A 49,966-nucleotide genomic window follows, 5' to 3' on the forward strand; every position below is an offset into this window, starting at 1 on the left:
ACCTGAAGGCTTCGGGCTACTTCTATACCCGTCTGCAGAACCCGACCAACGACGCTGTCGCTAATAAGATTGCCGCTCTCGAAGGCGGTGTCGCAGCCATGCTCACAAGCTCCGGTCAGGCTGCCAACTTCTACGCCGTCTTCAATATCTGCGAATCCGGCGACCACTTTATCAGCACTTCCGCTATTTACGGCGGTACGAGCAACCTCTTCAGCGTTACCATGAAGAAGCTCGGTATCGAATGCACGTTCGTGGACCAGGATGCCAGCGACGAAGAAATCGAAAAGGCTTTCCGCCCGAACACCAAGTGCGTTTTCGGCGAAACCGTAGCAAACCCGGCTGGTAAGGTGCTTGACCTCAAGCGCTTTGCTGACCTTGCTCACAAGCACGGTGTTCCGATGATTGTCGACAACACCTTCCCGACCCCGATTCTCTGCCGTCCGATCGAATTTGGCGTGGACATCGTGACGCATTCTACCACTAAGTACATGGACGGCCACGCTATGGCAGTCGGTGGTTGCATTGTGGATAGCGGCAACTTCGACTGGGAAGCAAACCACGACCGTTTCAAGGGCCTTACCGAACCGGATCCGAGCTATCACGGTCTCGCTTACACGAAGGCTTTCGGCAAGGGTGCTTTCATTACGAAGGCTACCGCTCAGCTCATGCGCGATTTTGGCTCCATTCAGTCGCCGCAGAACGCTTTCCTCCTGAACGTGGGTCTTGAAACCTTGCACCTCCGCATGCCGCGCCACTGCGAAAACGCTCTCGCTTGCGCCAAGTTCCTCAAGAATCACCCGAAGGTTGCTTGGGTTAACTACGCTGGCCTCGAAGGCGACAAGTACTACGAACTTGCCCAGAAGCAGTTCAAGGGTGGCCTCCCGTGCGGCGTGCTTACGTTCGGCATCAAGGGTGGTCGTGAAAAGTCTATCCAGTTCATGGATAGCCTCAAGATGATTTGCATCGTGACTCACGTGGCTGACGCTCGTAGCTGCGTGCTGCATCCGGCAAGCCACACTCACCGTCAGCTTAGCGATGAACAGTTGATTGAAGCTGGTGTTGCACCTGATTTGATCCGTTTCAGCGTCGGTATCGAAAATGTTGAAGACATTATTGCCGACCTCACGCAGGCTCTCGACAAAGTGTAATTGCTGATTTTAGCGAAAAAAGTCCCTAGCGATGCCGGGGACTTTTTGTTTTTATTTTGTGGATTTATTATAAAATAACGATTTTTGAGCGATATTCCGCAATTTGTGTTTTATGTGTAATTAGCGTGCAAATTTAATTTGTGCGAAAATGGGAAAAAGACTCGAATAAAAACCGAACAAAGTGTAAGTTTTTTGTATAAAATAAATTGGGAGGTACCCCTTGTCAAGGGGTACCCTTTATTGTAACTTTGTTTACAAAGAGAGTTTTGAGGGTTAGGAGTCCATCAAACACCTCGGGGGGTCCTGCTACGCAAGTGGTGGGGCCTCCTTTTTGCTTTAATAAGGCTTGAAAAAGGCCCTTTTGGGGTTTGTGTTCGTGTAAAGGGTGTGTAAGAAATTCTATCTTTACCTCCGAAAATTTAAGGACATAAATAATGGCTAAGTATAATCCGCAAGAAATTGAAACCAAGTGGCAGGCTTATTGGGCTGAACATCAGACCTTCAAGACTGGCACTGACAAGTCTAAGCCCAAGTTCTACTGCCTGGACATGTTCCCGTATCCTAGTGGCGCTGGCCTCCATGTGGGTCACCCCGAAGGTTACACCGCAACGGATATCATTTGCCGCTACAAGCGCTCCAAGGGTTTCAACGTCTTGCACCCCATGGGTTGGGATGCTTTCGGCCTCCCCGCTGAACAGTATGCAATTCAGACCGGAACACACCCGGCAATCACCACCAAGAAAAACTGCGACAATTTCCGCCGTCAGATCCAGCGCCTTGGTCTTTCTTACGACTGGGAAAAGGAAGTGAACACCACTGACCCGAAGTATTACAAGTGGACCCAGTGGATCTTCAAGCGCCTTTATGGCACCTGGTTCGATGACGAACAGCAGAAGGGCCGCCCCATCGAAGAACTGCCCATCCCCGCCGAAGTGGAAAAGGAAGGCACCAAGGCCGTTCGCCTTTACAAGGATTCCAAGCGCCTTGCTTATTACGCCGACGCTCAGGTCTGGTGGTGCAAGCACTGCAAGATTGTTTGCGCTAACGAAGAAGTTCTGAATGACGGTTCTCATGAAAAGTGCGGCACCAAGGAAGTGGAACGCCGTAACCTGAAGCAGTGGCTCATGCGCATCCCGCATTATGGCGACCGCTTGCTGAAGGGCCTCGATAAGCTGGATTGGCCCCAGGGCGTGAAGGACATGCAGAAGAACTGGATCGGCAAGAGCCAGGGTGCAGAAGTGGATTTTGCCATCGCTGATGCAAACGGCAAGCCCACCGAAAACAAGCTCCGCGTTTATACCACCCGTTGCGACACCCTGTTTGGTGCAACCTACATGGTGGTGGCTCCTGAACACAAGCTGGTTCCGACCCTCACTACCCCGGAACAGAAGGAAGCTGTGGAAGCCTACGTTCACGCTGCCGCCCTCAAGAGCGATCTGGACCGTACCGAACTCGCCAAGGAAAAGACCGGCGTGTTCTCTGGCTCCTACGCCATCAACCCGCTGACCGGCACCAAGATTCCGGTTTGGGTGGCTGACTACGTTTTGACTGGCTACGGCACCGGCGCTATCATGGCTGTGCCCGCCCACGATACCCGCGACTTCGAATTCGCAAAGAAGTTCAACCTGCCTGTTATCTGCATCATGGAACCGGACGCATCCTGCCCGGAAGACGTGAAGCCCCAGGTTCTCGCTGGCGAAGCATGCTGGGCTGCCGACGGCACCTACATCAATAGCCAGAACGACACCCTTTGCCTCAACGGCCTCAACAAGGAAGCTGGCAAGGCTAAGGTGATCGAATGGCTCGAAGCCAACAAGATCGGTAAGGCTACCGTGAACTACAAGCTCCGCGACTGGCTCTTCAGCCGTCAGCGCTACTGGGGTGAACCGTTCCCCATCATCCACTGGGAAGATGGCGAAATCTCTACCGTCGACGATGCAGAACTCCCCGTGCAGCTGCCGGACCTGCAGGACTACAAGCCGGGTGACGGCGGTCAGTCTCCGCTGGCCAACGCAACCGAATGGCTCAACGTTGTAGACAAGAACGGCCGCAAGGGCGTTCGCGAAACCAACACCATGCCGCAGTGGGCTGGTTCCTGCTGGTACTACCTCCGCTATATTGACGCTTGCAACGGCGACGCATTCCTGGCCAAGGAACTTGAAAAGTACTGGATGCCCGTTGACCTGTATGTGGGCGGTGCAGAACACGCTGTGCTCCACTTGCTGTACAGCCGTTTCTGGCACAAGGTCCTCTTCGACCTGGGCCTCGTCTCTACCGACGAACCCTTCCAGAAGCTCTTTAACCAGGGCATGATTCTTGCCTTCGCTTACGAAGACGCAGCCGGCTCCAAGGTTCCCACCGACGAAGTGGAAGAAAAGAACGGCAAGTTCTTCAAGAAGGGTACCGACATCGAACTGAAGCAGATTGTTGCCAAGATGAGTAAGTCCCTGAAGAACGTTGTGAACCCGGACGACGTGGTTCGTGACTACGGTGCAGACAGCCTTCGTTTGTACGAAATGTTCATGGGTCCTCTGGATGCCGTGAAGCCTTGGCAGACCAAGGGCATCGAAGGTATGAACCGCTTCCTGGGCCGCGCATGGCGTTCTGTGGTAGGCGACGACGATGCAGCTCCCGTCTTCGTTGACGAAGCCGCTCCGGAAGAAATCCAGAAGATTATGCACCAGTCCATCATCAAGGTGACCAGCGACATTGAAAACATGAGCTTCAATACCGCTATCAGCCAGCTGATGATCTTCAACAACGAAATGATGAAGATGGACAAGCGCTACCGCGAACCTTGCGAAACCTTCGTAAAGCTCCTGCAGCCCTTTGCACCCCACATCGCCGAAGAAATGTGGAGCATCCTGGGTCATGAAGGTTCCCTCACCAACGTGGCTTGGCCTGAAGCTGACGCAAGCAAGGCTGTGGAAAACACCGTCGAAGTCGTGTTCCAGGTGAACGGCAAGCTCCGCGCCAAGGCAAATGTCGCCAAGGACATGGACAAGGCTGCTCTCGAAGCCCTCGCCATGGCTAACGAACGCGTTCAAGAGTTTACTGCTGGCAAGACTGTGGTTAAGGTTATCGCCGTGCCGGGTAAGCTGGTGAATATTGTGGTGAAGTAAAGGTTCGGTTGAGGTGGGGGAGGAATCCCCCTCGCTTCAGCCCCTCCCGCCCTTACAATCAAGCCCGCTTCGGCGGGCTTTTTCTATGCACCCACCCAGGGGCTTCCGCTACCCCCACTGCGGGCGCTCATACGCCGCGCCCGCAACGCCCCGGCTTTATCGCAATATTGTTAAAGTATCTGCTGGAATAAAATCGCACAACCATACTCTTTCATTCCCAATGTAAAAATGTACGCCTGCATCTTCAGCTTTCACCGTATCAATTTGTAAAATAATAGGTGTGGAATCCCGTCTCTTACCAACTTGCGTAGCCATGTCTGTGTCTATGGAAAGATGGACATATTGACGACGCATTGGTTTGAGACCTTCATTAAGGATAGATTTCAGGGCCCTGTGTGTCGTTCCGTGATACAGAATTGCTGGTGGAGTTCCTGCGATTTTCTTGATCATTTGAGGAACGGAATGTCCATACAATGCTCTAATCTTGTTAGCAACAATTTCATGACGTTTCTTTTCAGAAATTTTAATGATGTGTTCAAGATCCGTCAAATCAATGTTGCGCTCGTATTTCTCCGATTCGTTTAGGGCGAATAACAATTGTTCAATAGGAACGAAACCTTCGGCGTCCAATTCGAGCTCGTATTCCCAAGGAGCATGGCGCAGTGCGTAGGAAATTTCCTTGGACAGTTCTGTATAGTTTATGGACATTGATTGCCTGCTTTTTCAAGGTCGTTGTCGTAATACCAACAAGTGGACTTACGATTGCCGTAATCAACCATATAGCGGAAACATTCTCGGGCGGAATGATATGTCACGTTGTAAATACGACCAGTTTTGTTTTTTGCATTTATTTTGACAATGTCATTTGTTAAGAAGGATGGTTTTCCGATAACCTTGAAACCATTCGTTTTGATTTCCAGTTCTGCGTATCCAGTAGCTTCGTTTGTTGATTGAATGACAAGAATGTCTTCTCGCTCTTCAATGACGATGAAGTGCCCGTTCCACCATCCACTTGCGTTCCAATCAATGGATTCTCTAAAAGGAGATTGCACATAATCGTGATTCTCGATACGACCATAAGAGTGAATCATGCTCATTTCTTCCTCCATTTGGATTTTCTTGCAAAGACAGAACTTGGTAATGAAGATAGTATTTTTTCTGCCTCTGGAAGTGATTTTTCATTAGGTTTATAGTGGCCACTATCTGTATCTATATTAAATATTTTACCGTTGCGAATGTCTATCATGCCAGCGCATTTTACCTTTGGATTTTTGCCGCCAATAAGCATCGGATGTGGAGATCGAAGAGTTGGATTATCGGGATTCTCTCGTTTCCCGAAAATTAAGTTTCCCTTTTCGTCGACGACATAAGTGTATTTTCCATTTGCTTTTTTTCCATCCATATACACAGCATTTCCTTTTATTGCATCTTTAAGGTTTGTTGCTGTTGGATTCTTTGGATACCCTTTTTCAGGAATGAGAATGCCGTCCTTTATGTCTTTCTCCTTCATGTTTGCCATAACGCTGTATTTTGAAGCGAAAGGCTGGGATGCGCCTCGCGTTCCGCTGTAGAGTCCGCTTACACTGCTACCCATTTTTGCCTCCTTTCTTGCGAGTAATCCAATCAGGATATTGATGAAATTCTGCATATTTCAGGTAGTGTTCAAATACCTTGTTTGGCATTGCTCCGTGAACAAGAACGATTCTGGGTGTGAGTGTTTGCAGGCATTCATGCAACCCGGCTTCGAAATGATATTTGTCACCTTTAGACTTGATACAGCCATAGGTGCTGATGACGATAATGCTGTCCTTTGGAACTCCGGCAAATGCGATTGCTTCGGGTAGCTTACAATTGGTGTAGGTTTCTTCGTTACCCCATCGAACAAACGGATAAACATTTAGGCCGCGGGACTGGAAATAGTGACCAATGATTCTATTGCGAACCACATTCAGTAATTGTGCGTAGAGAGGCGCGTCTCTATACAATGAACAGTCTGGTGGGAGGACCACGGGAAACTGCCGGAATTCGTTAATGTATTTTTCCGGATCGCGAATTACATCTGCAAACTTGATGTCGTTTTCAAAGAAACCTAGAGCTTCTTTATTTGTAGGCTTTTCATTTCGTCGACTGAAGGGGGTGATTCCGTTTGGGATGATGATAGATTTGGGCTTGTCAAGTGCCGGAACTTCGAATAGCCCATCAAAACGGGCATTTTTTACCAGTTCCGGATTGAAACCGTCGTCTATGGTGGCTTTGTAAAATTTCATAGAAATCTCCTATTACGTAGTTTCAGCAAGCTCCATTCCTGCTTTGATGAGTAAATTAGGAGTTCTGTTTTGAAAATTTGCGTCGGGTTGCAACGCTTTGTTGCAGTATGTTGCAATTAAATTATTAGATTAGAAGATATGGATTTTTCACTATTTGCTCAATTATTAAAACCGCTTTTAGGTAAAGGCCTGAATCAAGACGAGTTTGTTCAAAGCCTGTTCTATGCGATAGTAGTTTTTCCGAATAGTGAGAGCTTTGTTGATCCTCTAGAGAATGTCAAATATTCTATGTACCGTTTATACTTTTCTGGAAGTCGTCGAATCAATGAAATTGCGTATAAAATATGCAATTATGCTGATCGAGAAATTTTCAGGGATTATGTTTTGAAGCAGAATGATGAGGTCCAAACGCAGCTGTGTAACGCGTTTAAGCCTTATATTCGGATTTCGAAGAGAAATGTACCTGAAAAATTAGCAGATTTGTTTTATGAAATAATTTTCAACGCATCAAAAGAAAAGGGAAAACGGAAGAGAATCCCAAAGATGAAATCTAATAAGTTTGCTGATACATCAGAGGATGTTTTGCAAATTAAAGAATCTCTTGGTGAAATTATAAAGGAATTAGTTAAAACTGGCACAAACCCTAAAGAAAGTGAACGCCTGAAAATGCATGCTGTTTGTGTTTCAAACAAAATAACAGATAGTTCTATTTTATGTGAATCGGTTACGCATTATGCTGTTGTTTACTTCAAAACCATTAGAAAACTTTTTAGGAATGTGTCAAAATCAAATAGTATTGATTTTGATGATGTTGCGACTGCTGTAAAATTTGAATATAAAAAATTGAAAAATAAGGGTTTATCTCAGGACGAAATCTACAATGCAATGGTTCAGTGGATTTGCACCAAAACGAATTCTACAAATATTACGGCTTGTTCCGTAATAGTCTCTTTCTTTGTTCAAGATTGTGAGGTGTTTGATGTTGTTGCCAAATAAACTTTGTACATATCAAGAAAGTTCTCTACCTTACTTTATTGCGATTTTAGGGGAACTCAAGAATGCTTCGATGATGCCAAGTGAGCTTTATGAAAGGGTTTTGAAGAAAGACAAAAAAATTGATTTACTGGAATTTGTAGAAATTCTAGATAGTCTTTTTGCTTTGGGAAAAGTTGAAATTGATTTGATGACAGGGGCTTTGAAATATGCTGACTAGAATAGAGTGTGATAAATTTTTAGATGATGGAAAAGGTCGCGAACCCATCGTATTCCACTCGGGTTTGAATGTGATTTTAGGAGGTTCAAAAGCCGACAATGCTGTCGGAAAATCAACATTTTTGCTTGTACTTGACTTTGTTTTTGGGGGTGATTCCTATGTCAAATCAAATAAGATGCTTTTTGAAAGAGTCGGACATCATGAAATCAAGTTTGAATTTGAATTTAGTGGCGAAAAGTATTTTTTCTCTCGCTCAACGCAAAAGGACAAATCAAAAATTGTAAAAAGATTTGTTGGCGAAAATGTTGAAGAGTTGTCTATTGTTGACTATAAAAAACTCTTGCAACGACTTTATTCAATTCAAAATGAAGGGCTATCGTTTAGAGATTTGGTTGGAACTTTCACAAGGGCTGTTGGAAAGTACAATGCTGATTACAGAAATCCGATGCGCTCGGCAAAGGGGGAAACTGGGGAAAAATGTGTTCGTCGTCTTCTTAGAATGTTTAATGCGTATGGACCGATTGAGTCTGCATTGAAAGAAGAAAAAATTGCCGAAGAAAAAAAGGCGATTATGCAAAAAGCGGTAAAATACGACATAATCTCAAAGATTCCCTCAAAAACAGAATGCGAAAAAAATCAAAAAGAATTACTTCGCCTTGAACGAGAGCTAGAGACATTGAAGGTAGAAAATGAATTGGGAATATTAGATGGGAAAAGTATTGATGCAAAACGGATAATTGAACTTCGTAATGAAAAGTCTAGACTTCTGTCCAAGAAATTCAAATTACACAATAAGCTTGAATCACTGAAAGAAAATAAAGAACGCCCGCAAACACTGAAATCACTAGAAAAACTTCAAGATTTTTTTCCTTCTGTGAATGTAAAAAAGATTGAGGAAATAGAATCATTTCACAAAAGTCTTTGTAGTGCTTTGAAATCAGAAACGGAAGAAGTTGAATCAGCAATTGTTGATGAATTGGAAAAAATTGAAGATCAGATTCAAAAAAATGAGGATGAAATTATATCCTTAAATGCTCCTGAAAATGTTTCATCAAAGGTTGTAAGACGGTTGGTTGATTGTGAAATGAAAATTGAAAAATTGAAAAAGCTGACCCAACAATATGAAATGAAGCAGGAATTGGAAACCGCTAAGTGCGAAATTGAGGCGAACCTTGAAAATCTTCAAAAGAGTATTTTTCCTGGGATAGAAAGTCAGATTAACGATCGCGTTGCTGAATTGAACCGATTGATAAAGGGAAGCGAAGATACTCCACCTAAAATTACTATTGAATCTTTAAAAAAATATGTGTATGAAAACGAAAAAAATGATAGTACTGGAGCAATGGTAAGATACCAGAATCTCTTCGACTTTACGATGCTTGAAAAAACATCTTTGCCTTTTTTTGTTCAAGACTCGGCGGACTTGAAGCAAGTGGAAGATGATTCCTTCCTAAAGATCATTGACTTGTACGCAACAACGTCAAAACAAATTTTTATTGCTATTGATAAAACCGAATCCTACACAACGGACGGAAACTTACCGAAGAATATTGAGGATAATATTGTGCTAAGACTTTCCAAGGGTCATGAACTATTTGGCTTTAGCTGGAGTAAAGAAAAAACTTCTGGACAATAGGAATGTTAAAATAAAATGGCTTTGCAAAAGCAAAGCCTGAGAAGGAATGTTTAAATTACAGTTTCTCAATAATCTCCTTCAGATTTTGAGTTTTGATTTGTTTTTCAAAATGCACATTGACGCCAGCCGAAGATAGACATTCAAAGAATTTCTTTGCGGATTCGATTTTCAATTTTTCTCCACCACGAAGATCCTTTTCGGCATCTTTAACATCCTTGCATTCCACAATAAGGTTGAGTTCTTTCTTCCCGTTTCTCTTTACGATATACATAAAGTCAGGGCTGTAGGTTTCTCCAAGAATCGTTGGAATTTGGATTGTTTTTCGAGGAATTTTGCCGAAAACATCTACTCCGTCAATGTCATTTAGTATGTCATCCTTTTCCAAAGGGGAATCGAATGTGATTGCATCGTAGAGGTATTTTTCAGGAACATTACTGCTATCGGTTTGGGTTCCAATAAGTCCCTGTTGAATGAATTTTTCTGCGTTGCCCTTATCATCATTCAATGATGTTTTCTTGATTCTGCTTCGTGCAATTTTCTGATAGCTGAATCGTCCCATAAGATTCTTAATTTTCCAATCGTGAATTACACGGCAGATATTGAAAAGAGACTTCTCGTTGAATAATGGCTTGCCACCATTTTTTACAAAAATGCAAAGAGCCTTGTGCATTTCAGTAATAGGAACAGATTCCTTTGCTTGAACTCGTTGCAGGAACTTACCATAGGGAATGGGCTTTTCAGTTTCGTATGTTTTTGATTTGGAATCTTTCAAAGAAGCAAACCCGTTTTCTGTAACAAGTTCTTGTCTAGAACTTGTTAGAACTGTTTTGCTGAATAGCTCTTGCTTGATAAGTTCCGGCAAAGTCTTGGATAGTTCTTCGTTGATACTCTCCTCAAAAGTGAGCATATAATGCTCGTTCATTTTGAGCCAAAGGTCTTTTAGAACCGAGTAGTTTTTGCTGCGAATACCGATATTTTTCTTTTTGGGTTGTTTATTGCGGTCTACAATTTTTTTCTTTGTGGCACTTTGCCTGAACAAGTCTGGATACTCGCTCTCAAATGCATCTACATTATCTTTGTTGACGGGGTAACCGGGCATGTCATCTTTGCGACGGCCGATGAATTTCTTTCCATAAAGTTCGTCGTATAAATCATCAACGTCAATTCCAAATTTTTCGGCGTAAGCTTGAAGTTGTTCCTCTGTAATAAACATCAACTCGCTACGTTCACCGTTGATTTCCGCAATCAGCTTATTTGCGAAATCCTCTTCCGTATAATCCACAATGTAGTTCAATGTAAATTCTTCATCGGTAATGCGTTTGCCGGACTCGTTTACGGGCAAACGGAGGCCGCGGCCTACTTCTTGAAGTTTACTGATTTCGCTTCCACTGGAACGAAGTTTTGCGATGGTAAATACATTTGGGTTGTCCCAGCCTTCCTTCAAGGTCCATTTGGAGAAAATGAATCGCCTTGGACTGTCAAAAGACAATAGGGTTTTCTTGTCATTCAAAATTTCGTTGACTTGCTTTGAAATTTCTTCGTCGCTAGAGGAATTGTCTTCTGCAAAATATCCACCATGAGCGTCTTCAATATTTTTCAAAGAATTTTCAAGGTAGATTTTGTAATTTTTTTCAGAAGCTTCTAGCTTGGTGATAAATTTCTTCGTTTCTGTTTTTAGAATTTCTTCAAATGATTTCTTGATATAGCCGTTTTTGTCGCGATAGGCAGCGATGTCGTCAATAAAGAATAGGGCCAGCGTCTTGATTTTGTCTTCGCGCTTGTAGTTTTCGCGTTCTGTTTCTAAATGCCGTTGAATGGCCATACGAATCATTGATTCTTGATATGGCGTGGCGTACATGTCTGGTGTGATAAAAGAACCTTCTTTTAAAATTATTCCATTAGAAAGTAGAACGGAATTCTTTGACTCGAAAGAGTCTATTCTTAGATTGCCGAAATCGTCATGAATTTCAGATAGCAACTCGTCTATCGTTAGAGTTTTTTGACGATTCTTATTTGACGCATCTTTCCAGGAGAACTTGATTGTTTCGGATGTTTTTTCAATAGAATCTACACGGACCTTTATATTTTCAGCATCATTAGATTGAGGTAAGTGCTCCTTAGCGATTCCTTTGATGAGATTTTGTTGAAAAGAATCGTATGCGTCGAGATTGTAGACTAGATTTTTGTAATCCTTGACAATTTGCTTTGACTTTCCTTTTCCGATTACGATTTCGGGGTATGTTGCACCGAAACGAATAAGCATTTGAGGACAAAGCTTATTCATGATTGCGTCAATAATTTTTGTTTCAGAAGAAAATCGATGCGGCTCGTCAATGATTACGATGGGTCGAGTTGCCTTGAGAGCGTCCAAAGGACAATAATAATTTCCAATACCATAATCAAAATCGTCCTTTGTGTAATTTGAATTGGTAAGAAGGCTGCTGTTCAACAAAAGAACAGAAATGTACTTGTCCGATTGACCGGGGTTCTGATAAAAACCGGAAACAGCAGAAGGAAACATCTTCCTTTTGCTGGAACTCTTTTGCCCTGAACCTTCGAATAGTCGGATTTCTGTACCGTATTCACAATCTTGCTCGAAATGACGTTTTACATCAGGACTTTTAAGGAAGTTGGCTGCACCTGCTTTAATGGCGAGTCCTGGAACTACAAGGATGAACTTACTGATACCATGTTGTTTGTGCAATTCATACATGGTCTTTGTATAGACGTATGTTTTGCCCGTGCCGGTTTCCATTTTTACATCGATGTAGATGCACGGATTTTCTGCATTGCCAAGTGCGGTTTCTGCAGAAGTGAATCCTTTCATTCCCTTGTCAAAGTCTTTTTGTAGGATCTTAAGGACTTGTTCTAATTTTTTATCTTGGGGATGGAAAATTTTGTTGGAGGCATAGTCCAATGAATTTTCGCTTTCAATTGCGTCGACGACTTGTAGAATCTTGTCAACGGCTCGTTGTTGATGCGGAAGATTTGCTTCGAATTGAAAATCCATGGCGACCTCTTAGTAACGAACTTCCAGTTGAATGTTGATGTCGCTAATTCCCTTGATGTTTGCTTTTAAGGTTTCTAGCATGGTCATGCCAAAACTGTAGCCAAATGCAACGATATGTTTGGGTTTGAAGTTGTTCTCCTCATCGTATTTTTGGAAAAGAGACTTTATACTTTCGTTGCTGATTCCTTCGTCAATAAGATATAGATAATCGTTGATTCGGAATGCCTTGTAGCCCTTTAAATCAATGGTTTCAACTTGGGCGTTGAAGGTGTGGCCATCGTTAACCATCCATGTGGCAAGAACAGTTTCGGTTCCGAATTCCTTTAAAACAGATGCATCGCCAATATTTGTATTTATATCGAACTTGATAATTTTGTCGATGGATTTTTGCGTCGTTTTTTGAATAGTGAAATGTTTGAAACCAAGATCGCCTTCGTAGTCAGGATTTTCTTCCTTGATTTTCTTTGCTGCACGGCGGATTCGTTCCATGCCAATTTGGTCAAGAGTATGAGGCTTGTTTATGGAGTCTAGGAATTTGATTGCGTTTTTGGTAACGGAGTTTTGTTTTTGCTCATCTAGTGCAACATTGAGCTGTACGGCGATAAATTGGACGTTTTTCCCAAAATCCTTGTTTGAATTCATGTTGAGAATTGAGTGTGCTGTTGTGCCACTTCCTGAAAAGAAGTCAAGAACCAAATCATTCTTTTTAAGGGTAAAGTCAATAATTCTTGAAATGAGATTTTCTGGTTTTGAATTGCTGAAAACCTCAATTCCATTAAAAAGATCTTTTACCATTTGACTTGACGCTCTAGTGTCTTCGTATATGACCGATTTGAGTAAGTCGGAAGCAGTTTCTATACGCTTTTTGATGTGGGGTTGTGTTGATTCATCTTCACCCCATACAACTTCCCCTTTTTTCTCATAATCGTTAAAAGTTTCTTTCGGCCATCGCCATCCATTTGTGGGTTTTGGACAAGGCTTCTTTGTAGTGGGGTGTAAAATGTCGTAATTGTAATCGCCTGGTTTTGTATTTGAAGAATTTGATGAACTGCTGAATACTCCTTTTTCATCAACATTGTTGTAGTGAGAAACTTGCGGAAGTTCGTCTTTGTGCTTTTTTATCCAAGATCTTAATTCTTCTTGAATTTTTTCAATATTTGAATATTTGTTCTTCAAAATTTCATATTGATCAATTATTTTTTGCGCGGCGATACTTTTTCTTTTCCATTTACCTTGCTTCATAATGTCTTTGGCGTAGCAAAGCATGTACTCGTGTTCGGTGTTTATTTGCGAAGGATTATTGTCTGTTGCCGTTTCAATAATGAGGTTTCCACAAAAATTCTCTTCTCCAAAAATTTCGTCACATAAAATTTTTAGGTTGGCTTGTTCGTTATCATCGATGCTAATGAAAATGACCCCGTCGTCTTTCATTAGGTCGCGAGCCAGTTTGAGGCGTGGGTACATGAATGTGAGCCAAGCTGCGTGAGATCGAGAAGACTTGCGACTAATCATCTTATGGATTCGTTTTGCCGATTCGGAGTCGGTGTTGAATCCCAATTTTTCTTCAATATCCTTTTCGGTAAAATCAAAGCTGTCGTTATAGACAAAATCGTCTGAACCTGTATTGTAGGGCGGGTCAATGTAGATGCATTTTACTTGACCTTCGTAGGAGCGTCGCAGGTGTTTTAATACTTCAAGATTGTCTCCAGAAAGGTAGAGATTTTCGCTATTTTTGTTTTCTACCTTCTTGTTGTTTTCGTTGTCGGGAATAATAACAGTCTCGGTATCCAGAGAATAAAGAAGCCTTGCGTAGTCTTTGCCTAGAAAATTGAAAGTTTCTCTTTCTTCGGTTACAAGGCTCTTGTCCCCTACGGCTTTTTGCGCCCAATATCGAATTGTATCCACATCAATGGACCCGTCTTTGCCAATTGCATTGGGAATTAGTTTCTTTAATGCCTTATGCAACTCTGCGTTGGCGTTGACTTTCTCGTTTGCTTCCTGGATTTGGCGAATCATTGGTGGCTCCTTCAAAAAATGGGCGGATAAATCGCTTTTATTCTGGAACCTAAATGACCACGAAAAAGGCGTGGTGTCATTTATGCTTACATCGACTGCGGTAACGACCAAGAAACCTTAATCTTCCATAAGCACAAACAACCCACGCCCCAATAGGGACGTGAGCGTCTGCCTTATTCTCGGAAGATTGGAAATTTTGGTCGTTTTTCAGTCGAGAGAATAAGAGCAAATACCCTAAAAACTTGTCGTTTGAAACGGATTAAACGAATCAAACTATGTCAACAAGAATATAAATAAATGCAGTGGTTGAATCTAAAGAATATTCAAAAATATGTTTCGTTTTTTTACTAGACTAGCGAATATTCAATACCTGAATGTGCGTTTTGCGTTAGGGATAGTTACCCGTATGGGCCGAGACTTTAGGCTCGGTGAGCGAAGCGAGTATAGCCCGACCCGGCGGCGGTTTCGTTGTGTGGTTCTCTGGAGCCGGGGAACGCCCAAATGCAAAGGGGCGAACCGTTGCAGAAACTTCCTCGGCTCGGCAATGGGTCCACAAGTGGCCCCGCTGCTCTCGCCTTGCGGAGTTTTCCCCATCATCCACTGGGAAGATGGCGAAATCTCTACCGTCGACGATGCAGAACTCCCCGTGCAGCTGCCGGACCTGCAGGACTACAAGCCGGGTGACGGCGGTCAGTCTCCGCTGGCCAACGCAACCGAATGGCTTAACGTTGTTGACGCCAACGGCCGCAAGGGTGTCCGCGAAACCAACACCATGCCTCAGTGGGCTGGTTCCTGCTGGTACTACCTCCGCTATATTGACGCCTGCAACGGCGACGCATTCCTGGCCAAGGAACTTGAAAAGTACTGGATGCCCGTCGACCTTTATGTGGGCGGTGCAGAACACGCTGTGCTCCACTTGCTGTACAGCCGTTTCTGGCACAAGGTCCTCTTCGACCTGGGCCTCGTCTCTACCGACGAACCCTTCCAGAAGCTCTTCAACCAGGGCATGATTCTTGCCTTCGCTTACGAAGACGCCGCCGGTTCCAAGGTTCCCACCGACGAAGTGGAAGAAAAGAACGGCAAGTTCTTCAAGAAGGGTACCGACATCGAACTGAAGCAGATCGTTGCCAAGATGAGTAAGTCCCTGAAGAACGTTGTGAACCCGGACGACGTGGTTCGCGACTACGGCGCAGACAGCCTTCGTTTGTACGAAATGTTCATGGGTCCTCTGGATGCCGTGAAGCCTTGGCAGACCAAGGGCATCGAAGGCATGAACCGCTTCCTTGCTCGTGCATGGCGCTCTGTAATCGGTGACGAAGATGTTGCTCCTGTATTTGTTGACGAAGCAGCTCCTGAAGATATTCAGAAGATTATGCACCAGACAATTATCAAGGTTACAAGCGATCTTGATAACATGAGCTTTAACACTGCAATTAGCCAGCTGATGATCTTCAACAACGAAATGATGAAGATGGATAAGCGCTATCGCGAACCATGCGAAACATTCGTAAAGCTCTTGCATCCGTTTGCACCGCACATTGCTGAAGAAATGTGGAGCATCCTCGGTCACGAAGGTTCCTTGACAAATGTTGCATGGCCTGAAGCCGACGCAAGCAAGGCTGTGGAAAACACCGTCGAAGTCGTATTCCAGGTGAACGGCAAGCTCCGCGCCAAGGCAAATGTCGATAAGAGTCTGGACAAGGCTGCTTTGGAAGCTCTCGCCATGGCTAACGAACGCGTTCAGGAGTTTACTGCTGGCAAGACCGTCGTGAAGGTCATCGCCGTGCCGGGTAAGCTCGTGAATATTGTGGTTAAGTAAACCCGGCCCCACCCTTAGTGTCATCCCCGACTTAGTCGGGGATTTTTTGTTGATATTTCTGGATTCTCCTGAAAAAACGATATGTATATTTATTCTAGAAATCTTCGTTAATGAAGGTTGGCTCCATGCGGAGCAAAGGGGAGTATGTATGAAAAGATTTATAGTTTCGTTTGGTCTTGCGATTCTTTTTGCGGCCTGTAGTGGAGATAACGTGTGTTCCGTTGACAAGCCTATAGCAAGTGATTCTTCGTCAAGCGTTGCGCCGGTGTCCAGTAGCAACGATGTGGTTAAATCAAGCAGTAGCAACGATGTGGTTGAATCAAGCAGTAGCAACGATGTGGTTGAATCGAGTAGCAGTGCCGATGCTTTGCCAGATACGGTATTGGTGGACGAACGGGATGGTCAAACTTACAGAATCGTTAAAATCGGCGACCAGACCTGGATGGCAGAAAACCTGAATTACGAAACGGAAAGTAGTTTCTGCTATAACGATTCGACGGAGTACTGCGAAACGTACGGTCGCCTCTACACTTGGGCGGCGGCGGTCGGTAAATCAGAAAAGGAATGCGGCAGCAGTTTATGTGGCCTGCCCAGAAGAAACGTGCAGGGGGTATGCCCTGACGGCTGGCATCTGCCATCGCACGAAGAAATGGATGACTTTGTCTACACTGTGGGAAAATTTCCACTTGTAACCGCTATAATCAAGTCGCGGACCGGATGGGACGATGGGTCGAACGGTACGGACGATTATGGCTTTTCCGCACTGCCTGCGGGTTTTCGCAATATTGTAGGGGGATATGCCGGCAAAAACAGTACCTACTTCTGGATGGCTGAAGAGGACCGTCAAGAAACGGCTTATAAGATGGGCGTGATTGATGGCGATCCAACGGCTACTTGGGGAAGTGATAACAAGAAACTCGCGTTCTCTGTACGTTGCATCAAGGACAAGGAACTGACTTTGAAGGATTGGAGCTGGGATGTGCCGAAGGATGTCCGTCTGAATCCGGATGTTGCATACGACAGCGTTAAGGATTCTCGCGATGGCAATGTTTACAAGACTGTAAAAATAGGTGACAAGGTCTGGATGGCCCAAAATCTGAATTATGCCGACAGCGTGAAAACCCCTAGCTTGAAAGGCGCAAGTTGGTGCATTGACAATGATACTGCCAACTGTAATGTGGCTGGACGCCTCTACTATTGGGAGGCCGCCGTGCAGGGCGCTTGCCTTGACGGTTGGCATTTGCCGACAAAAGAGGAGTGGAGCGCATTGATTGATACCCTTGGGGGCGCTGTGTCGGCGGGTAAACGCCTCAAGTCCATCACCGGCTGGGATAAAAACGGCAACGGCGTTGACGATTTCGGCTTCTCAGCTTTACCGGCAGGGAAGGCTTCTTCTGCGCCTTTTTATGGATTGTCATTCAGAGATGATGGCGTGGGGACTCTTTTCTGGAGTTCTACAGAAGGCGATGACGTCGGCGCATACGGTGTATCGTTGTGGAATTATTCTGATGTGGCTGATTTGGATTACTTCTTCAAAGATCTCGGGTCATCAGTCCGTTGCGTGAAAGATTCTGAATAAACGCGAAAGGTCCAATGAAAAAAGGCCGCGATATCTCGCGGCCTTCTCTAGTCTCTCGTCAGCGGTAGTGCGCAGTTTTGTCCTGCGCCTAACCACTTGATGAGAGCGTCGTGAAGTAAACCACGACAACTCCATTTAAAAAGACCGTAGTTTCATCGCTACGGTCTTTTTTGCTTTATCTTAAAATCTTTAGTTCAAGACAACTTTTCTTGTGTATCTTGCGTTTGCGCTTTTGGCGATGACGGTGTATACACCTTTGTTGCCGTTGTTCCACAAGAATTCACGGCCATAGGCGCTTGCGACCTTGTGTCCGTTCATGTCGTAGATTGTCCATGATGCTGATTCCTGGACCGAGAAAATAATGGAGCTGCCGCTATAGGCGTAGCGAATGCCTTCGCGGGAGTTGGAACGGGCGAGATCGCCGATAGACGTTTTCTTCATGAGGCTTGACGAATCTCCCGGCGTAGCTGCCTTGGGATTATCGATGGCGTCGATGACGTTCATGAATGTTCCGCTTAGCATCGATGCGCCGAACCAGGCGAGGAACTGATCGAAATACATTTCGTTGTGGAGCGTGTCTTCGATTCCGCCGGTAGGATCGACGGCGTTTCCAAAGTAATCGCCGCCTTCGTAGAATTTGCCGAGTTCTTCGCTGAAGGCGATACGGTCTGCGGATTCACCGACGGCAAGCGCTGCGGTTGCCCACATGCCTATGGTCAAGTGGCTATGCTCGCGGCGGTAACGCCAAGTGTTTTCGTTTTCGCTGTCGTTAAAATCAGTCCAAATGTCATCGGCGGGCAAAAGTTCACCGGCATTTTCAATCTGGTAGAAATTCGAGGCTGCAGCACCACCCTTGCTGTTGATGAATGCGAGCGAATTCTTGAGGAAGTCTTTGGCGCGCGATTCATCGAACCATACGGCGTCAATAGCGACTCGCCATAAGATACGGATAGCATCTTTGAAGAATGCGCGGCTGTTAAAGTAAGCGTTGTATCCGAGGCTTCCTGCCCAACCGCCATCGGGCTGCATCCAGTCGGGAATCATACCCATGCTGTAGCCGGGGCTTTTCGACAGAATCTCATAAGTCTTCTCAACCACTTTATTCCAGCGATCGCCATTGCTGTCGAATTTGGCGAAAATCTTATACCATGCCGGTGAGAAATATCCGGGATTTACAAAACTTTCTCCACCCCAGCCTGCGCCCGGAGCCAAAATTCCGCTGCTAGTAACCTGTTTGGTACTCCACATGCAATCGAGAATTGTTTTGGCGTGATCGGCGTAGCCATAATTAAATTTGGTCGAAGTGTACGGTTTCCATACACCGGCAGAGACGAGTTTGTCTGCAAAAATCAAGGAGAGCGCTACGTCTTCTTCGGCGTCAGTGGCTGCACCCCCGCCGGCGATTTTTCCGTCAGGTCCCATTTGCCAATTGTAGTAGCAAGTGCTCCACATTGTTTCGTTGGCGGCTTCCCAAATGCTGTTGAAATGCTCTTGGTCGTTTGCGTACAAGGCAACTAGCATACCGTATCCGACGGCTTCGCTCACGGCGTCGCCCGGCGTTTCGCTTTTGGGGCGGTGAATGAGTCCCTTGCCAGCGGAATAGGGATCGATATTCCGGCGCACAAGTCCCTGCCAAGTGCTGTCAAGAGCGGCCTTCCAATAGGATTCGTCAACTTTAGGTTGTGCGTTGGGGAGGTCTAGCACTGCGAAGGAACTACTGAATGCTCCAGCAATGCAAAGGGGCAAAATTTTTGATAACTTCATAACATCTCCTAAAGACCCAAGCAATCTCCCTTTTTCAAATATATATAAAAAAGCGCAGTCAAAAAACTGCGCTTCTTTTGTTCGATTCAAATCTCTTATTCTTTAATGCACCTTACACTGCAGCTCAGATATGCTTTTTGCCTGGTGAGGACAAAGTTTCCGCTGTTCTCTCCGCTAAGCCTGTAGACGTAAGCGGATGAGTCTGCGTCAGAATAGTCTTGGCTGCACAAGTTGGTGCTAGAACGCCATCCGTTATAGCTGCCCTTAAGACTGCGGCCCCCAGCAAGATAAAGCGAGAATCCGAGCAGGTCTTCGCCGGGCGTGAAATTCTTGGTCTTGAAAATCTGGGTGTCCATCTTGTTCTTGAACCAGGTCTTTCCGAATTTTTCGAGCTTTTCAAGTTCCTCGTTGGTGGGAACGCGGAAACCTGTGGGGCAAATGTTATCTACCTGCGCGTTTTCGCCGAGGATTACATCCCAGCGGTACAGACGTCCGAAGTTTTCACAATACTTGAGGCTGTCTTCGGGACACCAGCTAGAGTCAATTGCCAAGTTCATATTTTCCGAAAGCCAAATCTGGTCGCCAATGCCGATGGTTCCGTATACGGTTCCGTCGCGTTCGTCTTCGACGGTGCCAGTTACCAAGGAGTCACTGGCGAAATGCCAGGCAAATCCGTTACAGCTGTAAATGGAATTCTGGTAGGAGTAATAGCCTTTGTGTTCAGCTTTACAGGGGTGGCCCATGATCATGTCGAATTCGGCTGCAACGCTGATTTCGCCCTTGTAGCACAGGTAATAGATGGTCGTGTCGATTTGGCCTTGATGGAACGATTCTTCGTCCTCGCCACAGGAAATTAGTTTTGCTTCTTTATCTAGCAAGGTTTCTTCATGCGGTTCCTCAGGACCAGTCGGCATGATTACGGTGTATCTGCCTTCGTAGCAAAGAACCTGTACGGTAGAATCCATGAGGCTCGGGCGCCTTGTGTAGGCGGAGTCGCATTCGATTCCTTGCGAGTAATATTGTTCTTTATTTGCCGTATTCCAAAATAACTGGTAGCCTAAATCTTCGCATATTCTATAGGGTGAGTAATAAGTAGCACTATAGGAATTATCGGATTCTTTGAGGACTTTTCCCAAGTTTGAGGTGATGCAGGGGACGCTCTCTAGCATGCTGGGAGAAATCCATTTGCCCTGAACGGAGTCGTAGGCGTACATACGATCTTCGTTTACGCTGCCTACTCGTAATTCACCATCGTGGCCCGGTTCCCAAGTGTAGGTGTCCTCGAAAGTTGTGCCGGGACTGTACCAGCCGAACTTTTCGGAACAAATGAATGGGTGCTTGTAATACTTGCTGGTGGAATCCTTGATTACTCTGATAGTGTCGATATTCTTGCTTGAACATTCGCCAAATCCGTAGATACGCCCGTAAATACCGGTAGTAATAGGTCTTTCGGGCCTGGGGGTGGGAATGTCACTTGAATATTCGTACATGTAACCGTTGGCAAGATGGTCTGCCATATAAATCATTAAGGAGTCGTCCAGTTTGCCGTTTTCTGCAAAGACGCTGGGTGCGTCACTATTATACTGCAAGGAGGTAGACTGTATGACTTGCAGGATCATCGTTGCTACGGAATCTTTTTCATCGTTGGGAATCTGATTAGAAATTTTCAACTTGGGAATATCGTTGAATATTTCTTTCAAGATTTCGCTTTGCGCCTGCTTTTCGGCGGAATCTGCGGCCACGCCGTCTTTTATAAGCTTGAGGATTCTTTTATATTCGAGAGTGGTGAGCACGTTCAAGTATGCCGTGTCGGTGCGACTCAAATCTACGAAGCTCCATACGGGCGTCGCTGCATACTTTTTGTAGTCGATTTTTAAAAGGGCGTAAGGCGTTTTAAGTTTCAGGTTCTTGAATTCGAATGCGCAGGAATCGCAGGTCGATTTCTGCATGAATTCGCGACCCGTAGGACTCATGGAGGTGTCAATTTCAAGGACGTTCGCCTCGTTCCATTTTGAGTGATCGTAGATAACCGTAAACAGGGCTTTTTCGAACAGCGCTGCCGGTTCAGTGTTCAGCGAATCTGATGTGCTCGATGAATCGGCCTTGGATTCGGAGCTGTTCTTGTCATCTTTATCGCTGTTGCCGCTACTGCTGCTGAGTTCGGAATCTTTAGAGGAATCGTCTTGCGGATCGCTAGAGGAATCGTCGCCGCAACCGAACAAGAAAAGGCTGCTTGCCAAAAGGATTGCAAAAATGTTCTTGGTCATTTCGTTCTTCTCCCCTTAATTTGTTTGCCCGGCAGAAACAATGTGTTCGTCGCATTCGGTCATGTCTTTTTCTAGCCAGTAGCTACCGTCGCAGTAGTAGCATTTTTTGCCGCTCTTGCCGTAGAGGCCTCTTGTTTCTTTGACGCAGGCAAGCTTAAGTCCGGTTGCGATGTTGTCTGCCTGTAGCCACTGGGGAGTTCCCTGGAAAGTTCCCCAGTAGTAATAAGTATCTTTGCAGTAAGGCGCCTCTGTCAAGTGCCCTGCAATGGTGTCACCTACGGTAGAATTCAGAACAATTTCATCGAGTTCCGTGCAAGAATAGGGATCGTGCCATTTCTTGGTAGAGTCGCAATACATTACGTCCTTGCTGTTGAATGCGGCGGCCTTGATTTCGTTCTTGTTTTCGTCGGTGCATTCGCCAAAGTTGTATTTTGCGACCCAGAGTTGGCTGAGGTATTTCTTGGCGTCGGTGATGATAAAGTGGTAACCGTATCTTCTGGAATTCTCCGTAATCTTCCAGCAGTCTTTGCTATTGGCGGCGTTATAAGCCTGTTGCCATAATCTTCCTGTAATAGAATCGGTCAGAACTTCATTGTCAAGCATGCTGTCGAAGTAGGCGTCCTCGTGGACATAGGCGTCGGCAAGAACGGTGGCGCCTAACAGGTAGTAGCTTTCCTTTTGTTCTGTTACCAAGTTCAGCTTGTTGAAATCCGTATGCAAAGTATCAAGCATCAAGAGTGCAGAAATTTCAGATTGAACTGCAGACATGGCGGAATCGAAGGAATAGCCTTTGTCAATATAGCGGGGAAGTCGCTTCGCCTGCATTAGCGTCAAGATATTCAGGTTAATTGTATCGCCTTTGCGCACGTCGGCGTAGGCTTCGATCGCTCCGAAGAAATTGCCTCCTCTTTCGATGTAATCGTAGCAAACGGCATTGAACTGGCCAATGACTTCGATATGGACGTACGGCTGAGTCAGCTTGACATCAGGAATGAGGAATAAGCCCAAAGTATCGATAATGGCGGAACGGTGGACGATTCCGGTCTGTGCAAGGGTGCTGTCAAGTTCGCGCAAAACGACTTCGCTTCCGAGAGTATATTGACCGCGGTTGACGTAGCCGAGAATGTTATGGGTGGTTTCAGTGGTTGCCTCTGAATCAGGAGCGCTGACAGTAGAGTCGTTAGGAACCTTGGCCGTAGAGTCGGGCTTCTCGTTGGTGGTGGAATCGCTGTCCGGCGTCGAGCTTGCGGTTGTATCGGCGGGAATCGGTTCTACAAGATTCACTTTTTCGGGAGTGCTCTCGCTACAAGAACACATGAAGAAACCCGTCAGCGTAAAGGCGACAAATGCAGCTGCGATTTTAGTGGTAAAATTCTTGCCTATGGTCATAGCAGGCAAACTCCTTTCTTAGCGTCCCAATGTAAAAATTATAACAAATTATGCGAAAAATGCTAGTGCGTATGAAAAAAAGACCGCGACTTTTAGTCGCGGCCTTTTAAATTTGGGGAGCGGCTTACCCGCCCTTCAGATTACTTCTGATGAGCCTTGTACCACTTGATGAGACCGTTGGTGGAGCTGTCGTGGTTCAGTTCAGCGTCAGCCTTGGCAAGTTCCGGAAGGATCTTCTTGGCGAGCTGCTTGCCGAGTTCAACGCCCCACTGGTCGTAGCTGTTGATGTTCCAAATCACGCCCTGCGTGAAGATCTTGTGTTCGTACATGGCAATGAGGGCGCCGAGCGTTTCCGGAGAAACGTAGTCCATCATGATGGAGTTGGTCGGCTTGTTGCCTTCGAATACCTTGTGCGGAGCGAGGAATGCGATTTCTTCTTCGCTCTTGCCGTCCTTGCGGAGTTCTTCCTGGGCCTGGGCGAGGGTCTTGCCGTTCATCAAGGCTTCAGGCTGTGCAAAGAAGTTGGAGAGGAGCTTCTGGTGATGGTCGCCGACCTTGTTGTGGCTGTTGGCCGGGGCGATGAAGTCGCACGGAATCATCTTGGTGCCCTGGTGGATCAGCTGGTAGAAGGCGTGCTGGCCGTTCGTACCCGGTTCGCCCCAGAGGATCGGACCCGTCTGGTAGTTCACGCGCTTGGAGTCGCGGTCAACGGTCTTGCCGTTGGATTCCATGTCGGCCTGCTGGAAGTAGGCAGCGAGGCGATGCAGGTACTGGTCGTACGGGAGCATGGCGTAGCTGGAAGCGCCGAAGAAGTTGTTGTACCACACGCCGATGAGGGCGAGGATAACGGGGAGGTTCTTGTCGACCGGAGCGGTCTTGAAATGCTGATCCATTTCGTAGGCGCCCTGGTGGAGTTTCATGTAGTTGTCGAAACCGATGCGGAGAGCGATCGAAAGACCGATGGCAGACCACAGGGAGTAGCGGCCACCCACCCAGTTCCAGAATTCGAACATGTTGGCGGTGTCGATACCGAAGGCGGACACGGCTTCGGTGTTGGTGGAAAGTGCCACGAAGTGCTTAGCGATGGACTTTTCGTCGCCGTTGAAGGCCTTGAGAACGGCAGCCTTGGCGGTTTCGGCGTTCGTCATGGTTTCAAGAGTGGTGAAGGTCTTGGAAGCAACGATGAAGAGCGTTTCTTCGATGTTCACCTTCTTGAGCGTTTCGGCCATGTGGGTGCCGTCGATGTTAGAAACGAAGTAGACTTCCGGAGAGTATTCGCCAGCAGCCGGCTTGTCGGCATACGGCTTCAAGGCTTCGGTCACCATCACGGGGCCGAGGTCGGAACCGCCGATACCGATGTTCACCACATACTTGATGGACTTGCCGGTGTGGCCCTTCCACTTGCCGGTACGCACGAGCTTCGTGAATTCTTCCATGTGCTTGAGCACGGCGCGAACTTCGGGCATCACGTCCTTGCCGTCGACGCAGATCGGATCGTTACCCTTGTAGCGGAGAGCGGTGTGGAGCACGGCGCGCTTTTCGGTGGTGTTAATCTTTTCGCCGGCAAAGTACTTGCGGCGCATGTCTTCGAAACCGGCAGACTTCAGGAGGTCCTGGAGCTTGGCCATGGTTTCGTCCGTGATGATGTTCTTGGAGTAGTCCAGGAAGAGGCCGCAGGCTTCGGCGCTGAACTTTTCGGCACGAGCCGGGTCCTTTGCGAAGAGTTCCTTCATGTGCCAGGTCTTGGCAACTTCGGCGTGGGCCTCGAGGGCCTTCCATTCCTGAGAATCAGTCAGTTTCGACATAGATTAATCCTTTCCGCTGCGCGGTTATTTGTTGCGTGGGTAAAAATAGAAAAATTTTTATATACATTTAGTGTCATGGATACTTCAATTCTCGACAAAGCGATTGTTTTTGCGGTCAAGGCACACCAGGGAGCGGAACGCAAGGGGAAGGGCTTCCCGTATATCGTCCACCCGATGGAAGCCGTCTCGATTGCTGCTACCATGACAAACGACCAGGAGCTTCTGGCCGCCGCTGCATTGCATGATACCGTAGAAGATACGGCGGTTACCCTCAAGGACGTGGAACGGGAATTCGGCAAGCGCATTGCGGAACTTGTGGAGGCGGAATCGGATATTGAATTTGAAGGCAAGAGCCGTCAGGAAAGTTGGCGCCTTCGCAAAGAAGAAGCCATTGAACGTTTGTCTTCGGCGACTAACGAAGTCAAAATCGTAGCGATTGCAGATAAATTAAGTAATATCCGCGCCATCTACCGCGATTACCAGGCGATTGGCGACAAGGTATGGGACTTGTTCTGCGTCAAGGACAAGGCTTCGCACGAATGGCATTTCCGCGGGCTCGCACGTGCGCTCTCAAGCCTCAAGGGAACATTCGCATACGACGAATTTGCAGAAACAATCGAAAAAGTATTCAAGAAATAAGGTGTGTCATGGACGCGGAGAAGAAGGAATACAATTTACCGCCTAAAGAATCGCTGATTCTGGAAGAGTACCGCGAGCAGCGAATTGTATTTGAAAAGCTGTTGAGAGTTGTCAAGCGAACCCTTCGCGAAAGTATTGAAGAAAATAAAATCTACATCAATGCAATCGAAGGCCGCGTCAAGGCAGAAGACAGCCTTGCGGGCAAACTTGAACGTAAGACGGGCAAGTACAATTCGCTTGCGGATTTGACCGATATTTTGGGAGTCCGCGTTATTACCTTCTATAGCGATGAAGTCGATAAAGTTGCCGCTCTCGTGAGTCGCCTTTTTGAAATTGACTGGGACAATAGTATCGATAAACGTAAGATGCATGAAATTCACAGTTTCGGCTACAATTCTCTGCATTATATTTGTCGCTTGCCTAAAGAAAAGTATTTTGATCCTGAGTTTCCGCAAATGAACGAGATTCGTTTTGAGGTGCAGATGCGCACGGCCTTACAGCATGTGTGGTCGGTGCTGGATCACGATACGGGTTACAAGTCGGGTTTTGAAGTCCCCAAGGAATACTTGCGCAATTTGAACCGCCTCGCGGGAATGTTGGAACTGGTCGATGAGCAGTTCTGCCTAATTCGTTCGGGTATCAATGATTACCGTCGTCATGTGCAGTCCCTGGTGAGTTCGGGCAGTTTTGACGAAGTGGAACTGAATGGCGATTCCTTTGGCAACTATTTGGAACTTCGTCCTTTCGATTCGCTGAACAAGCGTATCGCCTCTATTAACCAGGCCGAAATCCACGAGACGTCGCTTTCGCGGTTCTTGGCGGTGTTCGTGTCGTTTGGATTTACGACTCTCGGCGACATTGACAGAATGATAAAAGGAAATATGGAAGATGCATACCAGTTAGCGGCATTCCAGCTGGCGGGTACTGATCTTGATATCATCAATTCTTCTCTCGGTGTAATCGCCCTTTGCTCCGTGTATGTGCTCAAGCAAGGTGGTAGCGTGCTGGAACTGACTCGTTTCCTGGAGACCTTGAATGGGGAATCTGCGGGCAACAGGCATCGTGCTGAAGGTCTTTTCCGTGTCGCTCAGAATTTGCCGTTTATGAAGAAATGATCAGTAGATAGTAGGAAGTAGACGGTAGACAGTAAAAGTCCTCGACAGCGATGCCGAGGACTTTTTGCTTTTTGAGGGAGTCAAATTTTAGTTAGCCGGAGGCGGAGGAGGCGGGTTGCCGTGTTCATGACCGCCATGGGGGCCGTGGTGCGGTCCGTTCTTCATGCGCTCCCTAAAGTTCTTCATCTGTTCCTTGTGGAATGCGTTGAACTTTTCAAGCTGTTCGGCGGTCAAGATCTTGCCGAGAGCTGCCATTCCGTTAATGCGGTGTTCAAGCAAAGCCTTGTCTGCTTCAAGCACCTTTGCCTTGGCGGCTTCGATACTTGCTTCATCTCTGCTTTCAAGAGCGGCACCCAGGGCCTTTTCGGCTTCGTGCTTTTGCTTGCGGAGTTCCCTGAAAATGGAATCTCCTTTAGCGCGGCTAGCTTCAATAGCGGCCTTCTGTTCCGGCGTTACCTGCAGCAAGGAATCCATGGCAGCGGGGTCCATGCCCCCCTTGAATTTGGGACCATGGCCTTTGTCGATGTCGCCATGCGGGCCCTTGTGACCGTGCTTGGCGCAGTTCGGGCAATGGCAGGGCTGTCCGTTTTTTTCGCAAGAGCAGGGTTCTCCCTTTACGCAATCGCAGGGAGCGCCCGGAGCATGCATGGCGCTGTGCTCGCAGGGCATGCCGCCGCCTTTTTTGCAGCAAGACATTTCTGTCTGCTGGCAACAGCAGCCGCCGTTAATGTGGAGGTTGCCCAGGAAAAATCCCAGGGCGAGGGCAAGTATTGCAATGCTTGCCGCGAAGAGTTTGTTTCCGTTCATTGTGTTACTCCTTGGTTAAATAGCTAAAGCCGACGGTTTCTTCCAGAGTTTCGAATTCGTCGCTGGTGGAATTTCCGAGGCTAGAATACCAGCTCAATACTTCGGACGGTGCAGAGCTGTTGATAGAAACGTATTCGGTAGTATTGGCCCCAGTCTGTTCGATGTTTTGCGTCATCGAAGGCAAAAGGGCGGTAAGTGCCACAAGTGCAATGCTTGCGGCCAGCGGAATGGCGCTGTACCAAGTCTTGATTGCAATGATATTCTTTTGGGCGGGTGCTTTCGAGGCTTCCGCGTCCAGGCGGGCGCAGACTTTTGCCCAGGAATCTTCCCGGGGGGTAAGCCTTTCAAGCTTCGAAAAATCGATTTTGTTAGGCATGGTTCTTACGCTCCTTTAAATAGTTCTTCACAAAGTGTCTTGCGCGGCTAAGCCTTGCTTTAATGGTTCCTTCGGGCATCTTGTAGATTTCGGCGAGGTCCTTTACATCCAAGTCTTCGGCATCCTTGAGCCAGAGCATACTGCGGGTTTCTGCCGGGAGTTCCGCTAGGCCCTTTTCTAGAAGTTCTGCGTCGAAGTATTCATTTTTGGCGTCGTCTTTTCCAAGTACCTCTTCTATAATGACATCAAGCTTTTCTTCTTCGAGTTCGCGGTGTCGCTTTTGGGCGCGCAGCTTCATGAGGCAGGCGTTTACCGTGAGCCTATAAAGCCATGTCCCGAGGGCCGATTCGCCTCGAAAGCCTTGGACGGCTTTGGGGGCTTGCACAAAGACATCCATCAGAATGTCTTCGGCCTCGTCGCGGTCCTTCATCATCCTAAAAGCCAAATTCAGCACGTTCGCGCTGTGGGCCTGCCAAAGCAGGCTTAGAGCTTCGCGGCTGCCGCCTTTAAGGTGTTGAAGTATCACTTTTTCGTCCATTGTACCCTTTAGATGCCCTAAAAGTTGCATCGGTTGCATCTTTTACGAAAAATAATTATAAAAATGTGCGTTTTCTTGCGTTTTTCTATATTTCACGCGGATGTTCAAGATTTTGCTGGACAAGTTGAAGGAGGCGTTCGCCTCGGTTTTACCGGTTACGCTGATTGTGCTTGCGGTGTCGTGCACGCCGCTTGTTACGCTGTCATTCAAGCAACTTGTTGTTTTTACGATTTGTGCGGTATTTTTGATTGGTGGCATTGGGCTTTTTAACCTGGGTGCCGACCTTGCCATGACCCCGATGGGCGAACATGTAGGTTCGGGCCTTACTAAATCTCGTCGTTTGCTATTGCTTGTTTCGGTATGCTTCGTGATGGGTGTGCTCATTACGGTTGCAGAGCCCGACTTGTCGGTTTTGGCAGAGCAGGTAAAGAATGCTGTCGAGCCGGCACTCCTGATTACAACGATTGGTGTGGGTGTCGGCATATTCCTGGTGATTTCGATTGTAAAGATCGTGTTCAAGAAAGACCTTTCGACAATCATCATCTTTTTCTACCTCGTGTTGTTCATGCTCGGCATGGTCATGGTCACCTTTGGCAAAGACATGTTCGTGCCCCTGGCGTTTGATTCCGGCGGTGTGACCACGGGTCCGATTACCGTGCCGTTTATAATGGCTCTTGGTGTGGGTGTGGCCGGTGCCATTGGCGGTAAAAACGCAAACGAGAACAGCTTCGGTCTGATTGCCCTTTGCTCGGTGGGCCCGATTATTGCGCTCATGGGGCTTGTGATTTTTTCGAAGGGCGACTTGGCTTACCAGCTTTCGGAGTCTGCGTACTCGATTGATGCGAACTTAGGTATAAACTTCTTGCCTGCCATTTTGCGTGTCGTTAAAGAAGTAATCGTGGCCCTTGGCCTTATTGTCGTTTTCTTCATGTTACTTCAGCTGACGGTGTTGCGTCTTTCGTGGGCAAAACTAACTCCGATGGCCTTTGGCATTGTGTATACGTTCGTGGGTCTCGTGGTGTTCTTAACGGCAGTTGCCGTCGGATTCATGCCAATTGGCTTTGAACTGGGCAAGCAGCTGTCGGCCATGCCTCGCGCGCTGGTGATCGCCGGTTTTGTCCTTGGCCTTGTGGTGGTGCTTGCAGAACCTGCGGTGCACGTGTTGAACAAGCAGGTTGAAGAAGTGACTGGCGGCCTGGTGACCAAGCGTTCCATGTTGATTGCTCTTTCGGTAGGTGTGGGAATTTCGATTGGCCTTTCGATGATCCGCATTATTGTCGGGTTCCCGATTATTTATTACCTGATTCCGGGTTACTTTATTTCGCTCGGGCTTTCGTTCTTTGTGCCTAAGCTTTATACCGCGATTGCGTTTGACTCGGGTGGCGTGGCGAGCGGTCCATTGACCTCTAGCTTTATTCTGCCCTTGGCAATTGGTGCATGCGCGGGCCTGCGTGACGGTGGCGATTCTATTTTGAATTATGCTTTCGGTATTGTCGCGATGGTCGCGATGACGCCCTTGATTACCATCCAGGTTCTTGGCTTCAGGGCCATTGTTTCGACGGTGGTTCGTAATCGCATGATGATGCGTCGCATCCAGGATGCCGACGATGAACAGATTATTGACTTTATGTAGGGGGCGTTGTGGAACTGGAAAAGAAAATCAGGAATAGGGTCTTGCGCACGAATACTCGTGCGAAGATTTCCATGAACCGCCTCAAGATTTTGATTACGGTGGTGGGCCGTGCCAAGGCGGACTTTTACATGGACCACATCCAGTCTTTTGGCGTGAACATGCAGATGGTGCTATTCGGCCAGGGGACTGCCCCGCGTGAAATTGCGACAGCCATGGGCCTTGCCGATTCGGACCGCGCCGTGATCATTAGCGTGATTGGCGAAAACAACCTGCGTGCAGCCCTCGACAGCCTTGCCGAAAAATTCAATACGATTGTGGGCGGCAAGGGCATTGCCTATACGATTCCGATGGCAAGCATTATCGGCAAGTCCATCTTTAACTTTTTAAGCGACAACCGCGATGCGGTACGGAGAAACGAAAAATGAGCGGATTCAATCACGAAGTCATCTTTTGTATTGTGAATACCGGATTCTCTGAAACCGTGATGGAAGCGGCGAAGGATGCCGGTGCCCGTGGCGGTACGATTCTGAATGCTCGCGGTACGGCGAACAAGGAAGCCGAGTCTTTTTTCCATATCGCGATTCAGCCCGAAAAAGAAATCGTCATGATTCTGGTCGACGCCAAGATCAAGGATGCCGTTTTGCATGCTCTTTACCAGAAGGCGGGACTTGACACCATGGGTCAGGGAATCGCGTTTTCGCTCCCGGTCGACAACGTGGTAGGCCTTACCCCGTGGAAGGCCGAAATCAAGGCTGCCGAGGTTGCTGCCGAAAAAGCGGCTGAAAAAGCCGAAATTGCCGTCGAAAAAGCTGAAAAGAAGTAAAAAACGCGTTTGTTCAAGTTATACGACCAAACTAAATACTTCCTACTTCCTACTGTCTACTTCTTACTATAATTAGGATATGAATATCCTAGTCTATTTCCTGTTTGCCCTGTCCGGGTTTGCGGGCCTGATTTACGAAGGCTCGTGGGCTCGCTACCTTAAACTCTTCTTGGGGCATTCTAGCTACGGCCAGGTGCTCACGCTCTGCATTTATATGGGCGGCCTAGCCATCGGTAGCTTTGTGGCAGGCAAGATGGTGGTGCATACCAAGCGTCCGTTGCTAGGGTATGGTATTGTAGAACTTGCCATCGGTATTGGCGGGGTGGCTTACCATCCGCTGTATAATTGGCTGACAGGTATTTTCTACGATTCCGAATACACGGCATCTTTGACTAGCCGCGGAGCTGAAATTGCCAAGGTAATTTTGGCGACGGGCTCTACACTTCCGATTGCGATTGCGGTGGGTATGACCTTCCCGTTCATTGCGGCGGGTTTGATGCGCAAGAGCGGTGCCGAAGTTTCGCTCCCGATGCTTTACTTTACGAACAGTTTGGGCTCTGCCATCGGTATTCTGGCGACCAGTTACTTGCTGATTCCTGAAATCGGTAACCATGCTACCTTGTGTGTGGCGGCTTCTATCAACTTCTTGCTGGCGGCAGTATTCAGCTTTATCGGCGTGACGACATCGCCGGTGGCGCCTAAAGATGAAGATGCACCTGAAGTTCATGACGAAGACTACGTGGCCGAACATAAGCTTGCCATGCCGCCGAAGAACACTTGGTTCTGGATTGCGGCGATTACGGGCCTTACTTCGTTTGTCTATGAAATCGTCTGGATTCGTTTGCTGTCGCTGTTGCTGGGTTCTTCGAGCCATAGCTTTGACCAGATGCTTTCGGCCTTTATCTTGGGGCTTGCGCTGGGTTCTGCGGTAAGCGGCAAACTGCTTAAGAAAGATAGCTTGATTGTGCTTTCGATGGCGCAGATTTTCATGGCGTTCTTCGCGCTTTGCACGCTGTACTTCCATCAGCCTTTCTGGGGCATGATGAACGAGGCGAACCAGATTTTCAATCCGACGTCTGATGGTTACGTTTGCTGGAGCCTGTTCAAGTATGCGCTTTCGATGCTGTGGATGATTCCTACGAGTTTCTTTGCGGGCATGACGCTCCCGCTGATTACGTTGATTTTGACTCGCGCCTTCAAGAGCGAAGCCCCGATTGGCAAGGTCTACGGCTGGAATACGCTGGGCTCTATCATCGGTTCTGCAGGCGGTGGCCTTGTGCTGTTGCCGCTCTTGCAGCTCAAGGGCGCTCTTGTGACGGCTGCGTTGCTTGACTTTGCAATTGGCTTCTTGCTGCTGGTGATTTACCGCAAGCGCTTCCGCTACAGTGTGATGTTCTATATCATGGTGTGCGTGATGATTATGCCGGCGCTCTTTATAAAGTTCGATCCGTCGCTTATTACTTCGGGCGTGTTCCGCAGCTACAAAAATATGCATCCGAATGAAAAGATTCAGGTGATTGACGGAAAGACGGCAACCATCAGCTTCCACGAATCGCCGGTGCATTACTACGTGAAGACGAACGGTAAGGCCGACGCGAGCATGAGCAAGAACCGTGAGGCTCCAATCTCAAGTGATGAACTGACGCAGGCCGCAACAGCCTTCATGCCGATGGCTGTAAAGACGGAGCCGTACGACGCTGCAATGGTTGGCTTCGGTAGCGGCATGGGTGCCCATTATTTGCTCGCCGACCCTCTGCTTAAGGATTTCGATTGTGTAGAAATTGAGCAGGCGATGATGGATTTGGCGAAGGGATTCTACCCGTGGAATTACCGCGGCTACGATGACCCGCGCATTCACATCTTTATTGACGATGCGACGACGTTCTTCCATACGAACCGTCGCAAGTACGATATGATTATCAGCGTGCCCTCTAACCCGTGGGTGAGCGGTGTGGCTGGGCTTTTTGCTCATGAGTTCTACGCCAAGATGCGCCGTTACATGCGACCGGGCGCCCTTTGGGTGCAGTGGATTCAGACTTATGAATTTAACGACCTGATGTTCCTGAATATTCTGAAGGCGCTTGATACGGTATTCCCGTACGTTAGTTTGTATAAATCCACCGATGAGCCCGACATCATCATGATTGCAAGTGATGAACCGGTGATTCAGAAAGGCATCGGGCGTTTCTCTACCGATACGGCATTAGTGGCTGAATTCAACCGCATTCACCGCGATCCGGAATTCTTTGGCGAAAGAAACTTCCTCTTCACCAATAAGATGGTCAAGTCTCTGCTTGAAGGCGTGAAACCGAACAGTTTGTTTATTCCGATGGTTGACAACAAGGCCGAAGAAGCCCGCTTCGTTCATTCCGAAGCACACATCGTGAACGTGTTCGATAGCTGTGAAGTTTGCTGGCAACAGTACCTGGACCCCGAAGACTATGCCTTGCGTCGCCCTGCCCGCGTGAAGGCGATGCTTGCCGAACCGAAGGATGAATTCAAGAAGACGGCGGTGCTCTCTTACATGCAGGAACTTGAAACGGCTGCGGCCAAGGATTCGTTCTCTCGCGTACTTGTCAAAGTCGATACGATTGTCCAGGGCGACAGCGTTATCTTGGATAGTATCGTGTCTGAAAATCCGCGCCTGATTGAACTTGAAACGACTGTGGGTTACCAGAAGTTCCGCGAAAACTTTGTGGAATGGATTCGTAAAATCCCGATGGAAGCCCGCGATTCCGATGAGGTTTATCTGAAGGCGTTGGATCTTGTCGCCAAGAATGCATTCCCGCGCAGCTTTGCCGATGAATTCAATATTCTGGAAGCCGCCCGCGAAGGTGTTTACAAGCAGGCAGCGCTCCTGATTGCGGACTTCTTCGATCGTTACGAGATTAACGAGATGGGAGACATCTTCTTGCGCGACTGCATCGTCATTTCGCTTCTTGCGGGTGAACCTGAACTCGCCGATGTCATCTACAAGAATGCCATCCAGAAGAATGAAGACTTCTTCGCGGTTGAAAAGCGCCTGATTGAACGCGAAATCCAGCGCGCCCGCGGCATTAAGCAGAAGAAATAGCGTTTTTTGTAAACGAACGTAAACTTTTTGCTTGAAAAACCTCCTTCTAGAACGTATCTTTGTGAAGAAAAGTTTACTAGAAGGTGGAAAACATGAAAAAATGTATCGCTTTAGCGACTCTAGTTCTTGCAACCGCTACGTTTGCAATGAACTTTACAGGCAATGTCTATTTGGAAGCGTCACCCCGTAAGGCAGAAAGCATCTACCTTTCGGTGGGTTGTACGGCGAAAAACGACAGTGGAGTCGTCAGGAGTATCGGCACAAAAGATATCGAAGTTACGGCGAAGGACCAATTCAACTGGTTCAAGGTGCCGGTCAAGACGCTCCTCCAGGGCGACACGATTGCTCCGTTCTGTTTTTACAGGAGCCTCCCCGATAGCGTGAGGACGAAGGTCTATGACGAAGATAGTGTCTTGACGGGTTACGTTTACGTCAAGTCCTATAAGTCCACGAAGACTTTTACGGCAAATGATTTTAAGAATCAGGATGACTTGTACATTAACTTTAGTAGCAGCTTGTTGTATTACGAAGATGTAACGCCTCCCAAGATTTTCTACAAATCGAATTGGGGTCAAGACTACGTTATTGTTGGTGGTTCCGCTGTCAAGATTCAAAAGAAAAGGGTCGACGGTTGGAGCATTGTTCAAGACGAATTGAAAACTAGGATTGTCAGAAGAAACATAAAGATTGATTCTGTCCAAAAAATGCAGTATAAGGTTACAACACACTGCCTGGATGATGGGGACGGCAACTGCGTTTTTGACGAAGAAACGGGCTCCTCTGTCATGGTCCGCGATACGGTGGATTCTAGCAAGGTGTGGGTACATATCTATGATACGCTTGCCGTTGATACGCTTTATAATTTGTTTAATGATAAAATCGCCTTTACCGACGTGAATTCGACATGCACGGGTCATTTCACCTATCTTGAATATTTTAACGTGAACACGGCGTTCTCGAATGATTTTTATTGCGCCAACACCACCTTGTACGGCATTGATGTTTCTACGATCAAGGATTCGGTCTACATCTTTGAAGACCCCAAAAAGGAACACTCGACTTTGATTCGGTTTAAGACTCCGGAGCCTATTTACAAGCTGCATGTCTTGCCGCCGCAGGTTGCTGACTGGTTCGGCGAAATTCCTGCGCTTGGCAATGGAGATTCCGAAGCAAAAACCGCGATGAAGGTCAACGAGGATCATTGCGGTTGGTATTCGACGCTGTTCTTTGAAGAAGCGCTTCCCACCAAGGCTACCTTCTCTGGAAAGGAGAACGCTTCGATGCAATTTGCCGCGAATACGAACATTGATTCCCTGTATAAAAAATTGAATACCACAGAACTTTACTACGTGGCTAATGACCCGACCAAAACTTATTGGTATGCTAAGTATCCTGGACTGGATGGCATTTGCGAAGTTCATTTGCGCGGTATCGTTTATGATACCGATGCAAGCCTTCATCCGGCATTCTCTTGTTATTCTCCGGGAGGCGAAGGTTGCCAGATGGGTGCGCAGGAAGTTTCCCGCACGGCGGCTGTAGAGGCAATAAACGCATGTATCGGTGTCACGCCGGGGATTGTGGAACCCTTGCTTGGTCCGGACAACAAGCCGGTGCTCTCTAAAACCGGTGAAAAGTGCTTTATCAATTCAGACCTGTTCGACCAGCTTTTCAATTCGACCGAAGAGGTGAACGAAACGTCTTGCTCGACTATCCCGTTTACGCTTAACAGCTACGGCAAGTGGGAATTCTCGTCGGACTACTACATTTCTCCGGGTACCAACGTGATGGGTGGCTTCTACTCCGCAGAAGGCAAGGTTGACGATGACATTGTGGTCGGAACGCCGCTCGCTAAAGCCAGAACGAAACGTGAGGCGGAAGGCCCCGTGTTTATCGGTCCGAAACTTCGCGAACTGGATTCTACAGAAAACGTGATGAAGATGAATGTCCTTTGCAAAGGCATTGGTTGGAACAAGGGTATTGACTGTAGCGGTCTCTTTGCCGATGGCGAAGATATTGTTGATCCTGCAGCAGCGTATTTCGGTATAACGTCTTCGAGCAGTTACTTCTGCGTATGGGGCTGGTCTTGCCCCGACCAGGCTCCAGATGGCTGGGCCTTCTTCAAGGATGGCACGGAAACCTATTCTGCGCCCGGTTCGGGTAGTCCTCGCTGGACATCGCAGACAAATGGCCGTAACCAGCATTTCTGCTTTGAAAGCCATGCCAAGTTTACCTACAAGAAGGGCCAACGCTTTGGTGTTCGTGGCGATGATGACATCTGGATCTTTATCGGTGGAAGGCTTGCGATTGACTTGGGTGGTTCGCACATGGCGGCTCCCGGTTACGCAGACTTGTCTCGCCTGACGGATAAGAATGGCGATGCGCTTGTTGTCGGAAAGACCTACGATATCGATATCTTCTTCTGTGACCGTCGCACAACCATGAGCAATATGAATTTCTTCAGCAATATCTATCTGGACCAGTCCGAATCGATCGATCAGATGAAGCCGTGCAACGTGGATGTTGAACATATCTTCGATGACGATTCGCTCACTCCGGGACGCACCGTTATTCAGCCCGATATTGCGCTTCCGGCCCAGATGCGCGTTGCCGTTGAAGGCCGTGTTGCCTCCGTCTCTGGTGTAAAGCCCGGTTCGGAAGTGACCTTGATGGACATGCAGGGCCGCGTGATCGGCCGCTACCATGCATCGTCTGCGAACGTGAAAATCGAAATCCGCAATGCAGGCCGCTATATCCTGAAGACGGCCTCGGGCCTTCAGGCGGTCAGCGTCCGCTAAATAGGCAAATGACGGAAATAAAAAACGGAGCTTTTTCAGCTCCGTTTTTCTTTTATAAGTAGAAAGAATTAGAACATGAAGTTTATACCGAGAGTGGTATAGAACGTGTTCAGCGAAGAATCGTAGAAGATTTCTTCGGCCACCAGAGTCTTGTTCAAGAGGCTGGTGAAGCACTGCACGACGCGAACGTCGACGCTGACCCAGCGAGTGAGCATATAACCGATGTCGAGGGCGCCGCCCACTTCCATACCGGAGGTAGCGACCGTATTTTCGCGCGTACCGCCGCTGGTCTTGAATTCAGACGAACCGTTCAGCTTGAGGCCCATGTTGATACCCAGGCCGACGTAGAAGTCGTAGTCTTCGAAAGTGTAGCGGAAGATAATCGGGATTTCGAACATCATGATATCGATGCTGGCTTCGTTCGTGTAGGCATCCATATCCTGTTCGTAGGAGTAATGTCTGTAGTTGAAGGTGAGTTCCGGAACAAGACTCAGGTTCTTGATCATGAAGTTCATCTTCAGCAGCAAGCCGCCGCCGCCCTGGAAGCCCATCTTCCAGCCGTCGGAGTTCTTGCCAAAGAAGGTGTTGATACCGCCCTGGGCGCGGATACCCAGCAACACGGCGCGCTGGAAACCTTCGTTACGCATGCGGTTGATTTCGGATTTCTTGGTGGTCTCAGCCTTGTAACGAGCGTAGGCGCTGGCGTATTCTTCGTCGTTTGCAAATTCGCTGTCGGTTGAACCGTCGTAAGACCCTTCTTCGCCAGAGGTACTTTGGGCGGAGGGGGCGGTGGCCCAGCCTTCATCATCATCATCTTGAGCCATGGCGGGCACGGAAAATGCCAAAGCCATGGCGACTGCTACACTCAATCTCTTTAAATCCATAGTCTAATTATAATAAAAGAGCACGTAAATCCCGCCTATAAAATAATTTAAGCGGGTAAAAATGGTGCTGAAAATTTTTTTTACTTAGCTGAGACGTAACGGAAATTCCCGAAAATTATTAGAGCAGGAATGTGGCGCCCAAAGTAATGTGCATTGTGTAAAGTTTTGAATGCATTAGAGTGGATTCGGCGATCAAATCCAGATCCAGCAGGTTGGTCAAGTTCTGCACGGCGCGGAGGTCCAGCACCAGCCAGCGGTTGACGACATAGCCGATATCGAAGAGCCCGCCGATTTCGACACCGACGGTAGGGACGGTGTTGGGGCGCTTGTCCTTGGAGGTCTCGCCTTCGAATTCAATGGTCTGCTTGAATTCGGAGTCTCCGCTCATCTTGAGTCCGAGGTTGACGCCAAGGCCAATAAAGAAGCCGTCTTCATCAAAGATGAACTGGCCCATGACCGGGATTTCAAAAAGGGATTCGTTGATGCTCGCTTCGTTCTTGCCGTAGTCGGACTTGCCCTCGTAGCTGTAAAGGCGGTAGGTGAAGTCCAGTTCGGTGGCGACGGCGAAGGATCTGCCCAAGGGGAGCCTTGCCATAAGGCCGCCGCCAAATTCGGGGCCCAGGTTCCAGTCGCTTGCGTGTTTACCGAAGCTCTTGCTTACGCCGGCGGCGGCGCGAATACCGAATTGCACGCCCTTCGAGAAGCCTTCCTTGCGGGCGCGGTATTCGGCGGCGTTCTCCTGAATGTAGTGGGGAGTGTCTTCGTCTTCTTCGTCGATGTTCGTGGTTGCGACTTCCGGAGCGTCTTCGCTTTCGGTGCTGTCTGCAGAGGCCTGTTCTGTGGAGTCGGGCCAGGGTTCTTCTGCGGAGCTATTCTCTGCGGAACCGTTCTCGTCGGAACTGTTGTCGCCGTAAGAATAGCTGGCGCTTTCTTCGCCTTGTTCAGCCTGATCGGCGGATACGAAACCGCAGCCGTCGCCTACGCAGTTCGGGTCGGGCACTTCGCCGGAGCCTTCAAAGTCCCCTTGCGCAAAGGCGCTGGAGACAGCGAAGGTGCTGGCCAGGAGAATAACTGCTAAACGATTGGACAACGAAAAAGTTTTCATATTTCTAATTATAATAAAATTTATTGGGCGTTCTCAATATTCTAAATTTGAACCATGCCGATTCTTTCTGCCCAAAATCTCCTTTTACGCATCGGGGCAAATGCTCCCTTGCTTGACAACGTAAGCTTTGATATCGAAGCGGGTGACCGGATTTGCCTGGTGGGCCGTAACGGTTGTGGCAAGAGTACGCTTCTGAAGGTGCTTTCTGGAGATGCCGAAGTGCAGGCTGGGGAGATTGTCAAAAAGACCGGTCTCAAGATTTCCCGCATGATTCAGGAAATTCCGGCCCACATCGAGGGTACGGTGCGTGATGTGGTCATGGCGGGGGTGATGCAGGATGGTACCCACGATACCCATGCCGAAGCGATTTTGGGAAAGACGGGAATAGATCCCGAGGCTCTTTACGACAGTTTGAGCGGTGGTCAAAAACGCCGCACGCTTTTTGCGCAGGCTTTGGCGCAAGATCCTGACCTTTTGTTGCTGGACGAACCGACCAACCATTTGGACATTCCGGCTATCCAGTGGCTCGAAGGAATCGTGACGCGCTTGAATTGCGCCTTGCTTTTTGTAAGTCACGACCGCACCTTTGTGCGCCGTGTGGCTACCCGCATTTTTGACTTGGACCGCGGCCGCGTTCGCAGTTGGGATTTTCCTTACGACAAGTTTGTACAGTTCAGGGACCAGGCCTTGGCCGAAGAAGACAAGGCGAATGCCTTGTTCGACAAGCGCCTTGCCGAAGAAGAAGTCTGGATTCGCAAGGGAATCCAGGCGCGGCGGACCCGTAACGAGGGCCGCGTGCGCGCGCTGATCAAGATGCGCGAAGAACGTGCAGCGCGCCGCACCCGAACGGGCAATGTGAATATGCAGATCACCGAGGCGGACCGTTCGGGGCGCCTGGTGGCGCGCCTTACCGATGTGAGTTACTCTTACGACGGCGCGCCCCTCATCAGTGGACTTTCGACCGAGGTTTCTCGCGGAGACCGCATTGGAATCGTGGGCCCGAATGGCTCGGGCAAGACGACGCTTTTGCGCCTGATTCTCGGCGAACTCACGCCCGATACCGGTGACATTCGCCTGGGCACGAACCTGCAAGTAGCTTACTTTGACCAGATGCGTACACGCCTTCGCGAAGACAAGTCGCTTGTGGAAAACATTGCCGATGGTCAACAGTATGTGATGCTGAACGGTGTCAAACGCCATGTGTTAAGTTATCTGCAAGACTTCCTTTTCTCGGCTGATCGCGCCCGTGGCCCGATCAGCGCCTTGAGTGGCGGCGAACGCAACCGCCTGTTGCTCGCGTGCCTGTTCAGTCACCCGAGCAATGTGCTCGTGCTCGACGAACCTACCAACGACTTGGACATGGAAACGCTTGACTTGCTCGCAGAACTCCTGGCAGACTACAAGGGAACCGTGCTTACCGTAAGCCATGACCGCGCCTTCCTGGATTCTGTTGCGACAAGCATCTTGGCAATCGAAGATGGCGGAAGCGTGTTTGAATCGGTGGGCGGTTACAGCGATTACGAAGCCAAGAAGAAGGTCCGCGACAAGGAAGCCGCCAACGCCGCCCGCATTGCTGCCGAAAAAGAAGCCGAAAAGCAGGCGAGGGCCGCTCAGAGTTCCGGCGCGGAACCGTCCCTGAGTGCCGGGGCATCGGCTGTGAAAAAGAAAAAGCGTAGCTACAACGAGGAGCGCGAATACGCAGCCCTCCCCGAAAAAATCGAAAAGCTGGAAAGCGAAATCGCTGAACGCCAGACGGAACTTTCCAAGCCCGAAGTGTTCACCAATGCTGCCCGAATCGTGGAGTTGCAGAAGGAAATCGCTGATCGCGAAGCGGAACTTGAAAAGGCTTACGAACGCTACGAAGAACTTGACGCACTGGGATAGCGGCAAAAAGGCCGGAGCAGGGCGGACTAGCGGTTCTAGTCTGTTTCAAAAAGTTTACATTTATGGACAAAAAAGCCTTAAAATCACACTATTCCAAGTTGCATTATTAACTAATAGAATATAGATTTGGAATGATGGATTAAATTGGGAAATCATGAAGAGGTCGAATATGGTGAAAAAGATGATTTCGTGGATGGGCGCCTTGTGCGCTCTGGCAGGTTCTGCCTACGCTGCTACCGCAACGGTGTGGAGTGCAGCAGATGGAAACGGTGTTGTACCTCCGGTGAACGGATGGTATTCTTACCCTGATGCAAAAGCTACCGCAGCTGAAGCGGCAGGCGCAAAAGCTACACTTACAACGGCGACGGACAAAAGCAAGGTGCTTACTTTGTCTGTGAGCAAGACCAATGAAAGCAGCGCTGCCGGCATGGGTTTTGCCTGGGCCAAAAGTAACGGGGTGATTTCGCTCGAAGATTATGCGGGCGTGTGCCTGACTTATTCTGCGGAAGCCCCCTTCCGAATGGAATTTAAGCAGTCGACCATTAAGGACTATGACTTTTATGGAGCGATGATTCCGGCGACAACAAAGTTGACGACCGTGTTTGTTGCGTTCGCTGATTTGGAACAGGAAGGTTGGGGTGCTAAAAAGGCCTTGGACCTTACCAAGCAACAGGCTCTCCAGTTTGGTTACAAGCAGGCATTTGTGGCTGACTACGGAACCACGAATACGATTACGGTTTCTGCCGTATGGCTGGGCTCCACTTGCGAAATGCATGCTCCGGAACTCGGTACGGGCTATGCAAGCGGTGATGACGTGACTTTGAACGAAGGCGACACCTTGAAACTTGACCTCACCAAGGTGTTTGTCGATGCCGACGAAGACGAACTCACTTATGCTGTAGAAGTTGAAAACGCAAAGCTCGTCTTGCTCGCCGATACGCTTTATAAGAAGACCAAGAAACTCAATTTGATTACGGCGTCGAATCCGGAAGGCTCTACGGCTGTGACCATTACTGCAACCGATCCTACTAAGAAGTCGGTGGCTTATGAGTTTACGGTTACGACGGTTGACCGCGAAAATCCGCCGGTTGCCGTGAATGACGCCTATACCGTTAAGGAAGAAGTCAAGCTGACCAAGTCTACAATCTTGACGGGCGTGCTTGCAAACGACTATGACCCTGATGGTGGTAAGAACTTCCAGGCTGAACTTGTTGAAAGTACGAAGCACGGTTCCTTGGAATTTGATTCGACGGGTGCTTTCACCTACGTTCCGGATAAGGACTTCTTCGGTGCCGATACCTTTAGCTATCAATTGATCGAAACCAAGACCGACGATCCGGCAACGAGCAATGTGGCGATCGTCGTGATTACGGTGACCAACGTGGACGACCCGCTTATTGTGGGAATCGCTCCGGGTGTTACAATTTCCCTTGGCGAAGATACCTACAAGCTGGGCGATACGCTCGTGCTGGCTGAAGATTTTGACCCGGTTTCTGTCACGATTCCGCTTGACAGCTTGATCTTTGTCGACCCGGATGTGGAAGGCTTCTTGACGCCGCTCGTTAAGTCTAGCGGAATTGTCACGGCCAAGTATGGAACCTTTGGCGATGATCATGTGATTGACCTGGAACCTGTTGTTAATGCAAATGGTGTGGCCAAAGTGACGATGTATGCCGTAGACGGCAAGGAAACCGCAAGCGTATTCTTCTACGTGAAGGTAACTCCGGTGGCCGATCCGCCGATTGCCAATGCTGATGCCTACAAGGTCTTGCAGGATACCGTGAACGCCATTGACGCAAAGAAGGGCGTGCTTGCAAACGACAAGAACCCCGACAATGCAAAGTCTACGCTTAAGGCGATTTTGATTGAAGATGGCACGTATGGTAAGGTGACGCTTGCTGAAGATGGTTCGTTCACCTACGCTGCACCTGACGAAGAAGGCGAAGATGAGTTCGTCTATCGGGTCGTGAATGCCGAAGGCGATACCTCTGAACCTGCTTTGGTGAAGCTTACCATTGTGTATAGGAACAGGGCTCCGGTTGTTAAGGAAGGCGTTGCCGATACGGTGGGCGCTCGCCTTGCCGACCTTGTCGAAGATTTCAAGATGGTGAACTACAGCAAGGTTGAAATGCAGAGCTGGTTCACCGACGATAGCGCCGTTACCAAGTTGACGTTCTCTGCCAGAACCGATGACAGCCTCACCAACCCGGTGATCGCTGCTAATGGATATCTGCAGATCAAGCCGGTGAAGGATGCTTGCGGCGAAGCCAAGGTGTACTTGATTGCCAAGGATGCTGAAGGTGCTGCAACCGAACTTGAAATCCCGGCAGTCATTGCTTGCACGAACGACAAGCCTGAACCGAAAAAGGCTATCGATACCGTGTATGTGGGTGCCAAGACGACGCTGCTTGATACCATTGACCTGAGCGCTCTGTTCACGGATCCGGATGGCGATACGCTGACCTATACTGCAGTGTCGAACAAGACTATGACCAACAAGGTGGAATGGGATATTCAGGGTAATTTGATGATTCTGATGACCAAGAAGGACGTTACCCTTGAATCGGGCTCCGCTGTTCCGTTCACCGTCGTTGCTCATGATGCATCGGATTCCAACTCCACTATTCTTCGCGTGATGTTGAGTGCTGATCCGAAGACCTCTATCAGGCCGACGATTGCTGCCGCCCCGAAGGCCAACTGGCAGAGCGCAATCCTCGCAAACCGCGGCGCCGTGGCGCTGTTCGATATGCAGGGCCGCGTGATGTGGAAGGCCAAGCTTCCGGTCTCTGAAGCTCAGGTCCGCGCCGCTGCCGCTCAGGTGCAGGGCCGCAAGATCCTGCAAGTGAACAAGCAGACATGGACGATTAAATAGTAGACAGTAGTCAGTAGGAAGTATACAGTAAAGGCTCCGCGATGCGGAGCCTCTTTTATATCATTTTTTTTCGGAGGAAACCTCAGAGCGACACCTGTAAGGTGGAGTGTCCTCACACCTCAAAGGATGCCGCAGGCATCCGACCTCGCACCTACTTTACGAGTGCTTCAGTATCCAGCGCAATCAGCAGTTCTTCGTTGGTGGCGACGACCATGGCGGTCGGCGTGCCGTCCTTGCTGATGATGTGGCCAGATTCCTTGCCGTTCTTTTCGTTGCGGGCTTCGTCAATCTGGTAGCCGAGAATCTTGAGGTTGTCCATCGCCATCTTGCGGACGAGCTTGCTGTTCTCGCCGATACCACCGGTGAACACGAGAGCGTCGATGCGCGGGAGAGCCATGGCGATGCCGCCGATTTCACGGGTGAGCCTGTAGGCGAATGTTTCGAGAGCAATCTGGGCTCCCACGTGGCCTTCGCTTGCGGCCTGCGTCAAGGTGCGCATGTCGTTAGAAAGACCGGAGAGGCCGAGCAAACCGGATTCCTTGTTTACAAGCTTGTCGAGGCGGTCGATATCGTAGCCGTACTTCTTGCTGATGAAGAAGAGGATGGCCGGGTCGATGGAACCAGAGCGGGTACCCATGATCAGGCCTTCGAGCGGAGTGAAACCCATGGTGGTGTCGGCGCACTTGCCGTTCAAAATGGCGGAGCAGCAGGAGCCGTTGCCGAGGTGAGCGGTAATGAGGCAGGTTTCTTCGGGCTTCTTGCCAAGGATACGGCAGGCTTCGGCAGTCACAAAACGGTGGCTGGTGCCGTGGGCGCCGTAACGGCGGATGCCATCTTCTTCATAGAACTTGTAGGGGATGCCGTAGAGGTAGGCCTTGCGCGGCATGGTCTGGTGGAAGGCGGTGTCGAACACGGCGACCTGCGGGAGCGTCGGGAAGAACTTGGTGGCGCATTCCATACCGGTGGCGTGAGCCGGTTCATGCAGCGGGGCAAACAGAGTGATGCTACGAATGTAGTCGATGACTTCCTGCGTGACGCGTTCGCTCTTGATGTACTTACCGCCATGCACCACGCGGTGGCCGATAGCTTCGATGGTGTCGATGAGCTTCTGTTCGGCGAGGAACTTCTGGACTTCGGCGACGGCTTCGGCATGAGTGGGGCAATCGAAGTTGAAATCGATGTTGCCGTTCGGGCCCTTAGCCTTCACGTGGCCATTAACGCCGATATTTTCGACGAGGCCGCTAGAGATTGATTCTTTGGTCTGGGTGTCGATAACGGCGAACTTGACCGAGGAGCTGCCGCAATTAAGAACGAGTACGCGCATATTAAAAACCTTGGTAATTGATTATGGGAGAAAAAATAGCATTTTAGGGGGCCGCTGGCTTTGGGGGCGGGAAAAATGGCCGTTTTGGGCCGACTTTGAAAAATTGCCTAAAATAGGTTGCCTATTTTAGGCAATTTTTGTATATTAGTATAGAGAGGTCTTTATGCAAGAAAATCCGTTCATTGTCAAAGGGTATAAATCGCCGGCCTATTTCTGCGACAGAGATGACGAAACTGCCGCTATTATATTGAATATTCAGAACGGTGCCGATACGACACTGGTCTCTCCGCGTAAGTACGGAAAGACGGGATTGATTTTGCATACCTTTGCCGAAATGAAGCGTCGGCGCCTGAATTACGAAACTCTCTATGTTGACATATTCGCGACGTTGACCTTGGAAGATTTTACCAAGACCCTGGCAGAAGCCATCCTGATCAAATTTCCTGAAAAGACATCTATTGGCAAAGGGTTCGTAACTTTTTTGAAGACGCTTCGACCCACGCTTACTTATGATTCCATTTCGGGTTCGCCGCAGTTGCAGTTTAACTACGGAACCGTTTCGGAAAAGGAATGGACTCTCAAAAGTCTGCTTGAATTTTTGAATACCCGCGAAAAGCCGGTTGTGTTGGCGTTTGACGAATTCCAACAAATTACGGAGTATCCCGAAAAGACAGCCGAAGCCTTGCTTAGAACTTATACGCAGTCTATGCAAAACATTCGTTTTATATTCTGTGGCAGTAAGAAGAAGTTGATGGCCGAAATGTTTACAAGTGCGGGTCGTCCGTTCTTTTCTAGCACCAAACTGCTGACACTTGGAAAAATCGATTCCGATAAGTATGCTGAATTTATTCGGGGCCATTTTTCCGAGGTGGGAAGAACGATTGATGCCGGTGCTGTTGATTGGATTTTGGAGTGGACGCGTCGCCACACATTTTATACCCAGACCCTTTGCAACGAAGTGTTTGCTGTCGGTGGCAACGTGACTATTGATGTGGTGAAAAATGCCGCAAACAGGATTCTAGAAAGAGAATCCGATTACTTTTTGCAGTACCGAGAACTCCTTACTCGTCAGCAATGGTTGCTTTTGGTGGCCGTTGCAAAAGAAGGTAGCGTGAGTAAGCTGACATCAACCGTGTTTTTGAAGAAATACAACATTGGTAGCTCCACGAACGCTCGTCGTGCGGCAGAATCCTTGCAAGAAAAGGAATTGCTGTTGACGCTTGAATCCAAAGAAAAACAGGAATACCAAGTTTATGATGTATTCCTGTCTCGCTGGCTGGAACGGGAGTTTTAAGGAACTGTAGGATTTCTAAATTTATGCAAATGTTCAAGAAAATCGCTGAGTTTGACAATCGCGTGTCGGTTTATTGGACGAACCGGCATTTTTCTGCGAAGACGACTAAGTTCCTCAAGTTTTATGTGCGTCTGGGAGACGGCTATATTTGGGGCATTTTTGCGCTGGTGCTGTTTTTGCATTTGGGCTGGTCCGCGTTTTGGCCGATTTTGGCGCAGGCGCTTGTAGCCTTGGTGGTGGCGCTCGCCTTGTACGAGGGCGTAAAGCTCAGCACCAAGCGTCCGAGGCCTTTTGCGGCGAATCCTTCTATTAAGGCGGAGGTCCCGCCGCTTGACAAGTACAGTTTTCCGTCTGGCCATACCATGAACAACTTGGCGGTGGCCTCGGCGGTGTTTTATGCGGTACCGCAGTACGGCTGGATCATGATGCTCTTGCCGCTCACATGGGGGCTTTTGCGCGTGTACTTTGGCGTGCATTGGTTGACGGATATTATTTGCGGTTTCCTGCTCGGCATCTTGAGTTTTGCGATTGCGCATGCAATATGGGTTCTTTGCTCGCCGTCTGTTCTTGCGGCGATCGGTGTCGGGGCTTAGATGGAATTTGTACCGGCTGCGAAGTTTTTTGAATCCCTTGCATCTGACGAACGTGTGTTCCTGTTGGTGCGTCACGGTGAACGAAACCATATTACACCCAACGATCCTGACTTCGGTGCGCATGTTGGCCTTACGGAGCGCGGACGCGAGCAGGCTTTGTCGCTGGGTAAGTGCATTCCTGCCGAAGGCGACATCTGCTTCTTTTCGAGCCCAGTTGGCCGCTGTGTTGAAACGGCTGAATTCATAGGCAAGGGCCGTGGCGTTGAAAATCCGCATATTGAAAAGCTTGATTGCCTGGCGGAATACTTTGTTCAAGATTACGACGAATACACCAAGGTGCTGCGCGCTGGATTTTACGAAGGCATTTGCGAATGGCTAAAAAATGAGGCCGCGTGTGGTCCGCGCCGTACCCGTGAAGCGTTTGCGCCGCTGCCTGCACGTTCCGAAGAAATGCTTTCGATGATGCTTGAAAAGGGTGACGCCCGCTTCAACATTTTTGCGACGCATGATGCCTGGGTTGTTCCATGTCTCACGCACTTTTGCAAGATGACCTTTACGCCGCAACGCTGGATGAATTACCTGACGGGAATGGCCGTGGTTACCGATGCGCAGAAGAATGTGAACCGGATTGAGCCCGTGACAGGCCTTGATACAGGCTGGTTATCGTTTTAAACTATAACAAACCAAAGAAAAATAGTATAACTGGATAGCCCGTTTTCAGTTGACAGCGTTATTGTTTTTGTCTATATTATCCCTACGTAAATAGTAGGAAAATATAAATGACTCAAAAACTGATGGACATGTGTTGTTGCTGTTGGAGTCGATGTCGAACGGGCGACTAGTTTTTAGGCTTTTATCTAAAACAGATTCCCGCTCGGCTGTGTCTCCGGAGCGGGATTTTTTATTCAAGTTTAAACAATAAAAGGCGCAAGGCGCTAAAGGACTTCAAAAAATGTCAACATCTAAATATATCGAAACGAAACTCATTCACGGCGGCATCGATGGCGACAAGGTCACGGGAGCTGTCAACGTTCCTATCTATCAGACTTCTACCTATAAGCAGGCGGGTCTCGGCGAAAATACCGGCTGGGAATATTCCCGCACGGGTAACCCCACCCGCGCAGCGCTCGAAGCATTGATTGCCGACCTCGAAGGCGGTGTCGCTGGTTTTGCTTTTGGCAGCGGCATGGCGGCGACTTCTACGGTGCTTTCGCTTTTTAAGCAGGGCGACCGCATTATTATCTCGAGCAATGTTTATGGCGGTACCTTCCGCGTTTTGGACAAGGTATTCAAGAACCTCGGCATTACCTATTCTATTGAAGATACGACCGATTTGGCAACGCTCGATACCAAGGTGACGCCCGATGTGAAGGCCTTCTTTATTGAAAGCCCGGCAAACCCGCTCCTGACCGTAACGGACTTGGCAGGGGTAGCCGCGATTGCGAAGAAACATGGAATTCTGACCATTGTCGACAACACTTTCATGACTCCTTATTTGCAGCGCCCGCTGGAACTTGGCGCCGACATCGTGGTGCATTCCGCAACCAAGTACTTGGGCGGCCATAGCGATGTGGTGGCTGGCCTTGCAGTGACCAACAATAAGGAAATTGCCGACCGCCTCGCATTCAATCAGAATGCCGTGGGTGCGGTGCTTGGCCCCTTCGATTCTTTCCTTTTGATTCGCGGCATCAAGACGCTCGGTGTGCGCCTCGATCGCCATACCGAAAATGCAGAACGCATTGCCCGCTACTTGGAACAGCACGAAGCAGTAAAGCATGTTTATTATCCGGGCCTCCCGAACGCTCAGGGCTACGAAATCAACAAGAAGCAGGCCAAGAACGGTGGCGCCATGATTTCGTTCGAATTGTACGAAGGTTACGACATCAAGAAATTCTTCAAGGCCCTGCAGCTGATTTCACTGGCTGAAAGTTTGGGCGGCGTCGAAAGCCTTGTATGCCATCCGGCTACCATGACCCATGCCTCTATTCCGAAGGAAATTCGTGAGAAGGTGGGCATTACCGATGGACTGATTCGTTTGTCTGTAGGTATCGAAAAAGTCGATGACATTATCTTGGATTTGAACGCCGGCATCAACGCCGCGAAGGAAGCATAATATGCATTACTATGAATCGATGCAATCTTTAATCGGGAAGACTCCGCTTGTAAAGCTTACGCACGTGGGACTCCCCGAAGGTGTAAACCTGTTTGCCAAACTCGAACTCTGGAATCCCTCGGGCAGCGTGAAGGACCGCACCGGCCTTTACATGGTGAACGACGCGATTGAAAAGGGTCTCCTGAAACCGGGTGGAACCATTGTCGAAGCCACCGCAGGCAACACCGGCCTCGGCATAGCTTTTGCTGCCCTCAACCGCGGCATTCGAGTGATATTCGTGGTGCCCACCAAGTTCTCGCAAGAAAAGCAAACGCTCATGCGCGCCCTCGGCGCAGAACTCATCAACACCCCGCGTGAAGACGGCATGCTTGGTGCCGAAAAGAAAGCCGAAGAACTCTTGACTCAAATTCCCGGCTCTGTTTCGCTTAGGCAGTTCCGCAACATGTCCAACCCGCTGGCCCATTACGAAACCACCGGCCCCGAAATCTACGAAGATTTGGATGGACAAGTTGACTACGTGGTGGCAGGCGCAGGAAGTGGCGGTACCTTCAGCGGCATTCTCAAGGCGCTCAAGGAAAAGAACCCGAACATCAAGGGCGTGCTCGCAGACCCCGTAGGTTCTACTATGGGCGGCGGCGAACATGGCGACTACAACATCAAAGGAATTGGCAACGACTTTATCGCCGACACCATGGATATGTCGCTTGTGGATCAGGTCATCAAGATCAACGATGACGACGCTTTTGGCGGCGCTCGCGAACTCGCCAAGAAAGAAGGACTCATTGCAGGATCTTCTTCGGGCGCAGCATTCACCGCAGCCAAAAAGCTCATCGCCTCGGGTGCCCGCGGGAACATCGTGTTCGTAGCCCCCGACCGCGGCGACCGTTACTTTAGCAAGGGATTGTACGAGTAAAAGTCACTAGTTGATATTACCTCTGTCTTCAAAACTCCACCAGATTGGTGGAGTTTTTTTGTAAGAACGAAAACCACCAGCTAGGCTGGTGGTTCTAAAGAAGCCTTCTGGCGGTGCTGAAAAAAAGAAATCCTTTGATTATAATTGAAA

General features: G+C 48.6%; 37 protein-coding genes (1 of these 37 only partly in view). 21 read left to right on the forward strand and 16 right to left on the reverse strand.

Annotated features, from left to right (window positions below; translation table 11 throughout):
- Both BUA40_RS07620 and leuS read left to right on the forward strand, forming a co-directional pair.
- Positions 1 to 1,148, forward strand: the 3' portion of a protein-coding gene (locus BUA40_RS07620) for an O-acetylhomoserine aminocarboxypropyltransferase/cysteine synthase family protein (RefSeq protein WP_072800043.1). Its footprint begins 130 nt before the window's first position; the window shows 1,148 of its 1,278 coding nt (coding positions 131-1,278); the start codon falls outside the window, past its left edge; it ends in the stop codon at positions 1,146 to 1,148.
- A gap of 434 nt (positions 1,149 to 1,582) precedes the next feature.
- Positions 1,583 to 4,270 carry a leucine--tRNA ligase gene (leuS, locus tag BUA40_RS07625; protein ID WP_072800044.1) on the forward strand — a complete coding sequence of 896 codons (2,688 nt, stop codon included), beginning with the start codon at positions 1,583 to 1,585 and terminating at the stop codon, positions 4,268 to 4,270.
- Between the two features lie 156 nt (positions 4,271 to 4,426).
- Here the strand turns inward: leuS and BUA40_RS07630 are convergent, their stop codons facing one another.
- From BUA40_RS07630 to BUA40_RS07645, 4 genes are read right to left on the reverse strand one after another with little or no spacing between them, the layout of a single operon-like run.
- Positions 4,427 to 4,978: an RNA 2'-phosphotransferase gene (locus tag BUA40_RS07630; RefSeq protein ID WP_072800045.1), complete on the reverse strand. Its 552-nt coding sequence runs from the start codon at positions 4,976 to 4,978 to the stop codon at positions 4,427 to 4,429.
- Entirely contained in the window at positions 4,969 to 5,367 is a 399-nt protein-coding gene (locus tag BUA40_RS07635) for a hypothetical protein (protein WP_143149728.1), read from the reverse strand. Before BUA40_RS07635 ends, BUA40_RS07630 begins: the two co-directional genes overlap by 10 nt.
- On the reverse strand, positions 5,364 to 5,864 hold the full coding sequence (locus BUA40_RS07640; protein ID WP_072800047.1) for a hypothetical protein: 501 nt from the start codon (positions 5,862 to 5,864) through the stop codon (positions 5,364 to 5,366). The genes BUA40_RS07635 and BUA40_RS07640 overlap by 4 nt, the downstream gene beginning before the upstream one ends.
- The gene (locus BUA40_RS07645; RefSeq protein ID WP_072800048.1) at positions 5,857 to 6,537 is read right to left on the reverse strand and encodes a DUF4417 domain-containing protein; all 681 of its coding nucleotides are present in this window, start codon (positions 6,535 to 6,537) and stop codon (positions 5,857 to 5,859) included. The genes BUA40_RS07640 and BUA40_RS07645 overlap by 8 nt, the downstream gene beginning before the upstream one ends.
- A gap of 138 nt (positions 6,538 to 6,675) precedes the next feature.
- Here BUA40_RS07645 and BUA40_RS07650 point away from each other — a divergent pair, with 138 nt between their 5' ends.
- From BUA40_RS07650 to BUA40_RS07660, 3 genes are read left to right on the forward strand one after another with little or no spacing between them, the layout of a single operon-like run.
- Positions 6,676 to 7,533 carry an ABC-three component system protein gene (locus tag BUA40_RS07650; protein ID WP_072800049.1) on the forward strand — a complete coding sequence of 286 codons (858 nt, stop codon included), beginning with the start codon at positions 6,676 to 6,678 and terminating at the stop codon, positions 7,531 to 7,533.
- A complete protein-coding gene (locus BUA40_RS14385; protein ID WP_072800050.1) occupies positions 7,517 to 7,750 on the forward strand; it encodes an ABC-three component system middle component 7 in 234 nt (77 codons plus the stop codon). Before BUA40_RS07650 ends, BUA40_RS14385 begins: the two co-directional genes overlap by 17 nt.
- Positions 7,740 to 9,386, forward strand: a complete 1,647-nt coding sequence (locus tag BUA40_RS07660) for a DUF2326 domain-containing protein (RefSeq protein WP_072800051.1) — start codon at positions 7,740 to 7,742, stop codon at positions 9,384 to 9,386. The genes BUA40_RS14385 and BUA40_RS07660 overlap by 11 nt, the downstream gene beginning before the upstream one ends.
- Before the next feature lie 55 nt (positions 9,387 to 9,441).
- On the opposite strand, the gene BUA40_RS07665 is transcribed toward BUA40_RS07660, so the two are convergent.
- Both BUA40_RS07665 and BUA40_RS07670 read right to left on the reverse strand, forming a co-directional pair.
- Entirely contained in the window at positions 9,442 to 12,396 is a 2,955-nt protein-coding gene (locus BUA40_RS07665) for a type III restriction-modification system endonuclease (protein ID WP_072800052.1), read from the reverse strand.
- A gap of 9 nt (positions 12,397 to 12,405) precedes the next feature.
- On the reverse strand, positions 12,406 to 14,412 hold the full coding sequence (locus tag BUA40_RS07670; protein ID WP_072800053.1) for a site-specific DNA-methyltransferase: 2,007 nt from the start codon (positions 14,410 to 14,412) through the stop codon (positions 12,406 to 12,408).
- Between the two features lie 556 nt (positions 14,413 to 14,968).
- Here BUA40_RS07670 and BUA40_RS07675 point away from each other — a divergent pair.
- Positions 14,969 to 16,231 carry a class I tRNA ligase family protein gene (locus tag BUA40_RS07675; protein WP_369827604.1) on the forward strand — a complete coding sequence of 421 codons (1,263 nt, stop codon included), beginning with the start codon at positions 14,969 to 14,971 and terminating at the stop codon, positions 16,229 to 16,231.
- Positions 16,232 to 16,379: 148 nt separating this feature from the next.
- Complete coding sequence (locus tag BUA40_RS07680) at positions 16,380 to 17,810, forward strand: fibrobacter succinogenes major paralogous domain-containing protein (protein WP_083585333.1); 1,431 nt, start codon at positions 16,380 to 16,382, stop codon at positions 17,808 to 17,810.
- A 189-nt stretch (positions 17,811 to 17,999) separates the two neighbouring features.
- On the opposite strand, the gene BUA40_RS07685 is transcribed toward BUA40_RS07680, so the two are convergent.
- The 4 genes from BUA40_RS07685 to pgi all read right to left on the reverse strand — a co-directional run bounded on the left by BUA40_RS07685 (position 18,000) and on the right by pgi (position 25,035).
- A complete protein-coding gene (locus BUA40_RS07685) occupies positions 18,000 to 19,574 on the reverse strand; it encodes a glycosyl hydrolase family 8 (protein WP_072800055.1) in 1,575 nt (524 codons plus the stop codon).
- Positions 19,575 to 19,669: 95 nt separating this feature from the next.
- Entirely contained in the window at positions 19,670 to 21,841 is a 2,172-nt protein-coding gene (locus BUA40_RS07690) for an FISUMP domain-containing protein (protein ID WP_072800056.1), read from the reverse strand.
- Positions 21,842 to 21,856: 15 nt separating this feature from the next.
- Complete coding sequence (locus BUA40_RS07695; protein WP_072800057.1) at positions 21,857 to 23,230, reverse strand: hypothetical protein; 1,374 nt, start codon at positions 23,228 to 23,230, stop codon at positions 21,857 to 21,859.
- 140 nt (positions 23,231 to 23,370) lie between these two features.
- A complete protein-coding gene (gene pgi / locus BUA40_RS07700) occupies positions 23,371 to 25,035 on the reverse strand; it encodes a glucose-6-phosphate isomerase (RefSeq protein WP_072800058.1) in 1,665 nt (554 codons plus the stop codon).
- A gap of 75 nt (positions 25,036 to 25,110) precedes the next feature.
- Here pgi and BUA40_RS07705 point away from each other — a divergent pair, with 75 nt between their 5' ends.
- Complete coding sequence (locus BUA40_RS07705) at positions 25,111 to 25,674, forward strand: HD domain-containing protein (protein WP_072800059.1); 564 nt, start codon at positions 25,111 to 25,113, stop codon at positions 25,672 to 25,674.
- Between the two features lie 8 nt (positions 25,675 to 25,682).
- A complete protein-coding gene (locus BUA40_RS07710; RefSeq protein WP_072800060.1) occupies positions 25,683 to 26,789 on the forward strand; it encodes a GTP pyrophosphokinase in 1,107 nt (368 codons plus the stop codon).
- 87 nt (positions 26,790 to 26,876) lie between these two features.
- Here the strand turns inward: BUA40_RS07710 and BUA40_RS07715 are convergent, their stop codons facing one another.
- Genes BUA40_RS07715 through BUA40_RS07725 form a run of 3 tightly spaced genes read right to left on the reverse strand, consistent with a single transcriptional unit; the run spans position 26,877 to position 28,498 of the window.
- Positions 26,877 to 27,596 carry a Spy/CpxP family protein refolding chaperone gene (locus BUA40_RS07715; RefSeq protein WP_072800061.1) on the reverse strand — a complete coding sequence of 240 codons (720 nt, stop codon included), beginning with the start codon at positions 27,594 to 27,596 and terminating at the stop codon, positions 26,877 to 26,879.
- Between the two features lie 4 nt (positions 27,597 to 27,600).
- Positions 27,601 to 27,972 carry a hypothetical protein gene (locus BUA40_RS07720; protein WP_072800062.1) on the reverse strand — a complete coding sequence of 124 codons (372 nt, stop codon included), beginning with the start codon at positions 27,970 to 27,972 and terminating at the stop codon, positions 27,601 to 27,603.
- Complete coding sequence (locus tag BUA40_RS07725; RefSeq protein WP_255369245.1) at positions 27,965 to 28,498, reverse strand: RNA polymerase sigma factor; 534 nt, start codon at positions 28,496 to 28,498, stop codon at positions 27,965 to 27,967. The genes BUA40_RS07720 and BUA40_RS07725 overlap by 8 nt, the downstream gene beginning before the upstream one ends.
- Positions 28,499 to 28,610: 112 nt before the next feature.
- Here BUA40_RS07725 and BUA40_RS07730 point away from each other — a divergent pair, with 112 nt between their 5' ends.
- From BUA40_RS07730 to BUA40_RS07750, 5 genes are all read left to right on the forward strand, one after another.
- Entirely contained in the window at positions 28,611 to 30,143 is a 1,533-nt protein-coding gene (locus tag BUA40_RS07730; protein WP_072800064.1) for a DUF1538 domain-containing protein, read from the forward strand.
- Between the two features lie 8 nt (positions 30,144 to 30,151).
- Entirely contained in the window at positions 30,152 to 30,568 is a 417-nt protein-coding gene (locus BUA40_RS07735; RefSeq protein WP_072800065.1) for a hypothetical protein, read from the forward strand.
- Positions 30,565 to 30,966, forward strand: a complete 402-nt coding sequence (locus BUA40_RS07740; RefSeq protein WP_178299585.1) for a P-II family nitrogen regulator — start codon at positions 30,565 to 30,567, stop codon at positions 30,964 to 30,966. Before BUA40_RS07735 ends, BUA40_RS07740 begins: the two co-directional genes overlap by 4 nt.
- A 79-nt stretch (positions 30,967 to 31,045) precedes the next feature.
- Entirely contained in the window at positions 31,046 to 34,039 is a 2,994-nt protein-coding gene (locus BUA40_RS07745; RefSeq protein ID WP_072800066.1) for a spermine/spermidine synthase domain-containing protein, read from the forward strand.
- Between the two features lie 92 nt (positions 34,040 to 34,131).
- Positions 34,132 to 36,834: a fibro-slime domain-containing protein gene (locus tag BUA40_RS07750; protein WP_143149729.1), complete on the forward strand. Its 2,703-nt coding sequence runs from the start codon at positions 34,132 to 34,134 to the stop codon at positions 36,832 to 36,834.
- A 68-nt stretch (positions 36,835 to 36,902) separates the two neighbouring features.
- Here the strand turns inward: BUA40_RS07750 and BUA40_RS07755 are convergent, their stop codons facing one another.
- Together BUA40_RS07755 and BUA40_RS07760 are read right to left on the reverse strand one after the other, a co-directional pair.
- Positions 36,903 to 37,718, reverse strand: coding sequence for an outer membrane beta-barrel protein (locus BUA40_RS07755; protein WP_143149730.1), 816 nt, complete (start codon positions 37,716 to 37,718; stop codon positions 36,903 to 36,905).
- A gap of 118 nt (positions 37,719 to 37,836) precedes the next feature.
- Complete coding sequence (locus BUA40_RS07760) at positions 37,837 to 38,823, reverse strand: outer membrane beta-barrel protein (protein WP_072800069.1); 987 nt, start codon at positions 38,821 to 38,823, stop codon at positions 37,837 to 37,839.
- A gap of 54 nt (positions 38,824 to 38,877) precedes the next feature.
- Here BUA40_RS07760 and BUA40_RS07765 point away from each other — a divergent pair, with 54 nt between their 5' ends.
- Positions 38,878 to 40,707: an ATP-binding cassette domain-containing protein gene (locus BUA40_RS07765; protein WP_072800070.1), complete on the forward strand. Its 1,830-nt coding sequence runs from the start codon at positions 38,878 to 38,880 to the stop codon at positions 40,705 to 40,707.
- Between the two features lie 154 nt (positions 40,708 to 40,861).
- Positions 40,862 to 43,579, forward strand: coding sequence for an Ig-like domain-containing protein (locus BUA40_RS07770; protein WP_083585334.1), 2,718 nt, complete (start codon positions 40,862 to 40,864; stop codon positions 43,577 to 43,579).
- Positions 43,580 to 43,730: 151 nt separating this feature from the next.
- On the opposite strand, the gene BUA40_RS07775 is transcribed toward BUA40_RS07770, so the two are convergent.
- A complete protein-coding gene (locus tag BUA40_RS07775; protein ID WP_072800072.1) occupies positions 43,731 to 44,903 on the reverse strand; it encodes an acetate/propionate family kinase in 1,173 nt (390 codons plus the stop codon).
- Between the two features lie 163 nt (positions 44,904 to 45,066).
- On the opposite strand from BUA40_RS07775, the gene BUA40_RS07780 reads away from it, so the two are divergent.
- The 5 genes from BUA40_RS07780 (at position 45,067) to BUA40_RS07800 (ending at position 49,816) form a co-directional block, all read left to right on the forward strand.
- On the forward strand, positions 45,067 to 46,197 hold the full coding sequence (locus tag BUA40_RS07780; RefSeq protein ID WP_072800073.1) for an AAA family ATPase: 1,131 nt from the start codon (positions 45,067 to 45,069) through the stop codon (positions 46,195 to 46,197).
- 29 nt (positions 46,198 to 46,226) lie between these two features.
- The gene (locus BUA40_RS07785; protein ID WP_072800074.1) at positions 46,227 to 46,790 is read left to right on the forward strand and encodes a phosphatase PAP2 family protein; all 564 of its coding nucleotides are present in this window, start codon (positions 46,227 to 46,229) and stop codon (positions 46,788 to 46,790) included.
- The gene (locus tag BUA40_RS07790; RefSeq protein WP_072800075.1) at positions 46,791 to 47,462 is read left to right on the forward strand and encodes a histidine phosphatase family protein; all 672 of its coding nucleotides are present in this window, start codon (positions 46,791 to 46,793) and stop codon (positions 47,460 to 47,462) included. It begins immediately after the preceding gene.
- A gap of 280 nt (positions 47,463 to 47,742) precedes the next feature.
- A complete protein-coding gene (locus BUA40_RS07795; RefSeq protein WP_072800076.1) occupies positions 47,743 to 48,903 on the forward strand; it encodes a trans-sulfuration enzyme family protein in 1,161 nt (386 codons plus the stop codon).
- A 1-nt stretch (position 48,904) separates the two neighbouring features.
- Positions 48,905 to 49,816 carry a PLP-dependent cysteine synthase family protein gene (locus BUA40_RS07800; protein ID WP_072800077.1) on the forward strand — a complete coding sequence of 304 codons (912 nt, stop codon included), beginning with the start codon at positions 48,905 to 48,907 and terminating at the stop codon, positions 49,814 to 49,816.
- The last annotated feature ends 150 nt before the right edge of the window (positions 49,817 to 49,966 follow it).

Source organism: Fibrobacter sp. UWT2 (assembly GCF_900142545.1).
Classification (GTDB): Bacteria; Fibrobacterota; Fibrobacteria; order Fibrobacterales; family Fibrobacteraceae; genus Fibrobacter.

Excerpts from the sequence above, each read along its gene's own strand:
- leuS (WP_072800044.1), top strand. The coding sequence starts at position 1,583 with ATGGCTAAGTATAATCCGCAAGAAATTGAAACCAAGTGGCAGGCTTAT.
- BUA40_RS07630 (WP_072800045.1), bottom strand. The coding sequence starts at position 4,978 with ATGTCCATAAACTATACAGAACTGTCCAAGGAAATTTCCTACGCACTG.
- BUA40_RS07635 (WP_143149728.1), bottom strand. The coding sequence starts at position 5,367 with ATGAGCATGATTCACTCTTATGGTCGTATCGAGAATCACGATTATGTG.
- BUA40_RS07640 (WP_072800047.1), bottom strand. The coding sequence starts at position 5,864 with ATGGGTAGCAGTGTAAGCGGACTCTACAGCGGAACGCGAGGCGCATCC.
- BUA40_RS07645 (WP_072800048.1), bottom strand. The coding sequence starts at position 6,537 with ATGAAATTTTACAAAGCCACCATAGACGACGGTTTCAATCCGGAACTG.
- BUA40_RS07650 (WP_072800049.1), top strand. The coding sequence starts at position 6,676 with ATGGATTTTTCACTATTTGCTCAATTATTAAAACCGCTTTTAGGTAAA.
- BUA40_RS14385 (WP_072800050.1), top strand. The coding sequence starts at position 7,517 with ATGTTGTTGCCAAATAAACTTTGTACATATCAAGAAAGTTCTCTACCT.
- BUA40_RS07660 (WP_072800051.1), top strand. The coding sequence starts at position 7,740 with ATGCTGACTAGAATAGAGTGTGATAAATTTTTAGATGATGGAAAAGGT.
- BUA40_RS07665 (WP_072800052.1), bottom strand. The coding sequence starts at position 12,396 with ATGGATTTTCAATTCGAAGCAAATCTTCCGCATCAACAACGAGCCGTT.
- BUA40_RS07670 (WP_072800053.1), bottom strand. The coding sequence starts at position 14,412 with ATGATTCGCCAAATCCAGGAAGCAAACGAGAAAGTCAACGCCAACGCA.
- BUA40_RS07680 (WP_083585333.1), top strand. The coding sequence starts at position 16,380 with ATGAAAAGATTTATAGTTTCGTTTGGTCTTGCGATTCTTTTTGCGGCC.
- BUA40_RS07685 (WP_072800055.1), bottom strand. The coding sequence starts at position 19,574 with ATGAAGTTATCAAAAATTTTGCCCCTTTGCATTGCTGGAGCATTCAGT.
- BUA40_RS07690 (WP_072800056.1), bottom strand. The coding sequence starts at position 21,841 with ATGACCAAGAACATTTTTGCAATCCTTTTGGCAAGCAGCCTTTTCTTG.
- BUA40_RS07695 (WP_072800057.1), bottom strand. The coding sequence starts at position 23,230 with ATGACCATAGGCAAGAATTTTACCACTAAAATCGCAGCTGCATTTGTC.
- pgi (WP_072800058.1), bottom strand. The coding sequence starts at position 25,035 with ATGTCGAAACTGACTGATTCTCAGGAATGGAAGGCCCTCGAGGCCCAC.
- BUA40_RS07705 (WP_072800059.1), top strand. The coding sequence starts at position 25,111 with ATGGATACTTCAATTCTCGACAAAGCGATTGTTTTTGCGGTCAAGGCA.
- BUA40_RS07710 (WP_072800060.1), top strand. The coding sequence starts at position 25,683 with ATGGACGCGGAGAAGAAGGAATACAATTTACCGCCTAAAGAATCGCTG.
- BUA40_RS07715 (WP_072800061.1), bottom strand. The coding sequence starts at position 27,596 with ATGAACGGAAACAAACTCTTCGCGGCAAGCATTGCAATACTTGCCCTC.
- BUA40_RS07720 (WP_072800062.1), bottom strand. The coding sequence starts at position 27,972 with ATGCCTAACAAAATCGATTTTTCGAAGCTTGAAAGGCTTACCCCCCGG.
- BUA40_RS07730 (WP_072800064.1), top strand. The coding sequence starts at position 28,611 with ATGTTCAAGATTTTGCTGGACAAGTTGAAGGAGGCGTTCGCCTCGGTT.
- BUA40_RS07740 (WP_178299585.1), top strand. The coding sequence starts at position 30,565 with ATGAGCGGATTCAATCACGAAGTCATCTTTTGTATTGTGAATACCGGA.
- BUA40_RS07745 (WP_072800066.1), top strand. The coding sequence starts at position 31,046 with ATGAATATCCTAGTCTATTTCCTGTTTGCCCTGTCCGGGTTTGCGGGC.
- BUA40_RS07750 (WP_143149729.1), top strand. The coding sequence starts at position 34,132 with ATGAAAAAATGTATCGCTTTAGCGACTCTAGTTCTTGCAACCGCTACG.
- BUA40_RS07755 (WP_143149730.1), bottom strand. The coding sequence starts at position 37,718 with ATGGATTTAAAGAGATTGAGTGTAGCAGTCGCCATGGCTTTGGCATTT.
- BUA40_RS07760 (WP_072800069.1), bottom strand. The coding sequence starts at position 38,823 with ATGAAAACTTTTTCGTTGTCCAATCGTTTAGCAGTTATTCTCCTGGCC.
- BUA40_RS07765 (WP_072800070.1), top strand. The coding sequence starts at position 38,878 with ATGCCGATTCTTTCTGCCCAAAATCTCCTTTTACGCATCGGGGCAAAT.
- BUA40_RS07770 (WP_083585334.1), top strand. The coding sequence starts at position 40,862 with ATGAAGAGGTCGAATATGGTGAAAAAGATGATTTCGTGGATGGGCGCC.
- BUA40_RS07775 (WP_072800072.1), bottom strand. The coding sequence starts at position 44,903 with ATGCGCGTACTCGTTCTTAATTGCGGCAGCTCCTCGGTCAAGTTCGCC.
- BUA40_RS07780 (WP_072800073.1), top strand. The coding sequence starts at position 45,067 with ATGCAAGAAAATCCGTTCATTGTCAAAGGGTATAAATCGCCGGCCTAT.
- BUA40_RS07785 (WP_072800074.1), top strand. The coding sequence starts at position 46,227 with ATGTTCAAGAAAATCGCTGAGTTTGACAATCGCGTGTCGGTTTATTGG.
- BUA40_RS07790 (WP_072800075.1), top strand. The coding sequence starts at position 46,791 with ATGGAATTTGTACCGGCTGCGAAGTTTTTTGAATCCCTTGCATCTGAC.
- BUA40_RS07795 (WP_072800076.1), top strand. The coding sequence starts at position 47,743 with ATGTCAACATCTAAATATATCGAAACGAAACTCATTCACGGCGGCATC.
- BUA40_RS07800 (WP_072800077.1), top strand. The coding sequence starts at position 48,905 with ATGCATTACTATGAATCGATGCAATCTTTAATCGGGAAGACTCCGCTT.